This is a genomic window from Tissierellales bacterium, from assembly GCA_025210965.1.
GTDB lineage: Bacteria > Bacillota > Clostridia > Tissierellales > JAOAQY01 > JAOAQY01.
This window is the reverse complement of the sequence record JAOAQY010000096.1, coordinates 1-41888: the sequence shown is the minus strand read 5'-3', so window position 1 is coordinate 41888 and position 41888 is coordinate 1. Positions and strand designations below refer to the sequence as shown.

The window sequence follows — 41888 nt, the reverse complement described above, 5'->3', positions numbered from 1 at the left end:
TGTAGGAGATTTTAAAGAAAGAGCTGACTCAAATGGAGGAGGAATAGTAGTTGGTGGAGAAAATTATGGTCAAGGTTCTAGTAGAGAGCACGCTGCTATAGTTCCTCTTTATTTAGGTGTAAAGGCAGTTATCGCAAAATCGTTTGCTAGAATTCATGTGCAGAATTTGATAAACTTTGGAATACTCCCGCTTAGATTTGAAAAAAAGGAAGACTATGATTTAATAAATGAAAATGATGCACTTAAAATTGAAAATATGGATTTGAGCAAGATGCCGGAATATATAGAACTTATTGTAAACGGAACGAACAAAATAAAATTATTTATTGAAGGTAATGGCAAAGATTTTGAGGTACTAAAAGCTGGAGGAAAACTTTCGATGGTAAAGGAGGGCCTGAAAAATGCATAGAGTTACGCTTATTCCAGGCGATGGAATTGGACCAGAAATTATGAAGGCTATGATGAGATGTGTTGATTATGTCACATCTGATATAGAGTGGGATATAAGAGAGTATGATCCAGATGATTTAGAAAAAATATATGAAAGCCTAAATGACACTAAATTAGGTATAAAGGGGCCTACGACAACACCTATAGGAGAAGGTAGGCGTAGTATAAATGTTCATTTAAGACAAAAATATGATTTGTTCGCAAATATAAGACCGATAAAGACAATTAGATCTAGTGATAGAAATTTAGACATGGTTATTTTTAGAGAAAATACAGAAGGTTTGTATTTAGGAAGAGAAGAAGTATTAGAAGATGGAACAATAGTATCTTATAAAATAGTAACAGAAGAAAAATCTAGAAGAATTATAGAGGCAGCATTTGAGTATGCATTACTTCACAATAGAAAAAAAGTGACATTGGTTCACAAAGCAAATATACTAAAAAAAGGTGATGGTTTCTTTTTGAAAATGGGTCAAAAAATTGCTGAAAATTACCCGAGTATAGAATTTGAAGCGCTAATAGTTGACCATATGGCCATGGAACTAGTTATGAGACCAGAGCGATTTGATGTCATAGTAACAATGAATTTATATGGAGACATATTATCTGATTTATGTGCAGGATTAGTTGGAGGTCTTGGAATGCTTCCGGGAGTGAATAGAGGAAATGACTATACTCTTTTTGAAGCCGTTCATGGTAGCGCACCAGATATTGCGGGTAAGGGTCTAGCAAATCCTACAGCTGTTATTAGATCGTCAGTATTGTTACTAAAGCATATTGGACTTGAAGAAGAGGCGAAAAAAATAGAATGTGGTTTGGAGAAAATATATAAGGAAGGTAAAAAGTTAACTCCAGATTGTGGTGGAGAAGCAAGTACAATGGAATTTACAGAGGAATTAATATATATGATGAGGGGTGATTGATGTGAATGGATTTATTAGCAAAATGTCAGATATAGCAAAAAGTGTTCACGAAATATCATCGGAGCATTATAACACATATGATATAAAGCGAGGACTTAGAAATTCGGATGGTACAGGTGTTTTAGTGGGATTGACCCAAATAGGTGATGTAAGAGGATATGTATGGGAAAACGGAAGAAAAATTTCAAAAAAAGGAGAATTATTTTATAGGGAATACGAACTAAACACATTGATTGATAAATTAGAAAGCTGTGGAAATAGCAAATTCGAAGGAGCTACATTTTTACTTTTATTTGGAAGATTACCAGAAACAAATGAATTTGAAGAATTTCTCAGTTTGCTGAGCAAATATAGAACGCTTCCAGATGGATATACTGAGAATATGATATTAAAAATTCCGAGTAAAGATATAATGAATAAGCTTCAGAGAAGCACATTGGTATTGTATTCTCATGATGAAAATCCTGAGGAGCTATCTTTAGAGAATGTTTTAAAACAAAGTTTATCATTAGTGGCTAGATATCCAACTATAGCGGCGTATGGATATCAAGCTAAGAGACATTACTTTGATAATGACAGTTTATGGATTCATACTCCGCCAGAAAATAAAGGAGCGGCTGAGACTATTTTGCATCTAATAAGAGCTGATAAGAAGTATACAAAAATGGAAGCTGAAATATTAGATTTGAGTTTATTACTACATGCAGAACATGGTGGAGGTAACAATTCTACATTTGCAACTCATGTAGTATCATCTAGTGGAACAGATACGTATTCGGCTATGGCGGCAGCATTAGGTTGTTTAAAGGGAAGTAAGCATGGTGGAGCAAATTTAAAAGTAAAAAAAATGATGGATGATTTAAAGAGTAGCTGTGAAGATTATTCAGAAGAAAGTATAAGATGTTATTTGAAGGCGATACTTAGTAAAGAGGCATTTGATGGTAAGGGGCTTATATATGGTATGGGACATGCTGTTTATACTAAGACAGATCCGAGAGCCGAAATTTTAAAAAGAGAAGCTCAAAAACTGGCAATTGAAAAGAATTCAATTGATGAGTATAATCTTTATTTGGATGTGGAGCGAATAGCAAAAGAACTATTTAGAGAATTAAAAGGAGAGTCTTTTGATATAGCTGCAAATGTAGATTTTTATTCAGGATTTGTGTATGATAGGCTTGGAATACCAGAAGAACTTTACACTCCACTGTTTGCATGTGCTAGAATAGTGGGATGGTCTGCACATAGGATGGAACAATTAATGAGTGATACAAAAATTATAAGACCAGCATATCAATGGGTAAAATAATAAAAAACCTTCAATATCTAAACTAATAGTTAGATATTGAAGGTTTTTTATTATTCTACTACATGATGTATAAGTTCTTTTTGTAACTCAATAATAGTATCTAATTTTTGTATAATTCTTGATTCAAATTCTTTTTTTGAAAAAATATTTATGCATTCGTCTATAGAATTAATTTTATGAGTTGATGCAATAATTTTCATTTTTTCGATTTTCTGTGGAACTAAGAATTGACAGTGTAAATCTGAAGATTTGCACAAGTCGTCTATAGACGTCGATATTTCATTTAGTTCATCGCTGTATTTATGATTTAGACGTTTTGACTCCTCTTTTATAAATAATTTTCTATCAGCTATGCGTTTTTTACAAATTGTATCGTAAAATTTATTACTCCATCTGTGAGCGATACCCCAATTTGCTAATACGATTAGCACATAAATTATAGCTAGAGCACCGTTAAAGAATGAAGATAAAAATACTTCTTCTAAAAAAGTTTGCATTGTGTCAGATAATTTTGATGCTAATAAATTCAATATTAATTGTGGTAAATTTAAATTTTTTAAAACTAGAAATAAAATATAAGCTACGATAAGATATAATATATAGGGGATGAGTTTTAGATAATGAGGTTGACGACTGTATTTAGATGGTAATTCAACTTTTAGCAGTTTGTTTTTTTTAGATGATAGTTCTTGAATCTGTTTTGAAATCAAAAGATTTTTATCTAGAATTTTTATGAGTTCAGAATTCATACGAAAACCCTCCTTTTTAATAAGACATAGATATAATACCCCAAAAAATAATAATAAACTCAAACTTCGCATCCCAAATAACCATATATATTTATTCAAGTGCAAAGTTTGAGTAATAAATAGAAAATATGGAAAAGAGGTATTAAAATGAATCAAGTACCAGTAAAAAAAATAGCAGCAATACATGATTTATCAGGGTTTGGCCGAGCGGCATTGTCTTCAATTATACCCATAATATCAACTATGGGTATACAGGTTTGCTCAGTTCCTACAGCTATACTTTCAACTCATACGGGAGATTTTGAAGGATATACTTTCATAGATTTGACAGACCATATGACTAGTTACTTAAATCATTGGCATGAATTAAATTTATGGTTTGACTGTGTATATACGGGCTTTTTAGGATCGGTAAATCAAATAGATATAATAACGAATTACATAAGGGCATTTGAAAAAAAACCACTTGTTGTAATAGATCCTGTTATGGCGGATGATGGAGAGCTATATTCAACTATGGATGTGAACATGGTAAATGCTATGAGGGATTTTATATCATTGGCTGATGTGATTACACCAAATTTTACAGAAGCGGCTTTGCTTTTAGGGAAAAAAACTGAAAAAGAAATATTATCAGATGATGAACTGAAAAACTGGTTGATTGAACTGTCAAATTTGGGTCCAGAAACAGTTATAATAACTAGTGTTCCTCATGATAAAAGAACAAAAAAGACATATGTTGTGGCATATAATAAAAAAGACAATAGGTTCTGGAGAGTTGATTGCGTTTATATACCTACGCAATATCCAGGTACGGGTGATGCGTTTACTAGCGTATTGGTTGGTAGTTTATTGCAAGGAGACAGTCTTCCAATGGCACTAGATCGAAGTGTTCAATTTGTTACGTCGGCTATAAGAGCTAGCTATGGATACGATTATCCAAATAGAGAGGGTGTCTTGGTTGAAAAAGTGTTAGATACATTAAAACTTCCTGTAATGTTAAATAGTTATGAGCTGTTTTAAAATATATTTGATTCTGTATAAAGTACATTCATATTTGTTATAATATATCTATGGGAGAAGGAGGTCTTGATATGGAGTTTTTTGATAGAATACATGAAAATCCAGTAATTGCAGCAGTTAATCATATGGACCATCTTGAAGAAGCAATAGAATCGCCTAGTGAGATGATCTTTTTACTGACTGGAGATATTTTTAATATAAAAGATGCAGTTGGCAAAATTCAAAATGCCAAGAAAATGGTTTTTGTTCATGTAGATTTACTAGAAGGTTTTTCTAAAGATGCAGTTGCATTAGAGTATATTGCAAAAAAAATAAAACCAGATGGCATTATAACTACTAAAACCCAATTGGCTAGAAAAGCTATGGAACTAGGATTGTTTACTATTCAGAGATTTTTTATATTAGATTCGCTTTCACTAAAACGTGGAATTGAGTCTATGAAATCTTTCAAGGCAAATGCAATTGAAATATTACCAGGAATAAATGACAAGATAACGAAAAAAATTGTTAAAGAGACAAGTCAGCCCGTTATAACAGGAGGGCTAATAATGGATAAAGAAGATGTTATACACAGTTTGCAAGCTGGAGCGATAGGAATATCGACTACTAAAAAAACACTGTGGTATGAGTAAATAGTTGAGAAGGGAAGTATAGAATTAATGAGAAAATACGAAGCAGTTATATTTGATTTAGATGGAACATTAGTTGACTCTATGTGGGTGTGGGATGCAATAGATATAGAATTTTTAGATGAAAGAGGATTTAAAGTTCCAGAAGATTTACAAGATGCAATAGAAGGAATGAGTTTTACAGAGACAGCACAATATTTTAAAGAAAGATTCGAACTAAAAGAGGAAATAGATTCAATAAAAGATGTATGGAACGATATGGCTAGGCATTTTTATAGAGATAAGGTTAAACTTAAGCAAGGTGCGAGAGAATATTTAGAAAAACTTAAGAAGCAAGGAGTGAAACTTGCTGTAGGAACTAGTAATTCTAGAGAGTTAGCTTTAGCAACGCTTGAAGGAAATAGTGTTTTGCATTTTTTTGATATTATAATGACTTCTTGTGAAGTAGATAGAGGCAAGCCTTACCCAGATATATTCTTAGGTGTGGCTAAAAAACTTCAAATAAAGTCGGACAAGTGTCTTGTGCACGAGGACACTTTGGCGGGAGTAAAAGCTGGTGTAGGTGCTGGCATGGACGTAATAGGAATATATGACTCTGGATCGCATGAAAAGCAGGATGAGATTGAAAAATTGACTTTGGAAATTGTAAAAAATTACAATAAATTTATAGATTAACTACTTGATTTATATATGTATATGAGATATTCTGTAAGTGTAGAAGAAACACTTTCAGAATATTTTTATATGTGGGGGGATTTTGATGAAAAAAATCTTAGTTACTGGAGCATTAGGTCAAGTAGGTTCAGAGCTAGTAATGAAAATGAGAAATATTTATGGTCAAGATAATGTTATAGCCACTGATTTAAAATTCAAGGAATGTGAAGCTGCAACAGCAGGTCCTTTTGAAACATTAGATGTTACAGATGGTAAGGCAATGTCTGAATTAGTTTCAAAGTACAAAGCAGATACTATTATTCACTTAGCAGCACTATTGTCAGCAACAGCAGAAAAGGATCCATCACTTGCATGGAATATAAATATGGGTGGACTTAAAAATGTATTGGATATTGGTAAAGAACAAGGATGTTCGATATTTACACCTAGTTCTATAGCTGCATTTGGACCACTTACTCCAGCAGATTTAACGCCACAAGATACTATTCAAAGACCTAGCACTATATACGGAGTGACTAAGGTTGCAGGAGAAGTATTGAGTGATTATTACCACAAAAAATTTGGAGTTGACGCTAGAGGGGTTCGATTCCCAGGACTTATATCGTATGAAACACTTCCAGGCGGAGGAACTACAGATTATGCTGTACACATTTACTACGAGGCGCTAAAAAATAAAAAGTTCTCGTGTCCACTAAAAAAAGGAACATTTATGGATATGATGTATATGCCAGATGCATTAGATGCTGTGGTAAATCTTATGGAAGCAGATGGAAGCAAATTGATTCATAGAAATGCATTTAATATAACAGCTATGAGCTTTGATCCAGAAGAAATTGCACAATCTATTAAGAAATATATGCCAGAATTTGAAATGACTTACGATTTAAATCCAACACTTCAAGGGATAGCTGATTCATGGCCTAATTCAATAGATGATACTGCAGCTAGAAATGAATGGGGCTGGAGTCCTAAATACGATTTAGATAAGATGACTCAAGATATGTTTGCTAAATTGAAAATAAAATTTGAAAAATAAATATTTTGTTTATAACTACGATTAAAAACTTTTAAAAAGTCAATAATCGTAGTTTTTTTGTCCAAAATGACGAAAATAATGAATTTTTATTTATAAAAACTTTATAAATGATTGATAATAAAAAATAAAAACTCGCTATAAACGGAATGTATGTTTGATATTCTTATATATTATTTGCTATAATAGGAGATACGAAATAAAGTTAGAGGTGACTAATGTGGCAAGGAAAACAAATTATGGAAATGAAAGCATTGTTTCACTTAAAGGAGCAGACCGTGTAAGAAAGAGGCCTTCAGTTATATTTGGATCAGATGGTCTCGAAGGTTGCCAGCATTCTTTTTTTGAAATACTATCGAATGCTATAGACGAAGCGAGAGAAGGTTTTGGACAAAAAATAGAGATTATAAGACATAAAGATCACTCTATAACTGTGAAAGATTGGGCTAGTGGAATACCTGTAGATTACAATGCCAAAGAAGAGCGATATAACTGGGAATTGGTATTTTGTGAGCTTTATGCAGGAGGAAAGTACAAAAATAATGATGGTAGCCATTATGAATTTAGTTTAGGATTAAATGGATTAGGTTCTTGCGCTACTCAATACAGTTCTGAATATATGGACGTAGAAGTGGTCAGAGATGGATATATTTACAATCTGCATTTTGAAAAAGGTGAAAATGTAGGTGGACTTAAAAAGAGAGAGAATAAGGAAAATATACATTCTGGAAGTACTATAAAATGGAGACCCGATTTGGATGTATTTACAGAAAATGAAATACCACTAGAATATTTTCAAGATGTACTTAAGAGACAGGCAATAGTTAATGCAGGTCTAAAATTCATATTGGATGATGAGATTAATGATGAGAGTTTTGAATACTATTATGAAAATGGTATAAAAGATTATCTTGAAGAATTAAATGATGATAAGGATTTTGTATCGACACAGTATTTTGAAAATGAAGGCGAAGGACAGGATCGTTCTGACAAGCCTAAATATAGGGTGAAGGCGCAAATTGCATTTTCATTCAATAACGAAGTAAATCTCTTAGAATACTATCACAACTCAAGCTATTTAGAATATGGTGGAGCACCTGATAAAGCGGTCAAGAGTTCGTTTGTAAGTGCTATAGATCAATATATAAAAAAAGAAAATAAATATACTAAGAATGAGAAAAAAATAGGTTTTGTCGATATTCAAGATAGTTTGATACTTGTAATAAATTCATTTTCAACTATGACAAGCTACGAAAACCAAACGAAGAAAGCTATTACAAATAAATTTATACAAAAGTTTCTTACAGATTTTATAAAACATGAGTTAGAAATTTATTTCATAGAAAACAAAATAGAAGCGGATAGAATAGCAGACCAAATTTTAGCAAACAAGAGAAGCCGAGAGAAAGCCGAAAAGACTAGATTAAGTATTCGCAAGAAACTTACGGGAAAAGTTGATTTGAATAACAGAGTTAAAAAGTTTATCAATTGTAGGACAAAAGACATAGCTAAGAGAGAGCTATATATAGTTGAGGGTGATTCAGCACTTGGTGCTTGTAAATTAGCTAGAGATTCAGAGTTTCAAGGACTTATGCCTATTAGAGGAAAAATATTAAATTGCCTTAAGGCAGATTATGACAAAATATTTAAAAGCGATATAATTATAGATTTGCTAAAAGTAATGGGATGTGGAGTTGAAATTACTAGTAAGCACAATAAAGAATTGTCTACATTTGATTTAAATGCACTTAAGTGGGACAAAATAATAATTTGTACCGATGCAGATGTAGATGGCTTTCAGATCAGAACACTAATACTCACTATGCTGTATAGGCTGGTTCCTAGTCTTATAGATGAGGGGAAAGTTTATATAGTAGAATCTCCACTTTATGAGATTACTACAAAGAAAAAGACACATTTTGCATATTCCGATAGAGAAAAGAATCAGATAGTGGAAAAACTAAATGGTAAATATAAAGTTCAGCGATCAAAAGGACTTGGAGAAAATGAGCCCGATATGATGTGGGAGACAACGATGAATCCTGTATCTAGAAAACTGATACAAGTATTGCCTGAGGAAGTAGTAGAAACTCAAGAAATGTTCGATATACTACTTGGAGAAAATTTAAGTGGACGAAAAGGATTTATAGAAGAACATGGAGAAAGATATTTAGATTTATTAGATATAAGTTAAGGGGAGAGTCTAAGTGAGTGCAAAAAATATAATTAAACAAAATATAACAGAGACTCTAGAAACGAATTATATGCCTTATGCTATGAGTGTTATCGTTTCAAGAGCCATCCCAGAAATAGACGGTTTTAAACCATCACATAGAAAACTACTTTATTCGATGTACAAAATGAAATTACTTACAGCTCAAAAAACGAAATCAGCAAATGTTGTAGGTCAAACAATGAAACTTAATCCACATGGAGATCAGGCGATATATGCTACATTGGTGAGATTGACTAGAGGGCACGATGCATTACTTCATCCATTTATAGATTCAAAGGGGAATTTTGGAAAGCACACATCGCGCGATATGGCATATGCAGCTTCGAGATACACAGAAGTAAAATTAGCGCCTATATGTGAAGAAATATTTAAAGATATAGAAAAAAATGTGGTAAATTTTGTGGACAATTACGATGGGCAGCTAAAGGAACCGGAGCTGTTGCCGACAACGTATCCTAATATACTAGTAAGTGCTAATAAAGGAATAGCTGTTGGTATGGCCAGTAATATAGCTAGTTTCAATCTAGGTGAGGTTTGCGACGCAACTTCGGCTATTATAGATGATGAAGGTGCAGATATTACAGAACTCATCAAAGCTCCTGATTTTACAACTGGTGGCTATTTGATTTACAATCAAAGAGAGATGAAGAAAATCTATGAAAATGGAAATGGAAGCGTCAAACTTCGAGCAAAATACAACTATGATAGAGCGAATAATTGTATAGAAATATACGAAATACCGTATACTACAAATGTTGAGAGCATAATAGAGAAAATTATAGCTTTAATAAAAATAAATAAAATAAAAGAAATATCAGACTTGAGAGATGAAACAGATCTTAAAGGACTAAAAATTGCTATAGACTTAAAACGTGGAGTAGATTACAAGAAATTGATGATGAAATTGTACAAGATGACACCTCTTGAAGATACATTTTCTTGTAATTTTAACTTGCTCATTGATGGTAGACCGAAAGTGCTAGGTGTTCGAGACATAATTAGAGAATGGGTAAAATTTAGAACAGAATGCATCAAAAGACAATTGAGTTACGATATTGAAAAAATGACTGATAAATTGCATTTACTCAAAGGTCTTGAAAAAGTGTTGTTAGATATAGACAAGACCATAAAGATAATAAGAGAAACAGAAGAGGACTCTATGGTAGTTCCTAATTTAATGAGTAATTTTGATATAGATGATTTACAAGCGAATTTTGTTGCAGATATTAAGTTAAGACACTTAAATAGAGAATATATACTTGGAAAAACTAAGGAAATTGGTGATTTAGAAGAAAAAATTGAAAAATTATCAAAACTTAGAGAGAGCGATAAAAAAATCAAAAATGAAATAAAGAAAGATTTGAAGAGAATAAAGAAAAATTACGCAGTTGATAGGAAAACTGATTTATTGTACGAAGAAGAGGTCGTAGAATATAAAGAAGAGCACTTTATAGAAAATTATGAAGTAAGAATTTTTGTTACAGAACATAATTACTTGAAAAAGATTTCGCACAAATCACTTAGAGGTAATGATGAGCATAAACTAAAAGAAGATGACAATATAATGTGTGAATTCGATGCTCAAAATACAGATGAACTACTGCTGTTTTCAAATAAAAATAATCTCTATAAATTCAAAATCCATGATTTAGAGGACCATAAAGCTAGTGTTTTAGGAAGCTATATACCAAATCTAGGTGAGTTGGAAGAAGGAGAGGAAATCGTACATGCGGTGGCTACAAATGATTACAAAGGTCATATGCTATTCGTTTTTGAAAACGGAAAGGTTGCAAAAGTGCCATTAACTAGTTATCAAACTAAGAATAATAGAAAAAAATTGATAAAGGCCTATGCAGATGAATCTGTTCTAAAAGGGATATTCTTTATAGACAAACCAAAATATTTATTGCTTAAGAGACATTATCCAAAGAATGACGAAAATAACTTACTAGCAGTGTCAACAGAAATCATATCAGAAAAAGTTACTAAAAGCACTAAGGGAATTCAAGTACTCAGACTTAAGAAAAATAGCTATTTGAGCGAAACTAAATGTATAGATGAAGAGCAACTTGAGATGTATAAAGACTATATAAGCAAAAAAATTCCCATGGCTGGTAGAACGTTAGAGCCTACAGCTAAACAGATACAATTTATCTAAAAAAAACCCGTTAAGTATTTTCAGACTTAGCGGGTTTTTGATTTATTTTGAAAATAACTTGCCGATAGTTGAATCTTTTAGGGCTAAAGCTCCTACTGGACATATCTCTTGACAGCAGCAACAGCGAATACATATATTGTGATTTATTATAACTTTATCAGATAGAGTCATTGCTTTTGCGGGACATTGATCAATACATTTTTTACATTTTATACAAGATGTATGATCAACTGTCATTTTTTGATCTACAAAACTTGCAATAAGCTTTTGAATCAGAGCATTATTTGTGAATTTTAAATTCTTCAATTTAGGCATTTCGAAAGATTCTAGCCTAGATTCTTCAGGCATTGAGCCTAGGATTTTTATATTTGATAAATTTATAGAATCATGCAAACCCATTTTTTCAGCAGCTCTAAACATAGGAAATACATTAGGATTTTTGTTTACAATTTCCAAAACAACTCGATCTAATGAAAGTGAATTTTTAGATGCGAGAATTACATTTGGTTCTATTTTATACCCATTGGTTGGACCATTTCCGGCCATAGCCCATATACCATCTAATAGATGAAGTTTAGCATTTGAAGCTAGAGCAATTTCTATTAATAATTGGGCAAATATGTCTAAATCTCTTCCGGTATGATAGTGCCACTGTGTTTTTCTATGCCCAGTAACACATCCAAACAAATTTTTAGTACAAAGAGTAACACCCATTTGAGCATGCGATTTTAATTTTGCCGCATTTATGAGATGGTCAACTTCAAATATTTCACTTGCTAATTTTATTTGCTTGAAGTGAAAATTTTGAGAGCTATTATTGCTGAATTTTGGAGTTACAGCTCCGGTGAAATCTATAAATTTAGCATTGTATGGTGATAATAGTTCCAAAAGTCCAAGTTTTTTTGCCACATCAGATCCCTTCATTACTGCAGGACTATCTCCAATTTGAATTTTAGCGCCGCGCTCATAAAGAAGTTCGGCTAACGCTTTTATGAAAAGAGGGTGGGTATTTACACAAGATTCAGCTGGTCTTGCAGTTACAAAATTTGGCTTTATAAGTACAGTATCTCCGTGTGATATTCCTTCATATCCATTAACTAACACTATAGATTCGTTTATTTTTTCTTTTAGATTTTTTTCGTATGATGAATGTTTGAGTAAACTAACTGAATTCATGAAAATCCTCCTAAAATAGTTATTTAAAAATATTATAACATGAAAAGCAACATGTTTACCCATTAAAACTGATGGTTTTGAGGGGACTTCATAGGATGTAGTGGCTTAACTAAGGGTATAAGTGGGATTCTCGAAACAAAATAATAAAAGCGTATTTTGTGGGTATAAAATAGCGTAAGAGCATATTCGGTATTTCCAAATTACCATTTATTATGATATATTAAAGGTAAGTGCAATTTGTAATTGCCTTATAGGGTATGAAAGGGGTGAAGAGATGAAACTATTGACATGTAGTGGAGTTGATTCAACAAAAAAATTCAGAGAAGAGTACGATTTAAAGATTGTACCACTTAAAATCACAATAGATGGAAATGAGTATATAGATGATGAAAATTTAGATACAGATAATTTGCTAAAGCTCATGAAAGAAAGTCAAAATGCGCCGCAAACAGCTTGTCCATCACCAAATGATTTTATAGAAAAATTTACAGAAGGTGTCACTAATTTGGTAATAACAATATCATCTAAATTAAGTGGAACTTACAATAGTGCAATAATGGCTAAAGAGATTTATGAAGCTGAGCACGAAGATACTAGTGTAGAAATTATAGATTCACTTAGCGCAAGTGCTGGAGGAGTTCCTATTGTGATGAAAGCCCAGGAACTTTATAATGCAGGTCTTAGAGATGGAGAACTTGTAAAAGAGATAAACAAATTTGTTGGGACAATGAAAACGTTTTTTGTTATAGATTCTCTAGAAAACTTGGCGAAAGCTGGAAGGATGAGCCTAGTTGTAGAAAAAATAGCAAGTCTTTTGGATATAAAACCCGTAATGCAGGGCGATGAGGGTGAAATAAAATTGCTTAAAAAAGCAAGAGGGCATAAAAGAGCTATGAGAACGCTTATTGATGAAATCGGAAAAACTGGAATAGATTTTGAAAATAGGGTACTGAGTATAAGTCACAGTCATAGTGCGGAAAAAGCTCATAAATTTAAAGAGGCTGTTGAAGAAAAATACAAGTTTAAAGAAATAATAGTAAATGATACACTTGGTTTGTCAACAGTATATACTGGTGGCGGCGGTATAGTTATTTCTTTCTAAAATATTTATAGGGGGTATTATATATGGCAGATGTTATTGATTACAAAATTTATGGAGATGATATGCAATTAGTAGAGATTGAATTAGATCCTAAAGAGGGCGTTAGAGCAGAAGCTGGTGCCATGACCTATATGGAAGATGGAATCAAAATGCAGACAACTACTGGTGGTGGATTATTTTCAGGATTTAAAAGAATGTTTACTGGTGAAAGCTTTTTTATAACTACATTTTTACATGAAGGCCAGGGAAAAAGCCATGTTGGATTTGCAGCCCCCTATCCAGGGAAGATTATTCCGCTTGATTTAGCTAGATTTGGTGGGGAGTTTTTATGTCAGAAGGATTCATTTTTGTGTGCAGCTAATGGTGTCGAAATAGAGGTTGCAATTACCAAGAAACTTGGTGCAGGATTCTTTGGCGGCGAAGGATTCATATTGCAAAAATTAACTGGCGATGGATTGGCATTTATTCACGCTGGTGGTACTATGATAGAGAAAAATTTAGCACATGGAGAGAGACTTAGAATAGATACTGGCTGTCTTGTTGGATTTGAATCTTCTGTAAATTATGATGTTGAATTTGTTGGAGGATTTAAAAATGCACTTTTTGGTAAAGAGGGATTATTTCTTGCAACATTGACAGGTCCGGGTAAAGTTTATCTTCAAAGTATGCCGCTTTCTAAGATGGCAGAAAGAATGTATGCTGCTATGGGTAGCAATCAAGGACAATCAAATACAGGGAACTCTACAGTTTCAGGGATTGCAGGTGGTATTCTAGGTGGACTGTTGTCCGACGATTAGTACTTGACTGAGGGTTTTTATGTGGTATAATTAAAGAAAATATTAAAGCAATGAATGAGATTAGTAGCTTGAAATGAGCGTATAGAGAGCCAATGGTGCTGGAAATTTGGTCGTGTAGTTTCGAGGGAATGGACTCATGAGTGAGAACTGAAATTTTAGTAGGGGATACGGTTGCTCCCGTTATAGAGCTAGATGATCGGCATTTGCCTGTTGTTGAAAGAGGAATTCTTAGGAGTTCATTTAGAGGTGGTACCGCGATTAGTCGCCCTCTATGCTTTATGCATAGAGGGCTTTTTATATTTATTGCTTTAGACAATAAAAAGGAGAGAAGAAAATGGAAAAATCAAGAATAGTTAGTGGCATCAAGCCATCAGGAGAATTGACACTTGGAAATTATGTTGGAGCTATAAGAAATTGGGTTGATTTTCAAGATACATATGATTGCTTTTATTTTATAGCAGACTTACATGCTATAACAGTACAACAGATACCAAAAGATTTGAGAAGAAACACATTGGAAATATTGGCTTTATATATGGCTTGTGGCTTAGATCCAGAGAAAGTTACTATATTTATCCAATCTCACATAAGTGCGCATGCTGAAGTTGCGTGGATATTAGATACTATGGCTCAAATGGGAGAGCTAAATCGTATGACACAATTTAAAGATAAGGCAAAAAAAGGAGAAGCCGGCTTAAATGCAGGTCTTTACACATATCCAGTGCTTATGGCTGGAGATATATTACTTTATCAAGCAGATGAAGTACCTGTAGGAGAAGACCAAAAGCAACATGTTGAGCTCACTAGAACATTGGCACAGCGTTTTAATCACAGATACAGTGATACATTTAAAATGCCAGAGCCATTTATTCCAAAGCAAGGTGCTCGTATAATGAGTCTTCAAGATCCAACTAAAAAAATGAGTAAATCATCAGATAATGAAAATGGTTATATATTGTTAAAAGACGATGCGGCTACTATAAGAAGAAAGGTAAAAAGAGCAGTTACCGATTCTGTAGGAATAGTGGCTTATAATGATGACCAATTGGCTATAAAGAATCTTTTGACAATATTCTCTGTTATGACTGGAGAAAAAATAGAAGATATAGTGAAGCGCTATGAAGGAAAGGGTTATGGTGATTTTAAAGCAGATCTAGCAGAGGCAATAGTAGCTCATTTGCATCCGATACAGACTAAATTCAAAGAATTAATGGATGACAAAGCGTATTTGGAAGAAGTATATGCAGACGGTGCGGCAAAAGCATCGAAAATAGCGTATAAAACACTAAGTAAAGTTTATAAAAAAGTGGGTCTTGTTCCTAGAAAATTTTAGTTAGCAGTTGATATTTAGCATTTGATAGTTAGCAGTTGATATTTAGCATTTGATAGCTAGCAGTTAGTAGTTGATGCTTAGCAATTAGTAATTAGTATTTAGTATCTAATAATTAGCATTTAGCAGTTATTAGTTAGTAGTTGATGGTTAGTAACTGGGCAGGTAATTCACTTGTAGATTAGTTAATAGCTTTCGTTAACAATTATATTAACGTCACACAATAAAATATGCAAATATATTGATTTGAAAAATACTATTGACAAATTTGCAAATTCAGATATAATGATAAATAATTGAATGATTGAAAGTAGGCTATACCTACTTGATTAAAGGCTGAGAAAAAGAGGAGTAAATAAATATCCAATACAGAGAATAGAATCCACCGGCTGAGAGATTCTTAGAGGCAATGTTTGTTGAAGGTAGCTTTGGAGCTTTCAAACTGAAATAGCAGTAGGTTTGAACGGGGCAACTCGTTAAGATTTTGAGTGTCAAGCGTATGCTTGAAATAAAGGTGGTACCGCGGAATAAAGCTTTCGTCCTTTTGTTAGGATGAAAGCTTTTTTTATTGCTCAAAACTTTCAAATAGAGAGTGAAGGGATGTGACACTTTGAAAACTTTAGGAGTACTCTTAGCTTTAGTAGGCTTTTTGGTAGTCTTTGGTTCAGATTATTATGCAAGCAAGAAAGATATGGATATGAATTTGAGAATACGTATAAAAAGTATAGGTCTTGTAAGCGTAATGATTGGAGTGTATTTAGCTGTAGTAAAAGGTTAATATTTTAAGGAGGTAGTACAATGGCAAAAGAACTTTCGAAAACATATGATCCGAAAGATTTTGAGGACAGACTATACAAATTTTGGGAAGAAAGTGGATATTTTAAGGCAGACGTAAATAAGGAAAAAGAACCTTACACAATAATGATGCCGCCACCAAATGTAACGGGAAAGCTTCACATGGGACATGCTATAAACAACACTATTCAAGATGCTTTGATTAGATGGAAGAGAATGCAAGGATATGAAGCACTTTGGTTACCTGGAACTGATCATGCAAGTATTTCTACAGAGGCAAAAGTTGTTGAAAAAATTAAGAGCGAAGGCAAATCGAAAGAAATGCTTGGCAGAGATGGTTTCTTAGAAGAAGCTTGGGATTGGACAGAAAAATACGGTGGAAACATTAGAAAGCAATTGAGAACACTTGGTGTTTCTTGTGACTGGTCTAAGGACAGATTTACATTAGATGAAGGATTGAGCGAAGCTGTAGAAGAGGTATTTATCAGATTGAATGATAAAGGGCTAATCTACAGAGGAGACAGAATCGTTAACTGGTGTCCTAATTGTAAAACTGCTATTTCTGATGCAGAGGTTGACCATAGAGAAGAAGCAGGACATTTCTGGCATATAAAATATCCATACAAAGATGGAGATGGCTATGTAGTTATAGCTACTACTCGTCCAGAGACATTGCTTGGAGATACGGCAGTAGCTGTTCACCCTGATGATGAAAGATATACAGATTTAGTAGGTAAAAAACTTATATTACCACTAGTTGGAAGAGAAATACCTGTAGTAGCAGACACTTATGTTGATAAAGAGTTCGGTACAGGTTGTGTTAAGATAACACCAGCACATGACCCTAATGACTTCGAAGTAGGAAATCGTCATGACTTAGAGAGAATAAAAGTTATGAATGACGATGCTACTATCAATGAGCATGGTGGCAAATATGAAGGCATGGATAGATACGAAGCTAGAAAAGCAATGGTTGCTGATTTAGAAGCAGAGGGATTGTTGATAGAAATTGAAGATCACTCACATAATGTAGGACATTGTGAAAGATGTAAAACTACAGTTGAGCCTATTATTTCAAAGCAATGGTTTGTTAAAATGGAGCCATTAGCAAAACCAGCTATCGAAGCATACAAGAGTGGTGAATTAAAATTTGTTCCAGAGAGATTGGGAAAAGTTTACTTGAACTGGCTTGAAAATATCAGAGATTGGTGTATATCTCGTCAATTATGGTGGGGTCATAGACTTCCTGTTTACTATTGTGATGATTGTGGTGAAGTTATAATCAATAGAACTAAGCCAGAAACGTGTACGAAGTGTAATAGTACAAACTTAAGACAAGATCCAGATACATTAGACACTTGGTTCTCATCTGCACTTTGGCCATTTTCAACATTGGGTTGGCCAAATGAAACACCAGAACTTGATTACTTCTATCCTACAAACGTTTTAGTTACAGGATATGATATTGTATTCTTCTGGGTAGTTAGAATGGTATTTTCTGCATTAGAGCAGATGGATCAAATTCCATTTGAGCATGTATTCTTTACAGGTCTTGTAAGAGACTCGGAAGGAAGAAAGATGAGTAAATCGTTAGGAAACGGTATAGATCCACTTGACGTAATCGAAAAATACGGTGCTGATGCGCTTAGATTTACACTTGTAACAGGTAATTCACCAGGAAATGATATGAGATTCTATGAAGAAAGAGTAGAGGCTAATAGAAACTTTGCTAACAAACTTTGGAATGCATCTAGATTTGTACTCATGAATTTGGATGGAGATTTAATTTCAGAAGAGCAAGCTAGAGCTAATTTCCAACTAGAAGACAAGTGGATACTTTCTAGAATCAATACAGTTACGAAAGCTGTTACTGAGAATTTAGATAAATTTGAGATTGGTTTAGCAGCTCAAAGAATCTACGACTTTGCTTGGAATGAATACTGTGACTGGTACATCGAGATGGTTAAACCTCGTCTATATGGTGATGACAAAGATGCTAAAGCGACAGCTACATGGACATTGGTTACAGTTCTTAAGGATATATTGTCATTGTTACATCCACTTATGCCATATATCACAGAAGAAATTTGGCAACATATGCCAGATGTAGAAACAAGCTTAATTGTTTCAAATTGGCCAGAATTTAAAGAGTCATGGGATAATCAAGAAGTAGAGCAACACATGGAAGTTATAATGGAAGCTATAAAGAGTATAAGAAATATAAGAGCTGAAATGAACGTAATTCCATCTAAAAAAGCTAAAGTTATATTAGTTAGTGAAGAAGAATCTGTAAGAAATTATTTAGAGACAAATGCAGGATTTTTTGTTACACTAGCATCAGCTTCAGAAGTTGAAGTCAAATCTGATAAAACTGATATTCCGGAAGATGCTATGTCAGCAGTAGTAACTGGAGTTGAAATTTTCTTGCCACTTGATGAGTTAGTTGACTTTGAAAAAGAGTTAGATAGACTTGAAAAAGAGAAGAAAAAATTAGACGGCGAGCTTAAAAGAGTTAGAGGAAAACTTTCTAACCAAGGTTTTGTTGGAAAAGCTCCAGAAGCAGTTGTAGAAGCAGAAAAAGAAAAAGAGCGCAACTATGCTGAGATGATGGATAAAGTAGTAGAGAGATTAGAACAAATTAAAGCCAAAATGGCATAAAATAGACGAGTCCTGTTTTTCAGGACTCGTTTCGTTGTTATAGGGATTTGTTATCAAAGCTTATTATCAAAGTTAAGTTAAAAAGTTAAGCTGAAAAAAATTAAGTTAAATTAAAAACTTTTTATTTGCATGGAGAATTGATATAATAGAAGAAATGCTTTTGATTATAAGTGTTTTAGAGACAAAAGGAAGGGAGGAGGGAATACATGAATTATGAAGAGGCAATAGATTTTATACATAGTTCGTATAAATTTGGAAGTAAATTAGGACTTGATAATATAAGAGAACTATTAAAGCGATTGGGCAATCCTCAAAGTAAGCTTGATATAATTCACATAGCAGGGACTAATGGAAAGGGTTCAACGGCATCATTTGTCAATCAGATATTGATAGAAGCAGGTTATAAAGTCGGTCTTTTTACATCCCCATATCTAGAATATTTTAATGAGAGAATTAGAGTTGATAATATATTAATTGATGAAGATGATTTGATAAGAGGAGTATTAAAAATAAAAAATGCAATAGATAAAATGGTGGAAGATGGTCATAATCATCCTACAGAATTTGAAATAGTTACTGCTCTTGGCTTTTTGCATTTTTTAGATAAAAAAGTTGATATAGTAGTACTTGAAGTGGGCTTAGGTGGGCGATTTGATGCTACAAATGTAATAGAAGAGTCTATGGCATCTGTGATTACATCCATATCGAAAGACCACACACATATATTAGGAAATACTCTTGAAGAGATTGCTTTTGAAAAATCAGGTATTATAAAAGAAAATGGTCATGTATATGTATATCCTCAAAAAATACAGGCTGAAAAAGTTATAGAAAATATATCTGCTAAAAGAGGCGCTGTTTTTAAAACTTATGATATTTCTCAGGTGAAAAATATAAAATTTACTGAAAAGGGATCTGTTTTTGATATAGAAATTGAAGAGCTGATATACAAAAATCTTGAAATTAAAATGCTGGGACGTCATCAGGTGTACAACTCTACACTAGCAGTTATGATGTTAGATGATTTGAATAGAAGAGGTTTGGTCAATATTGAAGAAAAGCATTATCGATTGGGTCTTCTAAATACTAGGTGGAATGGACGTCTTGAAATTATAAGTGAAAATCCACTTATATTGATAGATGGGGCTCACAATGAAGATGGAGCTAGAGCGCTTAGTGAAGCCTTGAGTGAATATTATAAATCAAAGAAGAAAATACTATGTATTGGAGTTTTAAAGGATAAAGATTTGGATGTTATACTTGAATATGTACTGCCTCATTTTGATGAAGTTGTAGTTACTGAACCTTGTAATCCTAGGGCACTTGGTTTTAGAGAGCTAGAAGAAAAGATAAAGGAAAGAGGTAAAAGTGTTATAGCAATAAAAGAATTAGATGAAGCTATAGAAACAACTCTTAAGAAGAAAGAAGGCTATGATTTATTTGTATTTTCTGGTTCACTGTATTTAATTGGAGAAATAAGGAAATATATAGGAAAAAAATAGTTTTAAAAGAATTAAAATGATAAAATTGGGTAAACTATAAGTAATAGATTAGAAAAGGTGGTTGAAGGGATGAAAGTTTTAATTGCAGATGATGCTGCATTTATGAGAATGATGATAAGAAATATATTAGAGGAAAATGGCATTGAAGTTATTGGGGAGGCTTCAAATGGAAAAGAAGCAGTTGAAAGGTATAAGGAACTATCACCAGATTTGGTAACTATGGATATAACTATGCCTGTTAAGAATGGAATAGATGCTATAAAAGATATACGAGCATTTGATTCTAAAGCTAAGATTTTGGCATGTTCTGCTATGGGGCAAGAATCTATGGTTATAGAAGCTATAAAAGGAGGAGCGCAAGGGTTTATAGTTAAACCGTTTCAAGCGGATAAACTTATATTAGAACTAACTAAGTTGTATGAGAAGTAAAAATTGTATTTGGAAATGGTAATATAGGAACATAAAAAGAGCACACTGTAGAATTATTTTTTGGTGTGCTCTTTGCCAATTTTAAATTAAATTTGATCTTTGTTTTCTGTAAGCAATCTAAAAAGTTCTTTGTAGATATATTCTGGATTTGATTTCCAATTGTTGCATATATACTTGGCTTGCTCTTTAGATGGAACATTTAAAGACAAATTGAACAAAGTCAGGTCGTTTTCTATAACCTTTAAATTAACAATAAATTCAAAATCGTTCTTTTGATAATACTTGCCTATGACCTGCTTTTCTTTAATTTTTTCTTTCTTTGTTATCTCGTATTTTGAGTTGATGTCATCTACTATATGAGATGGAATTCTCTTGATAAAAAATCTTAGAGTTTCCTTTCCTATTGGAGTTAAAGCGTAATACTCATTTCCATCTTCAATTTTTATATCAATCATAGAGGCATCAATCATTTCGCCTAGATATTGTTGAACGAAAAAATAATTCATAAAATCACTTTCTAAAACAAATTGAGTAATTTCTGAGTTTGTAATTCTGAAATCTACTTTGTCAATAATATAGAGAAGTGTGAGTTTATGTCTTGCGATTTGATCAGATTCTTCGAAAAACATATAAAACCCCTTTCTTTCTTGGAAATATATGTATCTATAAAACTACTTTGCATTTCCAATCTAATACCTATAATTATACTGCATAAAAAAAATTTGTCAAAGTTAAGAATTATAAATTATAATTTATACATTTTTTTTATGGTATTGCAAGAAGTGTTAAAATATAATGTAATGAGAGAAAATATCTAGTAAATATAAATGGGAGTGGTAATATGAAAAAATTAGCAACATGGGCGAGCATCGTTTTGGTTGGCGCTCTAATGATGACTGGATGTAGTGCGAACGGAAATGAAAATGTTAAAGATGCAAATGCGGCAAATGAAAGTCAAGTAGCAGTAAATGAGAACAGTGAAAACGTAGAAGAAATGCCTGAAAAGGCAGAAGAAACTTCAAAAGAAATTTCATCGGAGACTAATGAAAAGTCAAATGTAGAAACAGCTGAAATAGAGAAGGAATTGAGTACGGAAGAGAAGATAGCAAACATAAATTTGTCCAAAAAGCCAAATGAATTGGGTAAAATTATGGTGCTTATGTATCACAATATTGGAGAAAAAGAAGATGTATGGGTTCGAACACCAGACAATTTCAGACAAGATTTAGAAAGATTATACAACGAAGGCTATAGACCTATAAGATTGAGTGATTATGTAAATAATGAAATTGATGTTGAAGCTGGTTATACACCTATAGTTATAACATTTGATGATGGAAATCAAAATAATTTTAACATAATTGGTGAAAAAGATGGCATACCGGAAATAGACCCAAATTGTGCGGTTGGAATCATGGACGCGTTTAATAAAGAACATCCAGATTTTAATGGAACTGCCGATTTCTTTCTTTTTGGAACTAATCCATTTGGACAGGAAGAATATGTTGAGTACAAGTTAAACTATCTTGTTGAAAATGGATACGATGTCGGGAATCATACAATGAGCCATGTAGATTTTAAAAGCTCTAAATATCAAAATGCAGAAGCTATACAAAAGGCATTAGCTGTTCAGGTGCAGAGATTAGAAAATGAGATTAAAGATGAAAGTTATAGAGTTAATACACTTGCACTTCCATATGGTCATAGACCAAAGACAGATGCGTTGCAAAAGTTTTTGGCTAAGGGAAGCTATGATGGAACAGAATATGAGAATGTGGCAGTATTAAATGTAGGCTGGGATCCGTATTATTCTCCAGTTGATAAAAGATTTGACCAAACTACAATTCATAGAATTAGAGCTGGAGTTATAGAAGTCGACAATGTTGGGATATTAGATTGGTTAGAGTCGTTTGAAAAGCACCCAACTAGAAAATATATAAGTGATGGAGAAAAAGATATAATAACAATTCCAGCTAGATTAAAAGAACAATTAGATGAAAGTAAAATAAATGGAAAGGCTGTAAACGTTTATGATGAAAACTAGCAGATTTATAATTGCGCTATTTTGCTCAGTGGTTTTGATTTTGTCAATGTCACCTTCTTCATTAGCAACTGAAGAAGGTGTGATAGTAGACTCAGAGCAAGATGGATTTGTAGATGAAATAGAAGTCGGTGATGACTATTTTGTTGATTATGATATAGAGCATGCTCGGGGCAAGGTCATAAAAATAGTTGATGAAGATGTAGAGTATGTAGAAGCTATGGGAAACTCTAAAATTACTACTCAATATATAAAAGTTGAGATAGATAGAGGAAGATTTAAAGGTCAATCACTACTTGTTAACAATATAGTAGATGAAACATATCTTTACAATATAATTGTCTCAGAAGGACAAGATGTAATGGTTGATATTGAAATTACAAAAGATGGTGAGTTTATAAAGGGATATATAACTGAAATAGCTAGGGATAAGTACATCTATTACCTTATAGGCGCTTTTATTTTGGTACTCGTTGGAATCGGTGGAATGAAGGGTTTTAAGACTCTTTTAACACTTAGTTTTACTGTCTTTTGTATACTTAAGATATTTCTACCAAGAGTATTAGCTGGGGAAAATCCTATAATGTTGTCTATAGCATTATCCATAATAGTGACACTAGTTACTATATTTGTTGTGAGTGGTTTTAATAAGAAATCATTAGCCGCTATAATTGGAACAATAGGAGGAGTTTTATTAGCAGGGCTTATAACATTGATTGTTGGAGTTGCTGGTAATTTGACTGGTCTTGGAAATGACGAAGCTCAAATGTTAATGGTTATACCACAGGCAACTAAGTTTAACTTCCAAGGGCTTTTATTTGCAGGAATTATATTAGGAGCACTTGGAGCTGTTATGGATGTGTGTATGTCAATAGCGTCGTCAATGACAGAGATAAGAGATGCAGACCCGTCAATTTCATATGTAAGATTATTTAAATCAGCAATGAATGTTGGAAAAGATATGATGGGAACTATGTCGAATACATTGATATTGGCTTATACGGGAAGTAGTATGTATATGATGCTATTGTTTATGGCTCATGAGATATCTTGGGAAAGTATTTCAAATAAAGACTTGATAGTATCGGAAGTACTTAGAGCATTAGCGGGAAGTATAGGTCTTATACTTTCAATACCAGTTACTGCACTAGCGTTTATTATTTTGCATAAAAAAGCCGAACAGAAAAAAGAAACATCTGATGAGGTAGGTGAAATGAGTGATGAAGCTTCCAATTAATTTTACCTTGATAGGAATAGTCATGATGATGGTTGTTCTTGTAAGTATGCAATTCACACTAAATAAAATATTAGTAGAATTGAAAAAAATTAGCAGACAATTAAAAGAAAGGCCCTAGATAATTGACATAAAGCGCGGATTGTTTTACAATGACAATTAAGTGAAGAATTTTGAAAGGGGCATTCCTATGGAAAATAAGAAAAGAAAAGTTGTATTTTCTGCAGAAGAGATACAAAATGTAGTTGATGGATTGGGAAAAAAATTGGACCAAGATTATGCAGGAGAAAAAATATTAGTTGTTTCTCTTTTGAAAGGTAGTTTTGTATTTACAGCAGATTTGGTTCGTGCGATGGAAGTGCCAACACAAATTGAGTTTATGACGACATCAAGCTATGGTCACGGTGAAGAATCAAGTGGACAAGTTAAGATAGTAAATGACTTAGATGTGGATTTAACTGATCGCCACGTACTTATTGTAGATGACATAATGGATTCAGGTCTTACTATGAAAGTTATAAAAGAGCATTTAGAGTCTAAAGGCCCTAAATCTGTAAAGACTTGTGTATTATTAGACAAGCCTGAGAGAAGAGTTGTTGAAATCGAGCCAGATTATGCAGGATTTGTTATTCCTGATTTATTTATAGTTGGATATGGACTAAATTATGGTGACTATTTTAGAAATATTCCATACATTTTTTCATTCGTAGATTAAAAATAGAAAAAATGATTTTAGACCGAGGAGATTTTTCTCCTCGGTTTTAGATTGAAAAGAGAGGTGTAAAGATGTACGATCAATTTGCTGAAGTATACGATCGTCTGATGGAAGAAGTACCATATGATAAATGGTTTGACTACATAGAAAGTATATTTGAGAAGGAAAACCTAAAGCCAAAGAAAGTTTTAGAGATGGCTTGTGGGTCGGGAAACTTGACACAGTATTTTTGTAAGAAGCGCTATGATACTACTGCATTTGATTTATCAGAAGATATGCTTTTGCTTGCAAGAGAAAAAATTGGCAGATGCCCAAATTTGAAACTTTCACATCAAAATATGATAGATTTTAAATACAGGCAAAAGTTTGATTCTATAATTGCTGTTTGTGATAGTATAAACTATATAGTTGAAGAAGAAGATCTTTTAAAAACGTTTGAAAATGTTTATAATCATCTTGAAGAGGATGGAATTTTTATATTCGATGTAAATACGCCCTATAAATTAGAGCATATATTAGGCAAAAATAAGTTCATAAGTGAAGAAGAGGATTGCTTTTTAGTTTGGGAAAATAACTATGAAGCACCTATTTGCAAATTTATTTTAAATATATTCATGGAAGTAGAAGAAGGTCTCTATGAGAGATATGAAGAGGAACATCTTGAAAGAGCTTATGAAATAGAATATTTGAAAGAAAAACTTAGTGAAGCTGGGTTTGGTAAAATAGACGTCTATGAAGCTTTTGAAATGGAATTTGATGATTCTAAAAAGATAGAGAGAGTAAATTTTGTAGTTAGAAAATAGGATAGGAGATGAGTAAAATAGAAAATTATGTAATTCGTGGAGTAGATAAAAATAGAAGTTTTAGAGTTTTTATAGCAAAAACTACAGAAATGGTGGAAAAGGCTAGAATTACCCATAACCTTACACCGGTTGCTACTGCAGCACTTGGAAGAAGTATTACTGCTGGGGCAATAATGGGAGTTATGCAAAAAAATGAAAAAGATGAAGTTTCCATGATAATAAAGGGAGACGGTCCATTAGGTGAAGTCGCAGTTGTAGCCAAAAAAAATGGTAATGTAAAGGGGTATGTTGGAAACCCTAATATTCCAGTTGAGATAAATGAGCAAGGAAAGTTAGACGTAGGCGGGGCTGTTGGTAAAGGAAAACTTACAGTCATAAGAGATTATGGACTTAAAGAACCTTACGTAGGTCAAGCTGATTTAATTAGTGGAGAGATAGCGGAGGATTTGAGTAATTATTATGTAGTATCTGAGCAGCAACCGTCGGCAGTAGCTTTAGGAGTACTAGTTGAAAAAGATTTATCTGTAAAAGCAGCAGGTGGAATGATAATACAAGTACTTCCGAATATTTCAGAGGATGATTTAGGATTACTTGAACACAAACTACAGGTTATGACACCTATGTCAGCACTTATAGACGAGGGATATTCTCCAGAAGAAATACTTGAGGGCCTTTTTGAAGATATGGGAATTGAACTTTTAGAGAAACAGGAAATTAACTATATTTGTGACTGTGATAAAGAACGAATAGAGCGAGCTCTTATAAGTGTCGGTAAGGCAGAGATTAAAGATATGATTGAAAAAGATCATGGAGCAGAGCTTACATGCCATTTCTGTAATACAAAATATGTATTTTCAGAGTCTGATTTGGCAAAACTCATAGAAAAAGCTGAAAAATAGAGAAAATATGCGGAAATCTCTTGACACAATTGGAATAAGTTGGTATACTAATATCGTTGTCAGAAGAGATGACGCTTTTGCCCAGATAGCTCAGTCGGTAGAGCAGGGGACTGAAAATCCCCGTGTCGGTGGTTCGATTCCGCCTCTGGGCACCAGATTAGACTTCCAGCTTGGAAGTCTTTTTTTTATATATTAAAAAGAACTCGGAGTGGTTGATATGGAATTAGCTATCGTAGACGGAAGAATGCCAGATAGTATGATTGCTAACTTAAAAGCGTGTGGTTTTGCAGTAGAAAAAACTATAGAACATTCAAAATTAGCAAAACCAGTTGCATATCATCCAGATATGCAGATGTGTAGAATTGATAAGCATACAATAGTTATTTGCCCAGAACTTTTTAATCATTATATCAATAAATTGGAAAAATATGATTTGAATCTTATCTGTGGTAAATCAAAATTAGAACATAAATATCCTTTAGATATAGCCTATAATTGTGCTGTCATGAGGAATAAAGCATTTCACAGAGCTAACTTTACTGATGAAATAATAAAACGAGAGTTATGTAAAAATAATATAGAACTTGTAAATATCAATCAGGGTTACGGCAAGTGTTCCATGGCAATAATCCCAGATGGTAGCTGTATTTGTGGAGATGTTGGAGTTGGCAATGTGCTTAGAAAAGAAAAGATTGACTATTTGGAAATAAATCCAAATAGTATAATACTAAATGGATATGATCATGGATTTATAGGAGGCTCTAGTAGCCAAGGAAGTGACAAACTTTACATTACTGGTTCACTTGAGTATCATGATTTTGAAAAGAGTGTAAGAGAATGGATTGAAGCTAAGGGAATAGAATTAATAGAACTTAGTGATGATATTATAGTGGATTACGGAACTATATTGATTATGGGAGAATGATATGAACTTATTAGTTATAGATAAAAAAAATTGGATAAATGATACAACGATTAGAGTAGAGGGTAGACAATATAAGCATATGTTAGAAGTGCACAAGGTGGAATTAGGAGATTCTATCAGAGTAGGCGAACTAAATGGGAAAATAGGAGAGGGAATACTCGTTAGAATGGATGAAGAGTCTGCCGATATAGAGGTCGAGTTGAACCGAGAACCGCCGAATAAATTGCCAATAAAACTTATACTAGCTATGCCTAGACCTAAAGCAATGAAAAGGCTTATAGAAGATTGCACTACGCTTGGAATAGGGGAAATACATCTGATAAAAACCTGGAAAGTTGAGAAAAGCTATTGGTCTACACCTTGGCTAAGTGATGAAAAACTTAAGGAACAGATGTTATTAGGGTTAGAACAGGGTTGTGATACTATACTGCCTAAAGTAAGTATTCACAAGTATTTCAAACCATTTGTAGAAGATGAATTGCCTAGTATCATTGAAGGTACTGAGGCGATAGTAGCTCATCCGAGGATCGATAATAAAAACAGCTTAAGTGATTTTGAAGAAAAAGCAATTACTATAGCCATAGGTCCAGAAGGTGGTTTTACAGATTATGAAATAGATTGTCTAGAAAAGATAGGGTTTAAGGCCGTTAATTTGGGGAATAGAATACTTAGGGTGGAGACTGCTATAAAAGTCGCCATAGGTAGATTATATTATTAGAAATATTTTGCTACCGAGAATATTTATTATTATAAATATTTTGTTGACGAGAATATTTATTATTAAAAACATTTTAGACTTGACAAAAAAAATATAACTAAATATAATAAAACAAAAGATAAAAGCTGTGAAGGGACGAGTAAACTAAAAAAGGCTTCTAGAGAGGAATGACTAGGCTGGAATCATTCTAAGTACTGTTTGGTTGAATACTAACCCTGAGCTGAGTTCGAAAGCCTTGATTATATAAGGTGTAAGAATGTCCGTTGATTACGTTATAATCGTGAGCTGAAGAAAGACAATGTTTTTCTTAAGTAGGGTGGTACCGCGCGATAACTCTCGTCCCTAGCAGGATGTAGAGTTTTTTTATTTGTAAAAAAAGTGTGGAATTGATGAATACAGAGCTTGCAAAAGATAATATATGATGAAATAAAGGAGGAAGAGCAAATGGCAATGATTAATATTAAATTACCTGATGGATCAATTAAAGAGGTAGAAAAAGAAACGAGCGTATTGGATTTTGCTCGTGGAATAAGCGAAGGGCTTGCTAGAGTTGTTGTTGGAGCTAAATTCAATGGACAGCTTGTTGATTTGAAATCCAAATTAGAAGAAGATGGTGAAATTGAGCTGCTTAAAGCAGATTGTGCAGATGGAAAACATTTTTTCTGGCATACAAGTGCACATATGTTGGCTCAGGCTATTAAAAGACTATATCCAGATGCAAAATTGGCTATAGGACCTGCAATAAAAGATGGATTTTACTATGATATCGATGTTGAGCATAGATTTGTTCAAGAAGATTTAGAGAAAATAGAAAAAGAAATGAAAAAAATTGCAAAAGAAAACATAGAAATTGAGAGATTTGAATTGTCAAGAGAAGAAGCTCTTAAATTTGTAGCAGATCAAGGAGAAGATTACAAGGTAGAACTTATAACTGATTTACCAGAAGATTCTATAATATCTTTCTACAGACAGGGAGATTTTACAGACCTATGTGCAGGTCCTCACTTGTCTTCTACAAAGAAAGTTAAGGCTATTAAACTTACTAGTATAGCAGGAGCATACTGGAGAGGCGACGAAAAAAATAAAATGCTTCAAAGAATTTACGGTATCTCTTTTGAGAAAAACAAAGAATTAGAAGCTTACTTAGAGAGAATAGAAGAAGCTAAGAAGAGAGATCATAGAAAATTAGGACCAGCACTTGGTATATTCTCATTACCAGAAGAAGGCCCAGGTTTCCCTATATTCTTACCAAGAGGAATGGATCTTAAAAACGAATTATTAGCATACTGGAGACAGGTTCATAGAAAAGCGGGATACGTTGAAATAGAAACTCCAATCATATTGAATAGAAAACTTTGGGAGACATCAGGTCACTGGTATCACTACAAAGAGAACATGTATACTGTTCAAATTGATGAAGAGGATTTTGCGATCAAACCAATGAACTGTCCAGGTGGAATGCTTGCATACAAGACAGAGATGCACTCATATAGAGATTTCCCTATGAGAGTTGGAGAGCTTGGTAGAGTTCACAGACATGAATTTTCTGGAGCACTACATGGACTTATGAGAGTAAGAGCCTTTACTCAAGATGATGCTCATATATTCATGCTTCCAGAACAAATCAAAGATGAAATCAAAGGTGTTGCACAGCTTATTGATGAAGTTTACAAGACATTTGGATTTAAGTATCATTTAGAACTTTCAACTCGTCCAGAGAAATCATTGGGATCAGATGAAGATTGGGAATTAGCAGAGGATGGATTAAGAGGAGCGCTAGAGGAACTTGGTGTTGACTTCGTAGTTAACGAAGGTGATGGAGCATTCTATGGTCCTAAGATAGATTTCCACTTAGAAGATGCTATTGGAAGAACATGGCAATGCGGAACAATTCAATTAGATATGCAATTGCCACAAAGATTTGATTTAACTTATATCGGTAAAGATGGTGAAAAACATAGACCTATTATGATTCACCGTGTTGCATTTGGTAGTATTGAAAGATTTATGGGTATATTAATTGAGCACTATGCTGGTAAGTTCCCAACATGGTTAGCTCCAGTTCAAGCGAAAATTTTACCTATTTCTGATAAATTCATAGGATACGCTAAAGAGATTAAGGATAAATTATTTGATTTAGGCATAAGAGTAGAATTAGACGATAGAGCAGAAAAAATAGGTTATAAAATAAGAGAAGCTCAATTAGAAAAAGTTCCATATATGTTAGTTATTGGCGAGAAAGAAGCAGAAGCTAATGCTGTTGCAGTTAGATCTAGAGATAAGGGTGACTTAGGAAGCTCGACTTTAGATGAGTTTGTAGAAAAAATTAGTAAAGAAATTAGAGAAAAACAAAATTCACTTTAGAAATAGAAAAGGGGCGAATAGCCCCTTGATCCTTGATGCTATATGAGGAGGAGTAGTTTATGGCAAAACTTTATATTACACGTCATGGGCAAACGCAGTGGAATGAAGAGCGCAGATTGCAAGGTAGTAAGAATTCTGCACTTACAAAGCTAGGTTTACAGCAAGCTATGTGGCTTAGTACGGCACTTATAGATGTTGAGTTTGATGCAATATATGCAAGTCCGCTTGAAAGAGCACAAACTACAGCTGAAATACTAAGGGCTGATAGGAAGATAGAAATTCAAACTATAGATGATTTGAGAGAATGTAATTTTGGAATTTGGGAAGGCTGGAGAATAGATGAAATAGATGAGAAATTCCCTGAGGAATCTCATAATTTTTGGAATCAACCAGAACTGTATAAACCGATAGATGGAGAAACATTTGAATCAGTAGAGGAAAGAGTTCTTGCCACTATCAAAAAAATTGGTGAAGAAAAAGAAGGCAATATTTTGATCGTAGCTCATGGAATAGTAGTGAAAGTTTTGATGAACTATTTTATGAAATTGGGGATTGAAACATTGTGGGAAAACTTTGTGAAACCAACAAGTCTGAGCATTGTAGATTTTAAAAGTTTGGATGATTACGATGTGAGATTGTATGGAGATACATCACATTATAAAAAAGAGCTTGACAAATAGAATTGAGTAGAGTATACTTATCAAGTAAAGCAAGTAGAAGTTATCCGCTTCTCACCTTATGGCAAGGCTAATGAGGTTAATATTAAAGTTTGAACGAAGATTTGATTAGACTTTTGGCGGATGGCTGTGCAGTTTTAGCTATCCGCTTTTTATATACAAGTTACCATTAGCTAGGACTAATAGGAGGTGTTTTTTATTAAGGAACTTCAAATTAATGAACAAATTAGAGACAGAGAAGTAAGATTAATTGACGACGAGGGCAATCAGTTAGGAGTAGTACCTGGAAAGGAAGCTCAGAGACTTGCCAATGAAAAGAAATTGGATTTGGTTAAGGTATCACCAAATGCTAAACCACCGGTATGCAAGATTTTAGATTACGGAAAGTACAAATACGATTTAGCGAAGAAAGAAAAAGAAGCTAAGAAAAAGCAAAAAACAGTAAATGTAAAAGAGATCCGTATGACACCAAGAACTGATAATCATGATATCGAGGTCAAGGCCAACAACGCGAGCAAATTCTTATCTAAAGGTGATAAGGTAAAAGTGACCGTTAGATTTAGAGGACGCGAGATGGGTCATACTGATATTGGCTTTGATGTTTTAAATAAATTTGCCGAGAGGGTTTCGGAAATCAGCGATGTTGAGAAGAAAGCAAAACTTGAAGGCAGAAATATGACTATGGTGTTAACACCAAAGAAATCATAATTGAGAGGAGGACTTATTCATGGCTAAGAATAAAATGAAGACTCATAGAGGTGCAGCAAAAAGATTCAAAAAGACTGGTACAGGTAAATTAAAAAGAAGAAGTAACTATACAAGTCACATTTTGACTAAAAAATCACCTAAGAGAAAAAGAAATCTTAGAAAAGCTAAGATTGTTAGCGATAGCGATATGAAGAGAATAGCTCAATTATTACCATACTAGAGAGAATTTTAAAGAGGAGGCTGAGTTCAGATGGCAAGAGTTAAAAAGGCATTAAACGCAAAGAAAAAACATAAAAAGATCTTAAAACTTGCTAAAGGTTACTATGGCGCGAAGAGCAAAAACTTCAAACCAGCTAACCAAGCAGTTATGAAATCGTTAAAATATGCTTACACAGGACGTAAGTTAAAGAAAAGAGATTTTAGAAAATTATGGATCGCTAGAATCAATGCAGCAGCTAGAATCAATGGTTTAAGCTACAGCAGATTCATCAACGGTTTGAAAAAAGCTAACGTTGAGATCAACAGAAAAGTATTGTCTGAAATGGCAATCTATGATCCACAAGGCTTCAGCGCATTAGTTGAATTAGCTAAAAACCAATTATAATTGGAATTTTAAAGGGCCTAGGCCCTTTTTTATTTAGAAGATATTTTGTCAAACTTTGAAAACTTATGAAAAAGTGATATAATGAAAAAATGAATTGAGAATTGCTAAAAATTGACGTGAAAAATCACTATAGATAATAGATGATTTTGAAGTAAGGGGATGTTTAAAATCGACATTAAATCGAGTATAGAGCAATTAAAATTAGAACCTGCACAGGTGTTGGTTTTAGGTTTTGCTATTTTGATTATGATTGGAGCAACACTTTTAAACTTGCCTATAGCATCTATGGACGGTAAAAGTATAGGATTTATTGATGCTTTGTTTACATCCGCATCAGCGGTATGTGTTACTGGGCTCTCAGTTGTAAATACAGCTGCGCATTGGACATTATTTGGCAAGTTTGTCTTACTTGTACTTATACAAATTGGTGGCTTAGGATTTATGACTATGGCGACATTAGTTGCATTATTATTGGGAAGAAGAATTACTTTAAAAGAAAGACTTATAATGCAAGAAGAATTAAACCAATTTACGATGCAAGGACTTGTTAAACTTACAAAGTATGTTATATTATCAACTTTTTTTGTGGAGCTTATGGGAGCTATTGGATTAGCATTTACTTTTGTACCTCATTACAATGACCCTGTAAAGGGAATCTGGTATGCTGTTTTTCATTCTATTTCAGCATTTTGTAATGCTGGATTTGATTTGACTGGAAGCAGTATGGTTGAATTCGTAGGAGACCCGATAGTAAATATAGTTATGAGTTTACTTGTAATATTTGGTGGCCTTGGCTATTCGGTTTATATTAATGTTACGGATAGAATACTTCACAAAGGCGCAAGAAGAAAGTTCTCATTACATACAAAAATGGTATTGGTTATAACGGGAGCATTGCTTCTTTTGGGATTCGTATTGATTTTTATATTTGAATACAATAATACAGCTACATTTGGTTCATTGAATTTTGGTGAAAAGCTTTTTGCCGCATTTTTCCAATCAATGGCACCTAGAACTGCTGGTTTTAATAGTATAGATATGGCTGGAATAACAAATGCATCGGCATTTATTATAATAGTACTTATGTTTATAGGTGGATCACCAGGGTCAACAGCGGGTGGAATAAAAACAACGACCGTTGGAGCTCTAATTTATGCTATGATATCTGTTGTTCGTGGTAAAACGGATATAGAAGCATTTAAGAAAAGATTACCTAGTGAGATAGTACTTAGATCAATGACGGTAGTTGGTATAGCTATGGGAATTGTAAGTGTTGTTACTATGGCACTTTCAATTACAGAATCAGCTAGTTTTTTAGATATATTTTTTGAATCTGTATCTGCATTTGCGACTGTAGGACTCAGTAGAGGGCTTACACCTAATCTCACTGTAGTCGGAAGACTTATAATTACATTGACTATGTTTGTTGGAAGATTAGGACCACTAACTATGGCATTTGCATTTGCTCAGAGACAAAAGAAAAACAAAGGACAGTTTAGATATCCAGAAGAACGCATTATAGTAGGTTAGGAGGAAGACAGATGAGACAATTTGTCGTAGTAGGATGTGGAAGATTTGGTACGAGTTTGGCACAGACACTTTATGGATTAGGGTATGATGTCATGGCTATAGATAGTAGTGAAGAGAGAATTCAAGATTTAGCGAGTAGCGTTACTCATGCAGTTCAAGCAGATGCCTTAGATGAAAATACTCTTAGAACACTTGGAATAAGCAATTTTGATGTTGCAGTTATAACAATTGGTTCTAATATGCAGGCATCTATAATGGCTACACTTATAGCTAAAGAATTGGGTGTAAAGTTAGTTATAGCAAAAGCACAAAATGAGGTTCATGCAAAAGTTCTTCAAAAAATCGGTGCTGATAAAGTTGTATTTCCAGAGCGAGATATGGGAGCTAGGGTTGCACACAACTTAGTTTCATCAAATATATTAGACTATATAGAATTTGCTCCAGACTATAGTATAGTGGAAATTGTCGTTCCAGAGGAGTGGAGAGATAAGACACTTAGAGAGCTTAAATTGCCAGTTAGTCATGGTATAAATGTCATAGCAATAAAGCAAGGCGAGGAGCTGAATATATCTCCATATGCTGACGAAAAAATTAAGGCAGATGATATATTAATTGTTATAGGTAATAATAAGGATTTACAAAAATTGGAGAAAAATGATTAATGTTGATTGAAAGTAAGCAAAATAAACAATATAAAGAAGCATTAGCACTCAAAACTAGTCGTGGAAGAAAAAAAGCCAATTCGTATTATATTGAGGGAATAAAATTAGTAGAAGAAGCGCTTAGAAACCCAGATGATATAATAAAGGTGTTTTATCAAACTGGTTTTGGAATGAAAAGCGAAGAGAGAGCACTACTTGAGAAACTTGAGGATAACAAAATAATTAGATTTGAGCTTCCAAAACCTCTATTTAAGGAGATTTCTGACACTGAGCAAACCCAAGGAATTCTAGCTGTATTGAATCAAAAATGGTCATGTTTAGATGATTTTATGAAACTAGATAGAGAAAAATCAACATTGCTATTACTTGATAGGGTTCAGGATCCTGGAAATATCGGGACGATAATAAGAACGGCAGAAGCATTGAAAGTAGATGGGATAATATTTAGAATAGGAAGTGCAGATCCATTCAATCCAAAAGTTGTAAGATCTACTATGGGCTCTATACTTAGAATGCCTTTGTTTAAATCAGAAGATATATTTGTAGATTTGGAAAATATAAAAAAATCAGGATATAGAGTTTTTGCAACAAATTTGGAAGCATCAGAGTACTTGCATGAAACCGAATTTGATTCTAAAAATATATTGATTATAGGAAATGAAGCTAATGGAGTTGATGATGAATTATTTAATTTATCAGATAAACTATTAAAAATAAAAATGCTAGGGGCAGCAGAATCCCTTAATGCAGCGATTGCTACAGGTATAATACTGCATGAAATTCAGACTAAAGTATACTTGCCAAACTAGAAAAAGGATGATATAATTAGTCCTAAATTGAAAGAATCACTAAAATTAAATAGTTTATAGACTAAAGTAAAAGTATAGATAGAGAGAGTAGGTATAGTGAACTTAAAGAGAGAGAACTTCAAGGCTGTAAGAGTTCTTAAGTATAACTATTGCTGAAGTTCACTCTTGAACTGCAGACCTGAAATAGTATTAGGGTTTTGCCGGACTACGGTTCGTTAACAATTTGAGAGCCTCGTAAGAGTGAATCAGGGTGGTACCGCGGAATAACTTCGTCCCTTTTTGGAGACGGAGTTTTTTTATTGCAATTATTTATGGTGTTCACAATCAATTTTAAATTCAATCAGCTGTAAAGGCTAGATTTTAAGTAAGGGAAAGGAGTGGCTTTGTATGAAGGAAAAATTAAATCAAATACAGGCAAAGGCATTAGAAGCATTGGATCAAGTAGCAGATTTAGGTAATCTAGATAATCTAAGAGTCCAATATTTAGGTAAAAAAGGTGAGCTTACACAGATACTAAAGGGTATGAAAGACCTTTCAAAAGAAGAGCGCCCAGTTATTGGAGAAATGGCAAACCAAGTTAGATCTGCTATAGAAAACAAAATAGAAGATTTAAAAGTAAATATGAAAGAAAAGGCATTAACAGCTAAATTAGAAAAAGAAAAAATAGACGTTACTATGCCAGCTAAAGCTACAATGACAGGACATAGACATCCTCTAGTTCAAACGATAGAAGAACTTGAAAATATATTTAGAAATATGGGATTTGATGTAGTTGACGGCCCAGAAGTCGAGACTGTCGCAAATAACTTTGACGCATTAAACGCTCCAGAGAACCATCCATCTAGAGATATGACTGATACATTCTATATAGGGGACAATATACTACTTAGAACTCAAACATCTCCAGTACAAATCAGAGCTATGCGTCAGATGCAACCACCAATTAAAATAGTATCAGCGGGTAGAACATTTAGATTCGATGATGTTGATGATACTCACTCTCCTATGTTCCATCAAATGGAATGTCTTGTTGTTGGGGAAGGTATTACAATGGCAAATCTAAAAGATACGATAGATAGATTTATAAAGGAACTATTTGGAGAAGAACTTCCGACTAGATTTAGACCTCATTACTTCCCATTTACAGAGCCTAGTGCAGAAGTTGACGTTGTTTGTCAGGCATGTAAAGGAGATGGATGCTCGGAGTGTCACGGTACAGGATGGAGTATGGAACTTCTAGGTTGCGGAATGGTACACCCAGAAGTGCTTAGAAATTGTGGAATTGACCCAGAAAAATACACTGGATTTGCATTCGGCTGTGGAATCGATAGAATTACAATGGTTAAGCATGGCATAAAAGATATTCGATTATTATTCGATAACGATATGAGATTTTTAAATCAATTCTAGAGAGGGAGGAAGAATATGTTATTACCAATTCAATGGCTTAAAGAATATGTTCAAATAGAAAATGAAACAAAGGAAATATCAGACAGATTGACTTTAACTGGTTCTCATGTCGATGCTATTATTCCTTTAGAAAAAGAATTTACAAAGGTGGTAATAGGCCACATTCAGAGTATAGAAAAACATCCTGATGCAGACAAATTAGTTGTGACACAGGTAGATGTAGGGGAAGAAGAACTTCTACAGATAGTAACAGGAGCTAACAATATAAGTGTTGGAGATTACGTTCCAATTTCATTGGTAGGAGCTAGATTACCAGGTGGAGTTAAAATCAAAAAAGGTAAATTAAGAGGTGTACCATCTAATGGAATGATGTGTTCTACACAAGAACTTGGAATAGATGATTCAGTAACTCCAAAGGGAAGTAAAGATGGTATCTGGATATTACATGAAGGATTGACTCCAGGGATGGACGTCAAGGAAGCACTAGAGCTTAGAGGAGAAGTCTTAGATATTGAGATAACACCTAACCGTCCAGATTGCTTAAGTATAATTGGTATGGCAAGAGAGACTGCAGCAACATTTAGAACTCCAGTGAAATTACCAGAGATAAAAATTGAAAACGAAGTCGATGATATAAAAGACTATATGGACTCTATTGAAATCAAAGACGAGAATCTTTGCAATAGATATTATGGTAGAGTTATAAAAGATGTAAAAATTGAAGCATCCCCATACTGGATGCAAAAAAGACTTATGGATGTTGGAATTAGACCTATAAACAATATAGTTGATGTAACAAATTATGTAATGATGGAAATGGGTCAGCCGCTTCATGCATTTGATTATGATAAACTTGCGGGAAAACAGATAATCGTAAAAAGAGCTCAAGATGGTCAAGTATTTACTACATTAGACGATGAAGAGAGAAAACTTACAAACGATATGCTAATGATTTGCGATGCAGAAAATGAAGTTGCTATTGCTGGAGTTATGGGTGGCGGAAATAGTGAAGTGTCAGACGATACAAAAACTATATTCTTAGAAGCTGCTAATTTCAATGGAAGAAACATTCGTCTTACGGCAAAAGCACTTGGAATGAGAACTGATGCATCTGCTAAGTTCGAAAAAGATTTAGATCCAGGAATGGTTGACAAGGCTTGTGATAGAGCATGTCAGTTGATAGAAGAAATTGGAGCAGGAACGATTGTAAAGGGTCAAATTGACACTTATCCAGTTAAGAGAACTGCTTGGGAAGTAAGTGTTAGACCTGAGCGAGTTGAAAAACTTTTAGGAACAACTATTGCGGTAGATGATATGGTAGAAATACTAAATTACCTTCAAATTGAATCTAGAATTCAAGATGGAGTTATCGTTTCAACTATACCTACTTATAGAAATGATATCAAGATTGAAGCAGATTTGATTGAAGAAATCGGTAGAATTAATGGATTTGATGGAATCGAGCCTAAACCTTTCTTAGGCCCACTTACTAAGGGTGAGAAATCAGATTCAAGAAAAATAGAAGACTTAATAAAAGAAGTACTTCATGGTCAGGGATTAAATGAGATAACAACATATTCATTTATAAGTCCGAAAGCATATGACAAAATAGAATTGCCTGAAGATAGCATAAAGAGAAAAGTAGTAAAAATTCTAAACCCACTTGGAGAAGACTTCAGTGTGATGAGAACGACTCTTATGCCTAACATGCTTGAAGTATTATCTAAAAACTATAAACATGGTGTAGATAAAGCGTGGGCTTATGAGCTTGGAAATAGTTTTATACCTACTAATGAAGAATTGCTTACACTTCCTCATGAAATAAAATCTTTATGTTTTGGACTTTATGGAAATGATGTAGATTTCTTTAAAATGAAAGACATGGTGGAAAAAATATTAGTGAGATTGGGTATAGATGGATGCGAGTATTCTGCTGAAAAATTAAATACTGCATTCCACCCAGGTAGAACAGCTAATTTAACTAGAAACAATCAGTTATTAGGAACACTTGGAGAAGTTCATCCTAAGGTATTAGAAAACTATGGTATCAAAGAAAGAGTTTATGTTGCAGAAATTAATGTAGAATTATTAGTATCACTTACTACACTGACTAGAACGTATAAAGCACTTCCTAAATATCCAGCAATTACTAGAGATATAGCTCTTGTAGTTGAGAGAGATTTACCAGTAGGAGAAATAGAGAAGGTAATAAAAGGCGTAGGTGGTCAATTAGTTGAGAATGTTTCACTATTTGATATATATACTGGTGAGCAAATTGATGCTGACAAAAAGAGTGTAGCTTATTCAATACATTATCGTTCTTATGAAAAAACATTACAAGATGATGATATAAAAGAAACACACGATGGAATACTGACAGCACTAGAAGAAAAGCTTTCAGCTACACTTAGAAAATAACAATTATACTATATGCAAATTAAACTGCTAGACTATTTAAGTTCTAGCAGTTTTTTTATCAAAATTATTTCGAGAAAACACGCTCCTTTATTTATATAGGTTTAGTGGGGGCATGTAACACTAGCTATTATACAATTGTTCTATTGAATAATTGCTACAATATAGATATAATGGTTATATAATGAGAAAAAAGGAGCGATTTTATGAGTGAACGCCATAAAGTAATCGTCAAAATAAACGGAAGAGATTATACAATCGTAGGAGAAGAACCGGAAAGCTATATTCAGGGAATAGGCAAGCATATTGATGAGCTAGTTTCAGAGATTATGAAAAATAATTCAAAGCTTAGCGACAGTATGGCTGCAGTTTTAGCTGCGTTTACATTAGCTGATGATTTGAATAAAGAGAGACGTGAAAATCATAAACTTGAGAAAGAACTAGACGATTTTAAAAAACGCTGGGAAGAAGTAGATAGACATGAGGATGTTTTTGAAAAATTAAAAGAAAAACAGAAACAATTAATAGAAGATAAACACAAGCTAGAATTGACTATAGCTGAGCAGAAGAAGACTATGGAAGTACAAATAAATGAGATGAAAACACATGACAACAAAAAAGCAAAAATTGAAGAAGAATTGAAAATTGCTCAGGAAAAGATTTTTGAGGTAGAACATAAATATCTTCAAGTCAAAAAGGAATTAACAGAATTAGTTAGTAGAATGAAAGAGTAGAGTTTATCGCCTACTCTTTTGTTTTGAGTGCAATAGATTTTAATGTTGGAGGAAGTATATGAAAAAATATGAGATATTAGCGCCAGTAGGAAGTAGAGAATCTTTTTTTGCAGCGATATCAGCTGGAGCAGATGCTATATACATGGGTGGAAAATTGTTTAATGCGAGGCATTATGCTTCAAATTTTGAGATAGATGAAATTAGAGAATTAGTTAAATATGCACATTTGAGATGCGTAAAAATTTATATAACTATGAATACCTTATTGAAAGATGAGGAGCTAAAAGAAACACTAGAATACATAAAAGATTTGTACGAAGCTGGTGTAGATGCGCTTATAATTCAAGATTTAGGTCTATACTATATATTGAGGAAGTATTGCCCTGAATTCGAGATTCATGCGAGTACTCAGATGAGTATACACAATGCGAGTGGGGTTGCTGTTTGCCAGAAAATGGGATTTTCTAGAGTGGTGTTGGCAAGAGAAGTTAAAATCAGCGAGATTTTAAAGGCATCTAAAGTGGGACCAGAGTTAGAGGTATTTGTACATGGAGCGCTTTGTCAATCATATTCAGGACAGTGCTTGATGAGCAGTATGTTAGGTGGAAGAAGTGGAAATAGGGGACGATGTGCTCAGCCATGCAGGCTTCCATATGAAATAGTAAATGTAGATAGTGAAAATACTATAGGAAAAACAAAATATTATCTAAGTCCTAAAGACCTTTGTACTATAGATAAAGTATCAGAACTTTTAGAAGCTGGAGTACATTCTCTCAAAATAGAAGGTAGGATGAAAAGGCCTGAATATGTGGCGACGGTAGTAAATCATTATAAAACAAAATTGGAAGAGACAGAAAGAGATTCATCAGATAAAATGATAGAAGAGCTTATGCAAATTTTCAATAGAGGATTTACAGAAGGTCTAGCATTTAATGATAGGGGAGCTGACTATTTTTCGGAAGACAAACCAAATAATAGAGGCATAGAACTTGGAAGAGTGAGAGCTTCAAAAAATAAAAATAATTGGATTATAGAATCGTCTAGAGGATTAGAATCAGGCGATGGAATAGAATTTAGATTTGAAAACAAAAGTTATGGAATGATAATAGATGAAATAAAAGAACTAAAGTCAAATTGCTATGAGCTTTATTTTAAAGAAAATTTGGCAGGATTCACAGCTTATAGGACGAGTCAAAAGAAACTAATAGATAAAGCACAGATGTGGTCAAAGGAAAAAAGAATACCTCACAAAGTTAGATTATGGATAGAACTTAAGGAGGGAGATACTTTAAAGTTAAGAGCTTTTGAAGAAGAAAATGAAATTTGGGTTAGTGCCGAGGGGGATGTACCAAGTCAAAAAGCTCAGAAAATTGGTCTAAGTGAAGAAAAGATAATGCAATCTTTGAGCAAGTTAAAAGATACTTATTTTGAATTTAATGAAGTAAACGCAGATATACAAGAGGGATTATTCCTACAGGTTAAGGAAATTAATTCATGCAGAAGAAAATTAGTTGAAAAATTAGAAGAAATTTATCATAAAAGACCAGAATTAGATAGTAACAGAGAAATTGTTAGTGATGAATTATTTTCGAAAAGCAAAAATAGTTTAAGAAATAAAGAATTGTATTTAAGTGCAAATTATAGAGACTTAAGCAAATTTTCAAAGGAT

38 protein-coding genes, 1 tRNA gene and 5 other annotated features are annotated in these 41888 nt (G+C 33.4%); of the genes, 36 read left to right on the top strand and 3 right to left on the bottom strand.

The features are described from left to right. The 3 genes from N4A40_07625 to N4A40_07615 all read left to right on the top strand — a co-directional run. On the top strand, window positions 1-409 hold a 409-nt coding region (locus tag N4A40_07625), incomplete at its 5' end, for an aconitate hydratase (GenBank protein MCT4661717.1). Continuing rightward, window positions 402-1373: an isocitrate/isopropylmalate dehydrogenase family protein gene (locus N4A40_07620; protein MCT4661716.1), complete on the top strand. Its 972-nt coding sequence runs from the start codon at window positions 402-404 to the stop codon at window positions 1371-1373. The genes N4A40_07625 and N4A40_07620, both read left to right, overlap by 8 nt. 1 nt (window position 1374) lies before the next feature. Next, the gene (locus N4A40_07615; protein MCT4661715.1) at window positions 1375-2679 is read left to right on the top strand and encodes a citrate synthase; all 1305 of its coding nucleotides are present in this window, start codon (window positions 1375-1377) and stop codon (window positions 2677-2679) included. A gap of 50 nt (window positions 2680-2729) precedes the next feature. Here N4A40_07615 and N4A40_07610 read toward each other — a convergent pair whose 3' ends face one another. Then, entirely contained in the window at window positions 2730-3428 is a 699-nt protein-coding gene (locus N4A40_07610; protein ID MCT4661714.1) for a hypothetical protein, read from the bottom strand. A gap of 147 nt (window positions 3429-3575) precedes the next feature. Here N4A40_07610 and N4A40_07605 point away from each other — a divergent pair, with 147 nt between their 5' ends. From N4A40_07605 to N4A40_07580, 6 genes are all read left to right on the top strand, one after another. After that, a complete protein-coding gene (locus N4A40_07605; GenBank protein ID MCT4661713.1) occupies window positions 3576-4451 on the top strand; it encodes a pyridoxamine kinase in 876 nt (291 codons plus the stop codon). Between the two features lie 71 nt (window positions 4452-4522). Beyond that, window positions 4523-5083 carry a glycerol-3-phosphate responsive antiterminator gene (locus tag N4A40_07600; protein MCT4661712.1) on the top strand — a complete coding sequence of 187 codons (561 nt, stop codon included), beginning with the start codon at window positions 4523-4525 and terminating at the stop codon, window positions 5081-5083. Window positions 5084-5110: 27 nt separating this feature from the next. Next, on the top strand, window positions 5111-5755 hold the full coding sequence (locus tag N4A40_07595) for an HAD family phosphatase (GenBank protein ID MCT4661711.1): 645 nt from the start codon (window positions 5111-5113) through the stop codon (window positions 5753-5755). An 85-nt stretch (window positions 5756-5840) separates the two neighbouring features. Continuing rightward, complete coding sequence (locus tag N4A40_07590) at window positions 5841-6791, top strand: L-threonine 3-dehydrogenase (GenBank protein MCT4661710.1); 951 nt, start codon at window positions 5841-5843, stop codon at window positions 6789-6791. Window positions 6792-7008: 217 nt separating this feature from the next. After that, window positions 7009-8982, top strand: a complete 1974-nt coding sequence (locus tag N4A40_07585; protein ID MCT4661709.1) for a toprim domain-containing protein — start codon at window positions 7009-7011, stop codon at window positions 8980-8982. 13 nt (window positions 8983-8995) lie between these two features. Beyond that, entirely contained in the window at window positions 8996-11182 is a 2187-nt protein-coding gene (locus N4A40_07580; protein ID MCT4661708.1) for a DNA topoisomerase (ATP-hydrolyzing) subunit A, read from the top strand. A gap of 42 nt (window positions 11183-11224) precedes the next feature. Here the strand turns inward: N4A40_07580 and N4A40_07575 are convergent, their stop codons facing one another. Further along, entirely contained in the window at window positions 11225-12358 is a 1134-nt protein-coding gene (locus N4A40_07575; protein ID MCT4661707.1) for a DUF362 domain-containing protein, read from the bottom strand. 274 nt (window positions 12359-12632) lie between these two features. On the opposite strand from N4A40_07575, the gene N4A40_07570 reads away from it, so the two are divergent. From N4A40_07570 to N4A40_07540, 7 genes are all read left to right on the top strand, one after another. Continuing rightward, window positions 12633-13460, top strand: coding sequence for a DegV family protein (locus N4A40_07570; protein MCT4661706.1), 828 nt, complete (start codon window positions 12633-12635; stop codon window positions 13458-13460). 23 nt (window positions 13461-13483) lie between these two features. After that, the gene (locus N4A40_07565) at window positions 13484-14257 is read left to right on the top strand and encodes a TIGR00266 family protein (protein MCT4661705.1); all 774 of its coding nucleotides are present in this window, start codon (window positions 13484-13486) and stop codon (window positions 14255-14257) included. A gap of 41 nt (window positions 14258-14298) precedes the next feature. Next, window positions 14299-14530, top strand: a binding site (T-box leader). 61 nt (window positions 14531-14591) lie between these two features. Next, entirely contained in the window at window positions 14592-15590 is a 999-nt protein-coding gene (gene trpS / locus N4A40_07560) for a tryptophan--tRNA ligase (protein ID MCT4661704.1), read from the top strand. 326 nt (window positions 15591-15916) lie between these two features. After that, window positions 15917-16134: a binding site (T-box leader), on the top strand. Between the two features lie 63 nt (window positions 16135-16197). Further along, window positions 16198-16365 (top strand): hypothetical protein, encoded by a 168-nt coding sequence (locus tag N4A40_07555; protein MCT4661703.1) that lies wholly within the window; start codon window positions 16198-16200, stop codon window positions 16363-16365. A 20-nt stretch (window positions 16366-16385) separates the two neighbouring features. Next, window positions 16386-19040 (top strand): valine--tRNA ligase, encoded by a 2655-nt coding sequence (locus N4A40_07550; GenBank protein ID MCT4661702.1) that lies wholly within the window; start codon window positions 16386-16388, stop codon window positions 19038-19040. A gap of 206 nt (window positions 19041-19246) precedes the next feature. Continuing rightward, on the top strand, window positions 19247-20542 hold the full coding sequence (locus tag N4A40_07545; protein MCT4661701.1) for a bifunctional folylpolyglutamate synthase/dihydrofolate synthase: 1296 nt from the start codon (window positions 19247-19249) through the stop codon (window positions 20540-20542). 69 nt (window positions 20543-20611) lie between these two features. After that, window positions 20612-20971, top strand: coding sequence for a response regulator (locus N4A40_07540; protein MCT4661700.1), 360 nt, complete (start codon window positions 20612-20614; stop codon window positions 20969-20971). 86 nt (window positions 20972-21057) lie between these two features. Here the strand turns inward: N4A40_07540 and N4A40_07535 are convergent, their stop codons facing one another. Next, complete coding sequence (locus N4A40_07535) at window positions 21058-21600, bottom strand: DUF4364 family protein (GenBank protein ID MCT4661699.1); 543 nt, start codon at window positions 21598-21600, stop codon at window positions 21058-21060. Between the two features lie 212 nt (window positions 21601-21812). On the opposite strand from N4A40_07535, the gene N4A40_07530 reads away from it, so the two are divergent. The 20 genes from N4A40_07530 to N4A40_07435 all read left to right on the top strand — a co-directional run. After that, window positions 21813-23015, top strand: coding sequence for a polysaccharide deacetylase family protein (locus N4A40_07530; GenBank protein MCT4661698.1), 1203 nt, complete (start codon window positions 21813-21815; stop codon window positions 23013-23015). Then, a complete protein-coding gene (locus N4A40_07525) occupies window positions 23005-24249 on the top strand; it encodes a YibE/F family protein (protein MCT4661697.1) in 1245 nt (414 codons plus the stop codon). The genes N4A40_07530 and N4A40_07525 overlap by 11 nt, the downstream gene beginning before the upstream one ends. A 187-nt stretch (window positions 24250-24436) precedes the next feature. Beyond that, the gene (gene hpt / locus N4A40_07520) at window positions 24437-24961 is read left to right on the top strand and encodes a hypoxanthine phosphoribosyltransferase (GenBank protein ID MCT4661696.1); all 525 of its coding nucleotides are present in this window, start codon (window positions 24437-24439) and stop codon (window positions 24959-24961) included. Window positions 24962-25032: 71 nt separating this feature from the next. Further along, window positions 25033-25764, top strand: coding sequence for a class I SAM-dependent methyltransferase (locus tag N4A40_07515; protein MCT4661695.1), 732 nt, complete (start codon window positions 25033-25035; stop codon window positions 25762-25764). 8 nt (window positions 25765-25772) lie between these two features. Beyond that, window positions 25773-26663 carry an Hsp33 family molecular chaperone HslO gene (hslO, locus tag N4A40_07510; GenBank protein ID MCT4661694.1) on the top strand — a complete coding sequence of 297 codons (891 nt, stop codon included), beginning with the start codon at window positions 25773-25775 and terminating at the stop codon, window positions 26661-26663. Window positions 26664-26742: 79 nt separating this feature from the next. Next, window positions 26743-26818, top strand: a tRNA-Phe gene (locus N4A40_07505). Window positions 26819-26880: 62 nt separating this feature from the next. After that, window positions 26881-27588 carry a hypothetical protein gene (locus N4A40_07500; protein MCT4661693.1) on the top strand — a complete coding sequence of 236 codons (708 nt, stop codon included), beginning with the start codon at window positions 26881-26883 and terminating at the stop codon, window positions 27586-27588. A gap of 1 nt (window position 27589) precedes the next feature. Beyond that, the gene (locus tag N4A40_07495) at window positions 27590-28306 is read left to right on the top strand and encodes a 16S rRNA (uracil(1498)-N(3))-methyltransferase (GenBank protein ID MCT4661692.1); all 717 of its coding nucleotides are present in this window, start codon (window positions 27590-27592) and stop codon (window positions 28304-28306) included. A 118-nt stretch (window positions 28307-28424) separates the two neighbouring features. Then, window positions 28425-28653: a binding site (T-box leader), on the top strand. A 103-nt stretch (window positions 28654-28756) separates the two neighbouring features. Continuing rightward, entirely contained in the window at window positions 28757-30670 is a 1914-nt protein-coding gene (thrS, locus tag N4A40_07490) for a threonine--tRNA ligase (GenBank protein MCT4661691.1), read from the top strand. Between the two features lie 59 nt (window positions 30671-30729). After that, window positions 30730-31350 (top strand): histidine phosphatase family protein, encoded by a 621-nt coding sequence (locus tag N4A40_07485; GenBank protein ID MCT4661690.1) that lies wholly within the window; start codon window positions 30730-30732, stop codon window positions 31348-31350. Window positions 31351-31375: 25 nt separating this feature from the next. Further along, window positions 31376-31510, top strand: a sequence feature (ribosomal protein L20 leader region). A gap of 26 nt (window positions 31511-31536) precedes the next feature. Continuing rightward, on the top strand, window positions 31537-32055 hold the full coding sequence (gene infC, locus N4A40_07480; protein ID MCT4661689.1) for a translation initiation factor IF-3: 519 nt from the start codon (window positions 31537-31539) through the stop codon (window positions 32053-32055). A gap of 19 nt (window positions 32056-32074) precedes the next feature. Next, window positions 32075-32275, top strand: coding sequence for a 50S ribosomal protein L35 (rpmI, locus tag N4A40_07475; GenBank protein ID MCT4661688.1), 201 nt, complete (start codon window positions 32075-32077; stop codon window positions 32273-32275). 30 nt (window positions 32276-32305) lie between these two features. After that, complete coding sequence (rplT, locus tag N4A40_07470) at window positions 32306-32659, top strand: 50S ribosomal protein L20 (GenBank protein MCT4661687.1); 354 nt, start codon at window positions 32306-32308, stop codon at window positions 32657-32659. A 159-nt stretch (window positions 32660-32818) separates the two neighbouring features. Continuing rightward, the gene (locus tag N4A40_07465; GenBank protein MCT4661686.1) at window positions 32819-34189 is read left to right on the top strand and encodes a TrkH family potassium uptake protein; all 1371 of its coding nucleotides are present in this window, start codon (window positions 32819-32821) and stop codon (window positions 34187-34189) included. Window positions 34190-34200: 11 nt separating this feature from the next. Next, entirely contained in the window at window positions 34201-34851 is a 651-nt protein-coding gene (locus tag N4A40_07460) for a TrkA family potassium uptake protein (protein MCT4661685.1), read from the top strand. Continuing rightward, complete coding sequence (locus tag N4A40_07455; protein MCT4661684.1) at window positions 34851-35660, top strand: RNA methyltransferase; 810 nt, start codon at window positions 34851-34853, stop codon at window positions 35658-35660. Before N4A40_07460 ends, N4A40_07455 begins: the two co-directional genes overlap by 1 nt. Before the next feature lie 66 nt (window positions 35661-35726). Next, window positions 35727-35940: a binding site (T-box leader), on the top strand. A gap of 107 nt (window positions 35941-36047) precedes the next feature. After that, on the top strand, window positions 36048-37070 hold the full coding sequence (gene pheS, locus N4A40_07450) for a phenylalanine--tRNA ligase subunit alpha (GenBank protein MCT4661683.1): 1023 nt from the start codon (window positions 36048-36050) through the stop codon (window positions 37068-37070). A 15-nt stretch (window positions 37071-37085) separates the two neighbouring features. After that, window positions 37086-39488 (top strand): phenylalanine--tRNA ligase subunit beta, encoded by a 2403-nt coding sequence (pheT, locus tag N4A40_07445; GenBank protein MCT4661682.1) that lies wholly within the window; start codon window positions 37086-37088, stop codon window positions 39486-39488. Window positions 39489-39691: 203 nt separating this feature from the next. After that, window positions 39692-40219, top strand: a complete 528-nt coding sequence (zapA, locus tag N4A40_07440; GenBank protein MCT4661681.1) for a cell division protein ZapA — start codon at window positions 39692-39694, stop codon at window positions 40217-40219. Window positions 40220-40277: 58 nt separating this feature from the next. Continuing rightward, on the top strand, window positions 40278-41888 hold a 1611-nt coding region (locus N4A40_07435; protein ID MCT4661680.1), incomplete at its 3' end, for a U32 family peptidase.

Bases quoted from the DNA above. Each gene is read 5' to 3' on its own strand.
- rplT (MCT4661687.1), top strand. From the start codon at position 32,306: ATGGCAAGAGTTAAAAAGGCATTAAACGCAAAGAAAAAACATAAAAAG.
- N4A40_07575 (MCT4661707.1), bottom strand. From the start codon at position 12,358: ATGAATTCAGTTAGTTTACTCAAACATTCATCATACGAAAAAAATCTA.
- N4A40_07595 (MCT4661711.1), top strand. From the start codon at position 5,111: ATGAGAAAATACGAAGCAGTTATATTTGATTTAGATGGAACATTAGTT.
- pheT (MCT4661682.1), top strand. From the start codon at position 37,086: ATGTTATTACCAATTCAATGGCTTAAAGAATATGTTCAAATAGAAAAT.
- N4A40_07455 (MCT4661684.1), top strand. From the start codon at position 34,851: ATGTTGATTGAAAGTAAGCAAAATAAACAATATAAAGAAGCATTAGCA.
- trpS (MCT4661704.1), top strand. From the start codon at position 14,592: ATGGAAAAATCAAGAATAGTTAGTGGCATCAAGCCATCAGGAGAATTG.
- N4A40_07465 (MCT4661686.1), top strand. From the start codon at position 32,819: ATGTTTAAAATCGACATTAAATCGAGTATAGAGCAATTAAAATTAGAA.
- N4A40_07550 (MCT4661702.1), top strand. From the start codon at position 16,386: ATGGCAAAAGAACTTTCGAAAACATATGATCCGAAAGATTTTGAGGAC.
- N4A40_07605 (MCT4661713.1), top strand. From the start codon at position 3,576: ATGAATCAAGTACCAGTAAAAAAAATAGCAGCAATACATGATTTATCA.
- N4A40_07600 (MCT4661712.1), top strand. From the start codon at position 4,523: ATGGAGTTTTTTGATAGAATACATGAAAATCCAGTAATTGCAGCAGTT.
- pheS (MCT4661683.1), top strand. From the start codon at position 36,048: ATGAAGGAAAAATTAAATCAAATACAGGCAAAGGCATTAGAAGCATTG.
- N4A40_07570 (MCT4661706.1), top strand. From the start codon at position 12,633: ATGAAACTATTGACATGTAGTGGAGTTGATTCAACAAAAAAATTCAGA.
- N4A40_07610 (MCT4661714.1), bottom strand. From the start codon at position 3,428: ATGAATTCTGAACTCATAAAAATTCTAGATAAAAATCTTTTGATTTCA.
- N4A40_07495 (MCT4661692.1), top strand. From the start codon at position 27,590: ATGAACTTATTAGTTATAGATAAAAAAAATTGGATAAATGATACAACG.
- N4A40_07525 (MCT4661697.1), top strand. From the start codon at position 23,005: ATGAAAACTAGCAGATTTATAATTGCGCTATTTTGCTCAGTGGTTTTG.
- N4A40_07545 (MCT4661701.1), top strand. From the start codon at position 19,247: ATGAATTATGAAGAGGCAATAGATTTTATACATAGTTCGTATAAATTT.
- zapA (MCT4661681.1), top strand. From the start codon at position 39,692: ATGAGTGAACGCCATAAAGTAATCGTCAAAATAAACGGAAGAGATTAT.
- N4A40_07515 (MCT4661695.1), top strand. From the start codon at position 25,033: ATGTACGATCAATTTGCTGAAGTATACGATCGTCTGATGGAAGAAGTA.
- hpt (MCT4661696.1), top strand. From the start codon at position 24,437: ATGGAAAATAAGAAAAGAAAAGTTGTATTTTCTGCAGAAGAGATACAA.
- thrS (MCT4661691.1), top strand. From the start codon at position 28,757: ATGATTAATATTAAATTACCTGATGGATCAATTAAAGAGGTAGAAAAA.
- N4A40_07620 (MCT4661716.1), top strand. From the start codon at position 402: ATGCATAGAGTTACGCTTATTCCAGGCGATGGAATTGGACCAGAAATT.
- rpmI (MCT4661688.1), top strand. From the start codon at position 32,075: ATGGCTAAGAATAAAATGAAGACTCATAGAGGTGCAGCAAAAAGATTC.
- N4A40_07535 (MCT4661699.1), bottom strand. From the start codon at position 21,600: ATGTTTTTCGAAGAATCTGATCAAATCGCAAGACATAAACTCACACTT.
- N4A40_07460 (MCT4661685.1), top strand. From the start codon at position 34,201: ATGAGACAATTTGTCGTAGTAGGATGTGGAAGATTTGGTACGAGTTTG.
- N4A40_07565 (MCT4661705.1), top strand. From the start codon at position 13,484: ATGGCAGATGTTATTGATTACAAAATTTATGGAGATGATATGCAATTA.
- N4A40_07540 (MCT4661700.1), top strand. From the start codon at position 20,612: ATGAAAGTTTTAATTGCAGATGATGCTGCATTTATGAGAATGATGATA.
- hslO (MCT4661694.1), top strand. From the start codon at position 25,773: ATGAGTAAAATAGAAAATTATGTAATTCGTGGAGTAGATAAAAATAGA.
- N4A40_07590 (MCT4661710.1), top strand. From the start codon at position 5,841: ATGAAAAAAATCTTAGTTACTGGAGCATTAGGTCAAGTAGGTTCAGAG.
- N4A40_07500 (MCT4661693.1), top strand. From the start codon at position 26,881: ATGGAATTAGCTATCGTAGACGGAAGAATGCCAGATAGTATGATTGCT.
- N4A40_07485 (MCT4661690.1), top strand. From the start codon at position 30,730: ATGGCAAAACTTTATATTACACGTCATGGGCAAACGCAGTGGAATGAA.
- N4A40_07530 (MCT4661698.1), top strand. From the start codon at position 21,813: ATGAAAAAATTAGCAACATGGGCGAGCATCGTTTTGGTTGGCGCTCTA.